The 57,671-nt window shown below is 53.4% G+C and carries 51 protein-coding genes, 1 tRNA gene and 1 pseudogene (1 of these 53 running past the window's edge); 29 read left to right on the forward strand and 24 right to left on the reverse strand.

Annotation, left to right across the window (positions count from 1 at the left end):
• Positions 1-199: type VI secretion system tube protein Hcp (locus tag EYY67_RS19240; protein ID WP_207391102.1), on the forward strand; the 199-nt coding region annotated here is incomplete at its 5' end.
• A gap of 143 nt (positions 200-342) precedes the next feature.
• On the opposite strand, the gene EYY67_RS19245 is transcribed toward EYY67_RS19240, so the two are convergent.
• From EYY67_RS19245 to EYY67_RS19260, 4 genes are read right to left on the reverse strand one after another with little or no spacing between them, the layout of a single operon-like run.
• Complete coding sequence (locus tag EYY67_RS19245; RefSeq protein ID WP_131694172.1) at positions 343-1,791, reverse strand: efflux transporter outer membrane subunit; 1,449 nt, start codon at positions 1,789-1,791, stop codon at positions 343-345.
• Positions 1,784-4,909 (reverse strand): efflux RND transporter permease subunit, encoded by a 3,126-nt coding sequence (locus EYY67_RS19250; protein WP_131694173.1) that lies wholly within the window; start codon positions 4,907-4,909, stop codon positions 1,784-1,786. Before EYY67_RS19250 ends, EYY67_RS19245 begins: the two co-directional genes overlap by 8 nt.
• Complete coding sequence (locus tag EYY67_RS19255; RefSeq protein WP_131694174.1) at positions 4,910-8,101, reverse strand: efflux RND transporter permease subunit; 3,192 nt, start codon at positions 8,099-8,101, stop codon at positions 4,910-4,912.
• Positions 8,098-9,435 (reverse strand): MdtA/MuxA family multidrug efflux RND transporter periplasmic adaptor subunit, encoded by a 1,338-nt coding sequence (locus tag EYY67_RS19260; protein WP_131694175.1) that lies wholly within the window; start codon positions 9,433-9,435, stop codon positions 8,098-8,100. The genes EYY67_RS19255 and EYY67_RS19260 overlap by 4 nt, the downstream gene beginning before the upstream one ends.
• Between EYY67_RS19260 and EYY67_RS24530 the strand changes: the two genes are divergently transcribed.
• From EYY67_RS24530 to EYY67_RS19275, 4 genes are all read left to right on the forward strand, one after another.
• A complete protein-coding gene (locus EYY67_RS24530; RefSeq protein ID WP_165497984.1) occupies positions 9,334-9,585 on the forward strand; it encodes a hypothetical protein in 252 nt (83 codons plus the stop codon). The genes EYY67_RS19260 and EYY67_RS24530 overlap by 102 nt on opposite strands.
• Before the next feature lie 322 nt (positions 9,586-9,907).
• Positions 9,908-10,738, forward strand: a complete 831-nt coding sequence (locus EYY67_RS19265) for a gamma-glutamyl-gamma-aminobutyrate hydrolase family protein (RefSeq protein WP_131694176.1) — start codon at positions 9,908-9,910, stop codon at positions 10,736-10,738.
• A complete protein-coding gene (locus EYY67_RS19270) occupies positions 10,735-11,277 on the forward strand; it encodes a M15 family metallopeptidase (protein ID WP_131694177.1) in 543 nt (180 codons plus the stop codon). Before EYY67_RS19265 ends, EYY67_RS19270 begins: the two co-directional genes overlap by 4 nt.
• Positions 11,278-11,450: 173 nt before the next feature.
• The gene (locus tag EYY67_RS19275; RefSeq protein WP_119822885.1) at positions 11,451-12,635 is read left to right on the forward strand and encodes a sugar transporter; all 1,185 of its coding nucleotides are present in this window, start codon (positions 11,451-11,453) and stop codon (positions 12,633-12,635) included.
• 63 nt (positions 12,636-12,698) lie between these two features.
• On the opposite strand, the gene EYY67_RS19280 is transcribed toward EYY67_RS19275, so the two are convergent.
• Complete coding sequence (locus EYY67_RS19280; protein WP_095923306.1) at positions 12,699-13,115, reverse strand: DUF2000 domain-containing protein; 417 nt, start codon at positions 13,113-13,115, stop codon at positions 12,699-12,701.
• A gap of 133 nt (positions 13,116-13,248) precedes the next feature.
• Between EYY67_RS19280 and EYY67_RS19285 the strand changes: the two genes are divergently transcribed.
• The 4 genes and pseudogenes from EYY67_RS19285 to EYY67_RS24940 form a co-directional block, all read left to right on the forward strand.
• Positions 13,249-13,725, forward strand: a complete 477-nt coding sequence (locus tag EYY67_RS19285; RefSeq protein WP_131694178.1) for an Lrp/AsnC family transcriptional regulator — start codon at positions 13,249-13,251, stop codon at positions 13,723-13,725.
• Positions 13,726-13,919: 194 nt separating this feature from the next.
• Positions 13,920-15,281, forward strand: a complete 1,362-nt coding sequence (gene argG, locus EYY67_RS19290) for an argininosuccinate synthase (RefSeq protein ID WP_112290320.1) — start codon at positions 13,920-13,922, stop codon at positions 15,279-15,281.
• A 1,244-nt stretch (positions 15,282-16,525) separates the two neighbouring features.
• Positions 16,526-17,305, forward strand: a complete 780-nt coding sequence (locus EYY67_RS19295) for a hypothetical protein (protein WP_120134549.1) — start codon at positions 16,526-16,528, stop codon at positions 17,303-17,305.
• 1,521 nt (positions 17,306-18,826) lie between these two features.
• Positions 18,827-18,895, forward strand: a pseudogene (locus EYY67_RS24940) (SEC-C metal-binding domain-containing protein); the annotation flags it as partial.
• A 334-nt stretch (positions 18,896-19,229) separates the two neighbouring features.
• On the opposite strand, the gene EYY67_RS19305 reads toward EYY67_RS24940, so the two are convergent.
• Both EYY67_RS19305 and EYY67_RS19310 read right to left on the reverse strand, forming a co-directional pair.
• Entirely contained in the window at positions 19,230-19,439 is a 210-nt protein-coding gene (locus tag EYY67_RS19305; RefSeq protein ID WP_120134551.1) for an ogr/Delta-like zinc finger family protein, read from the reverse strand.
• A 6-nt stretch (positions 19,440-19,445) separates the two neighbouring features.
• Entirely contained in the window at positions 19,446-20,231 is a 786-nt protein-coding gene (locus tag EYY67_RS19310; RefSeq protein WP_120134552.1) for a capsid protein, read from the reverse strand.
• A 568-nt stretch (positions 20,232-20,799) separates the two neighbouring features.
• Between EYY67_RS19310 and EYY67_RS19315 the strand changes: the two genes are divergently transcribed.
• From EYY67_RS19315 to EYY67_RS19340, 6 genes are read left to right on the forward strand one after another with little or no spacing between them, the layout of a single operon-like run.
• Positions 20,800-21,060 (forward strand): helix-turn-helix transcriptional regulator, encoded by a 261-nt coding sequence (locus EYY67_RS19315; RefSeq protein ID WP_131694179.1) that lies wholly within the window; start codon positions 20,800-20,802, stop codon positions 21,058-21,060.
• Positions 21,057-21,287, forward strand: a complete 231-nt coding sequence (locus EYY67_RS19320; RefSeq protein WP_131694180.1) for a hypothetical protein — start codon at positions 21,057-21,059, stop codon at positions 21,285-21,287. Before EYY67_RS19315 ends, EYY67_RS19320 begins: the two co-directional genes overlap by 4 nt.
• A 13-nt stretch (positions 21,288-21,300) precedes the next feature.
• Positions 21,301-21,825: a host cell division inhibitor Icd-like protein gene (locus EYY67_RS19325; protein WP_131694181.1), complete on the forward strand. Its 525-nt coding sequence runs from the start codon at positions 21,301-21,303 to the stop codon at positions 21,823-21,825.
• Positions 21,822-22,085 carry a hypothetical protein gene (locus tag EYY67_RS19330; protein WP_131694182.1) on the forward strand — a complete coding sequence of 88 codons (264 nt, stop codon included), beginning with the start codon at positions 21,822-21,824 and terminating at the stop codon, positions 22,083-22,085. Before EYY67_RS19325 ends, EYY67_RS19330 begins: the two co-directional genes overlap by 4 nt.
• Complete coding sequence (locus EYY67_RS19335) at positions 22,082-22,423, forward strand: DUF5375 family protein (RefSeq protein WP_131694183.1); 342 nt, start codon at positions 22,082-22,084, stop codon at positions 22,421-22,423. Before EYY67_RS19330 ends, EYY67_RS19335 begins: the two co-directional genes overlap by 4 nt.
• 11 nt (positions 22,424-22,434) lie before the next feature.
• Positions 22,435-24,771, forward strand: coding sequence for a primase-helicase zinc-binding domain-containing protein (locus tag EYY67_RS19340; RefSeq protein WP_131694184.1), 2,337 nt, complete (start codon positions 22,435-22,437; stop codon positions 24,769-24,771).
• 235 nt (positions 24,772-25,006) lie between these two features.
• On the opposite strand, the gene EYY67_RS19345 is transcribed toward EYY67_RS19340, so the two are convergent.
• From EYY67_RS19345 to xerD, 7 genes are all read right to left on the reverse strand, one after another.
• The gene (locus EYY67_RS19345) at positions 25,007-26,179 is read right to left on the reverse strand and encodes a tyrosine-type recombinase/integrase (RefSeq protein WP_120134559.1); all 1,173 of its coding nucleotides are present in this window, start codon (positions 26,177-26,179) and stop codon (positions 25,007-25,009) included.
• A gap of 164 nt (positions 26,180-26,343) precedes the next feature.
• Positions 26,344-26,417, reverse strand: a tRNA-Gly gene (locus EYY67_RS19350).
• 150 nt (positions 26,418-26,567) lie between these two features.
• Positions 26,568-28,097: a lysine--tRNA ligase gene (gene lysS / locus EYY67_RS19355; RefSeq protein WP_095923353.1), complete on the reverse strand. Its 1,530-nt coding sequence runs from the start codon at positions 28,095-28,097 to the stop codon at positions 26,568-26,570.
• Between the two features lie 9 nt (positions 28,098-28,106).
• Positions 28,107-29,205 (reverse strand): peptide chain release factor 2 gene (prfB, locus tag EYY67_RS19360; RefSeq protein WP_015696003.1). Its coding sequence is split into 2 segments (ribosomal slippage): positions 28,107-29,129 and positions 29,131-29,205, totalling 1,098 coding nucleotides; the frame shifts between segments, so codons are not numbered across the junction.
• Positions 29,206-29,335: 130 nt separating this feature from the next.
• Positions 29,336-31,069: a single-stranded-DNA-specific exonuclease RecJ gene (gene recJ / locus EYY67_RS19365; RefSeq protein WP_095923355.1), complete on the reverse strand. Its 1,734-nt coding sequence runs from the start codon at positions 31,067-31,069 to the stop codon at positions 29,336-29,338.
• A gap of 6 nt (positions 31,070-31,075) precedes the next feature.
• Positions 31,076-31,795 carry a bifunctional protein-disulfide isomerase/oxidoreductase DsbC gene (gene dsbC / locus EYY67_RS19370; RefSeq protein ID WP_095923357.1) on the reverse strand — a complete coding sequence of 240 codons (720 nt, stop codon included), beginning with the start codon at positions 31,793-31,795 and terminating at the stop codon, positions 31,076-31,078.
• Between the two features lie 25 nt (positions 31,796-31,820).
• Positions 31,821-32,780 carry a site-specific tyrosine recombinase XerD gene (xerD, locus tag EYY67_RS19375; RefSeq protein WP_095923359.1) on the reverse strand — a complete coding sequence of 320 codons (960 nt, stop codon included), beginning with the start codon at positions 32,778-32,780 and terminating at the stop codon, positions 31,821-31,823.
• A 99-nt stretch (positions 32,781-32,879) separates the two neighbouring features.
• Here xerD and fldB point away from each other — a divergent pair, with 99 nt between their 5' ends.
• Positions 32,880-33,398, forward strand: coding sequence for a flavodoxin FldB (fldB, locus tag EYY67_RS19380; protein WP_095923361.1), 519 nt, complete (start codon positions 32,880-32,882; stop codon positions 33,396-33,398).
• Between the two features lie 36 nt (positions 33,399-33,434).
• On the opposite strand, the gene EYY67_RS19385 is transcribed toward fldB, so the two are convergent.
• Positions 33,435-33,887, reverse strand: coding sequence for a protein YgfX (locus EYY67_RS19385; protein WP_095923364.1), 453 nt, complete (start codon positions 33,885-33,887; stop codon positions 33,435-33,437).
• Positions 33,868-34,134: an FAD assembly factor SdhE gene (sdhE, locus tag EYY67_RS19390; RefSeq protein ID WP_131694201.1), complete on the reverse strand. Its 267-nt coding sequence runs from the start codon at positions 34,132-34,134 to the stop codon at positions 33,868-33,870. The genes EYY67_RS19385 and sdhE overlap by 20 nt, the downstream gene beginning before the upstream one ends.
• 280 nt (positions 34,135-34,414) lie before the next feature.
• On the opposite strand from sdhE, the gene ygfZ reads away from it, so the two are divergent.
• Positions 34,415-35,407 (forward strand): tRNA-modifying protein YgfZ, encoded by a 993-nt coding sequence (gene ygfZ / locus EYY67_RS19395; RefSeq protein ID WP_131694185.1) that lies wholly within the window; start codon positions 34,415-34,417, stop codon positions 35,405-35,407.
• Between the two features lie 48 nt (positions 35,408-35,455).
• On the opposite strand, the gene EYY67_RS19400 is transcribed toward ygfZ, so the two are convergent.
• Positions 35,456-35,986 carry a class IV adenylate cyclase gene (locus EYY67_RS19400; protein ID WP_095923368.1) on the reverse strand — a complete coding sequence of 177 codons (531 nt, stop codon included), beginning with the start codon at positions 35,984-35,986 and terminating at the stop codon, positions 35,456-35,458.
• A gap of 199 nt (positions 35,987-36,185) precedes the next feature.
• Here EYY67_RS19400 and EYY67_RS19405 point away from each other — a divergent pair, with 199 nt between their 5' ends.
• Entirely contained in the window at positions 36,186-36,626 is a 441-nt protein-coding gene (locus EYY67_RS19405) for a DUF1198 domain-containing protein (RefSeq protein ID WP_095923371.1), read from the forward strand.
• Between the two features lie 56 nt (positions 36,627-36,682).
• Here the strand turns inward: EYY67_RS19405 and EYY67_RS19410 are convergent, their stop codons facing one another.
• Together EYY67_RS19410 and EYY67_RS19415 are read right to left on the reverse strand one after the other, a co-directional pair.
• The gene (locus EYY67_RS19410; protein WP_095923373.1) at positions 36,683-37,018 is read right to left on the reverse strand and encodes a DUF2002 family protein; all 336 of its coding nucleotides are present in this window, start codon (positions 37,016-37,018) and stop codon (positions 36,683-36,685) included.
• 126 nt (positions 37,019-37,144) lie between these two features.
• The gene (locus EYY67_RS19415; RefSeq protein ID WP_095923375.1) at positions 37,145-38,341 is read right to left on the reverse strand and encodes an MFS transporter; all 1,197 of its coding nucleotides are present in this window, start codon (positions 38,339-38,341) and stop codon (positions 37,145-37,147) included.
• A 272-nt stretch (positions 38,342-38,613) separates the two neighbouring features.
• On the opposite strand from EYY67_RS19415, the gene EYY67_RS19420 reads away from it, so the two are divergent.
• Complete coding sequence (locus EYY67_RS19420; protein WP_095923377.1) at positions 38,614-38,919, forward strand: ElaB/YgaM/YqjD family protein; 306 nt, start codon at positions 38,614-38,616, stop codon at positions 38,917-38,919.
• A 151-nt stretch (positions 38,920-39,070) separates the two neighbouring features.
• On the opposite strand, the gene mngB is transcribed toward EYY67_RS19420, so the two are convergent.
• Positions 39,071-41,698, reverse strand: a complete 2,628-nt coding sequence (mngB, locus tag EYY67_RS19425) for a mannosylglycerate hydrolase (protein ID WP_131694186.1) — start codon at positions 41,696-41,698, stop codon at positions 39,071-39,073.
• Positions 41,699-41,755: 57 nt separating this feature from the next.
• Positions 41,756-43,681 (reverse strand): PTS 2-O-a-mannosyl-D-glycerate transporter subunit IIABC, encoded by a 1,926-nt coding sequence (gene mngA, locus EYY67_RS19430; protein WP_131694187.1) that lies wholly within the window; start codon positions 43,679-43,681, stop codon positions 41,756-41,758.
• Between the two features lie 188 nt (positions 43,682-43,869).
• On the opposite strand from mngA, the gene EYY67_RS19435 reads away from it, so the two are divergent.
• The gene (locus tag EYY67_RS19435; RefSeq protein WP_095923383.1) at positions 43,870-44,589 is read left to right on the forward strand and encodes a GntR family transcriptional regulator; all 720 of its coding nucleotides are present in this window, start codon (positions 43,870-43,872) and stop codon (positions 44,587-44,589) included.
• Here the strand turns inward: EYY67_RS19435 and pdxR are convergent, their stop codons facing one another.
• Positions 44,590-46,041 carry a MocR-like pyridoxine biosynthesis transcription factor PdxR gene (gene pdxR / locus EYY67_RS19440; protein WP_131694188.1) on the reverse strand — a complete coding sequence of 484 codons (1,452 nt, stop codon included), beginning with the start codon at positions 46,039-46,041 and terminating at the stop codon, positions 44,590-44,592.
• Between the two features lie 122 nt (positions 46,042-46,163).
• On the opposite strand from pdxR, the gene EYY67_RS19445 reads away from it, so the two are divergent.
• From EYY67_RS19445 to mgrA, 6 genes are all read left to right on the forward strand, one after another.
• Positions 46,164-46,595 carry a carboxymuconolactone decarboxylase family protein gene (locus EYY67_RS19445; RefSeq protein WP_131694189.1) on the forward strand — a complete coding sequence of 144 codons (432 nt, stop codon included), beginning with the start codon at positions 46,164-46,166 and terminating at the stop codon, positions 46,593-46,595.
• A gap of 300 nt (positions 46,596-46,895) precedes the next feature.
• A complete protein-coding gene (nrdH, locus tag EYY67_RS19450) occupies positions 46,896-47,135 on the forward strand; it encodes a glutaredoxin-like protein NrdH (RefSeq protein WP_095923387.1) in 240 nt (79 codons plus the stop codon).
• A 10-nt stretch (positions 47,136-47,145) separates the two neighbouring features.
• Complete coding sequence (gene nrdI, locus EYY67_RS19455; RefSeq protein WP_131694190.1) at positions 47,146-47,550, forward strand: class Ib ribonucleoside-diphosphate reductase assembly flavoprotein NrdI; 405 nt, start codon at positions 47,146-47,148, stop codon at positions 47,548-47,550.
• Positions 47,532-49,694 (forward strand): class 1b ribonucleoside-diphosphate reductase subunit alpha, encoded by a 2,163-nt coding sequence (gene nrdE / locus EYY67_RS19460; RefSeq protein ID WP_131694191.1) that lies wholly within the window; start codon positions 47,532-47,534, stop codon positions 49,692-49,694. Before nrdI ends, nrdE begins: the two co-directional genes overlap by 19 nt.
• Before the next feature lie 21 nt (positions 49,695-49,715).
• Positions 49,716-50,699: a class 1b ribonucleoside-diphosphate reductase subunit beta gene (nrdF, locus tag EYY67_RS19465; protein WP_095923393.1), complete on the forward strand. Its 984-nt coding sequence runs from the start codon at positions 49,716-49,718 to the stop codon at positions 50,697-50,699.
• A gap of 224 nt (positions 50,700-50,923) precedes the next feature.
• Positions 50,924-51,964, forward strand: coding sequence for an L-glyceraldehyde 3-phosphate reductase (gene mgrA, locus EYY67_RS19470; RefSeq protein ID WP_131694192.1), 1,041 nt, complete (start codon positions 50,924-50,926; stop codon positions 51,962-51,964).
• A 49-nt stretch (positions 51,965-52,013) separates the two neighbouring features.
• Here mgrA and EYY67_RS19475 read toward each other — a convergent pair whose 3' ends face one another.
• Complete coding sequence (locus EYY67_RS19475; RefSeq protein ID WP_095923397.1) at positions 52,014-52,574, reverse strand: C40 family peptidase; 561 nt, start codon at positions 52,572-52,574, stop codon at positions 52,014-52,016.
• A gap of 195 nt (positions 52,575-52,769) precedes the next feature.
• Positions 52,770-54,125, reverse strand: a complete 1,356-nt coding sequence (locus EYY67_RS19480) for a 2-hydroxycarboxylate transporter family protein (RefSeq protein ID WP_095923399.1) — start codon at positions 54,123-54,125, stop codon at positions 52,770-52,772.
• A gap of 319 nt (positions 54,126-54,444) precedes the next feature.
• Between EYY67_RS19480 and EYY67_RS19485 the strand changes: the two genes are divergently transcribed.
• The 3 genes from EYY67_RS19485 to proV all read left to right on the forward strand — a co-directional run.
• Complete coding sequence (locus EYY67_RS19485) at positions 54,445-56,097, forward strand: ATP-binding protein (protein WP_095923402.1); 1,653 nt, start codon at positions 54,445-54,447, stop codon at positions 56,095-56,097.
• A complete protein-coding gene (locus tag EYY67_RS19490) occupies positions 56,090-56,803 on the forward strand; it encodes a response regulator (RefSeq protein WP_095923404.1) in 714 nt (237 codons plus the stop codon). Before EYY67_RS19485 ends, EYY67_RS19490 begins: the two co-directional genes overlap by 8 nt.
• 587 nt (positions 56,804-57,390) lie before the next feature.
• Positions 57,391-57,671, forward strand: the beginning of a protein-coding gene (proV, locus tag EYY67_RS19495; RefSeq protein WP_095923406.1) for a glycine betaine/L-proline ABC transporter ATP-binding protein ProV. The gene runs 916 nt beyond the window's last position; 281 of the gene's 1,197 nt are visible here — the first part of the coding sequence; the start codon lies at positions 57,391-57,393; its stop codon lies off the right edge, out of view.

The raw sequence follows: 57,671 nt of genomic DNA on the forward strand, positions 1-57,671 counted from the left end.
TGAAGGGTTAGAAAGAGAATATTTTAATATTATTTTAGAAAACGTAAAAATATCTTCAATAACTCCCGACTTATATCCCGATTCTTCAACAGGTACACATATGGAAACTATCTTACTTCGTTATGAAGCGATTACATGGAAGCATTGCGACGGTAATATTATTTTTAAAGATGGATGGAATCACCGCGCAACAGCGTGATTTAGTCAGAATGCTGCAGATTCTATACTAAGGAATGGCGGCTTAGTCGCTGCCATTATCAATGTTTCAAGGTTCTTACAATGATGTTCTCTACACCAAAGACAGTTTTATGTGTCCTTCGTGCAGAGATAATTCACCCTCTCTTATTTCCCCACATCCCCGTTCCATCCCCCGCCCAGTGCGGCGATCAGCTTGACGCTGGTGACCATCTGGGTGCTGAGCAGTGACAGGACGCTTTGCTGTTGCGTCAGGCTGGTATTTTCGGTCGTGGCGACGTCGAGATAGTCGATCATCCCGGCCTGATATTGGTTGTTGGTCACGCGGGCGGATTCTTTGGCGGAATCGGCGGCGTTCTGGCGGGCGACCAGTTCGCTGTCCAGCGTGTGCAGTTCGACCAGATAATCTTCCACTTCCTGCATCGCGGTTAACACGCTCTGGCGATAGCTGGCGACATCGGCGTCATACGCGGCTTCGGCTTGTGCCACTTTGCCACGGGTGGAACCGAAATCCAGTACCGTCTGGCTGAGTTCCGGGCCTAAAGACCAGACGCGGTTGGGCAGCGAGAACAGGTTGTGGAAGGCCGAACTGGCGAAACCGCCGCTGGCGCTCAGGGTCAGATCCGGATAATACGCGGCGGTCGCCACACCGACGGCGGCGTTGGAAGAAGCCATGGTGCGTTCGGCAGCCGCGATATCAGGACGGCGCTGCAACAGCTGTGACGGAATGGCATCCGGCATTGGCGGCAGGTTCAGTTTCACGTCGCGTGCCGCAAGGCTGAACTGTGCCGGTGGTTTGCCGATCAGCACGGCGATGGCGTGCTCAAGCTGGGCGCGCTGCCATTGCAGATCCAGCGCCGAGGCTTTGGTGCTTTCCAGCTGCGTCTGCGCCTGCGCCAGTGTGGCACGAGAGGTGTTGCCACCTTCATACTGGTTCTGGATCACGGTCAGATAACGCTGGTAGGCATCAATACTTTGTTTATAGAGCGCGATTTGCTGATCCATCACCCGCAGCTGGAAATAATCCTGCGCCAGTTCGGCCTGCGCGCTGAGCGTCGCATCAGCCAGATCGGCCTTGCTGGCCTGCGCGCTGGCATCCTGCTCTTCTGCCGTACGGCGCAGTTTGCCCCACAAATCCAGCTCCCAGCTGGCACTCAGTTGTGCGGACTGGCTGTTGCTGGTGGAGGCGGATGTGCCGCTGCGCGTGCTGCCGACGGTGGCATCGACGGAAGGATACAGGTCGGAACGCGCCTGTGTGACCAGTGCCTGCGCCTGTCGGTATTGCGCGGCATATTGCGCGACGTTCTGGTTGGAAATCTGCACCTGCGTCAGCAGCGATGACAACTCAGGATCCTGATACACCGCCCACCAGTCACCTTTGGCCTGATTATCTTTCGGGATGGCGGCGGTCCAGCCTTTGGCTTCTTTAAATGCCGTCGGCATCGCCACGTCCGGTCGTTTGTAATCAGGGCCGACAGCACAGGCGCTGACCAGTAACGCCAGCGCCAGCGGGGCAAGACGGAACACCATAGAACGTGTTTTTTGCAGAGTCATCAGATTCGCTTCAGGGTAATGAGTTTCAGTGTGATCAGTCATGTGTACGGGCCTCCGGCGGCGGCGTGTGAGGACGCAGTCGCTGCCACAGACGGTGCGTCGCGCGGCTGGTGCGATCCATATACAGGTAAACCACCGGCGTGGTGAATAACGTCAGGATCTGGCTCAGCGCCAGACCACCGGCAATCGCCAGCCCCAGCGGGCTGCGCAGATCAGCGTCACCGCCGCTGCCCATTGCCAGCGGCAAGGCACCGAAGAACGCCGCCAGCGTCGTCATCAGGATCGGACGGAAACGCATCAGGCAGGCCTGCGTGATCGCCTGTTGTGGCGTCAGGCCGAGCCGCCGTTCGGCGTCGAGCGCGAAGTCGATCATCATGATCGCATTCTTTTTCACGATGCCGATCAGCAGCAGGATCCCGATCAGTGCGATCACCGTCAGTTGCGTTCCCGTGACCAGCATCAGCAACAGCGCGCCAAGCCCGGCAGACGGCAGCGTGGAAAGAATGGTCAGCGGGTGAATATAACTTTCATACAGCACGCCGAGCACGATATACACCGCCGCCAGCGCGGCCAGGATCAGCCAGGGCATGGAGCTGGCCAGCGCTTCAAATGCCTGCGCCGTACCGGCATAACTGCCATGAACGGTATCCGGTAAACCGATTTGCGCCATGGCCGTTTTCAGCGCCGCCTGCGCATCTTCCAGCGCATAACCGTCGGCGAGGTTGAAGGCAATCGTGGTGGTCGCCGTCTGTCCCTGATGGGAAACCGACAGCGGCGCATTCGCCCCGCTGAAGGTGGCAAACGCCGACAACGGCACCTGATTACCGGCATCCGTCACCACATACAGCTGATGCAGCACATCCGGATTACTGGTGTAGTCGGATGTCAGGTTCATCACCACGTGATACTGGTTCAGCGTTTTGTAAATCGTGGCAACCTGCCGCTGGCTGAAGGCGTTATTGAGCAGCGTGTCGATCATCTTCACGTTCACGCCGAGCTGCGTGGCGCGATCCCGGTCGATATTGAGCATGATCTCCTGCCCGCCGGTCTGCGCATCGGAATCCACGCCGGTCAGTTGCGGCAGTTTCGCCAGGGCTTTCTGCACTTTCGGCGCCCATTCACGCAGCACGGAAAGATCGTCAGATTGCAGGCTGTACTGATATTGGGCGTTGGCACTGCGCCCGCCGATATGCAGATCCTGCGCGGCCATCAGGAACAGCTGCGCGCCCGGCTCTTTGCCGGTGGCCATCATCAGGCGGTTAGCCACCTGATTGGCGGTCGCGGTGCGTTTATCGAAATCTTTCAGACGCACGAAGAAAGTGGCGGTGTTACGTGATCCGAAACCGCCGCTGCCCGCTGAACTCATGACGGCTTCCACCGCCGGATCATCCTGAATGATCTTGCTGTATTTCAGCACCTGCGGCTGGATCGACTGGAACGAGGTGTTCTGATCCGCACGCAACATGCCCATCAGCATGCCGGTGTCCTGATCGGGGAAGAAGCCTTTTTCCACCACGGTATACAGATAGAAATTGAGCAGGATGGTCAGGAACAAACCGACCAGCGTGATCAGCTGATGACGCATCACCCAGCCGAGCGCCGCAGAATACGCCGCCAGCAGTTTATTCAGCCCGCGTTCGATCATGCGGTAAATGCGTGGCTGACGTTTTTCCACCGGCGGTTTGCGTTTGAGGAAGCGCGCGCACAGCATCGGCGTCAGACTCAGCGACACCAGCATCGAAATGATCAGCGAGACGCTGAGCGTGACCGCAAATTCGCGGAACAGACGCCCGACGATGCTGCCCATCAGCAGGATCGGAATGAACACCGCGATCAGCGAGAGCGTCATCGACAGCACGGTGAAGCTGACTTCCTGCGCGCCTTTCAGCGCCGCCCGCACCGGCCCCATTCCCTCCTCGATATGCCGCGTAATATTTTCCAGCACCACAATGGCGTCATCGACCACAAAGCCGGTGGAGATGATCAGCGCCATCAGCGACAGGTTATCCAGACTGTAGCCGAGCAGATACATCACCGCGCAGGTGCCGATCAGCGAAACCGGCAGCGCCACCGCAGGGATCAGCACCGCATTCCAGTTGCGCAGGAAGACAAACACCACCGCGATCACCAGCAGCGTGGCTTCCAGCAGGGTCATTTCGGTATCCCGCAGGGAAGCCGACACGTTCGGCGAGCGGTCCAGCGCCAGATTAAGCTGCACGTCGCCGGGCAGGCTTTCTTTCATCAGCGGCAGCGCGGCCTTGATCGCCTCGATGGTTTCCAGCATGTTCGCGCCAGCCTGACGCGTCACACCAATCATTACCGACGGCGTGCTGTTGTAATAACCGACGTTGTATTTGTCTTCGACCGAATCGTACACATTGGCGATGTCGCTGAGGCGGATGGCCGAGCCGTTGATGTAGGTGACGATCAGCGTTTTGTACTGCGCGGCAGTACTTTGCTGGCCGTTGCCTTCAATCATCCACGACTGATCCGACCCTTGCAGCAGGCCCTTCGGCAGATTACTGGTGCTGTCGGCAATAGCGGTGCGAATGGTGTCGAGGGAAATTCCGTAAGAGGTGATCGCTTCCGGACGCAAATCAATGCGCACGCCCGGCAGCGCGGAACCGACCAGCGAAACCTGGCCGACGCCGTTGACCTGCGCGATTTTCTGTTGCAGCTGGCTCGAGGCGATATCGTACAGCTCGCCTTTACTGCGCGTGGCAGAGGTCAGCGCCAGCATGATGATCGGCGCATCCGACGGGTTGGCTTTACGATAGGTCGGCAGCGACGGCATGCTGCTCGGCAGCAAGGCGCGGGAGGCGTTGATCGCCGCCTGTACGTCGCGCGCCGCGCCGTTGATGTCGCGATCCAGATCGAACTGCAAAATGACGCTGGTCGAACTTTGCGAGCTGCGCGAGGTCATTTCCGTCACCCCGGCGATTTGCCCGAGCGCCCTTTCCAGCGGCGTCGCTACCGTTGCCGCCATGGTTTCAGGACTGGCACCGGGCAGACTGGCGCTGACCAGAATGGTCGGGAAATCCACCTGCGGCAGCGGTGCCACCGGCAGCAGGCGATACCCGAGCAAACCGAGCAGGAGTATCGCCATCGTCAGCAGCAAAGTCGCCACCGGACGGAAGATGAAGAAACGCGAAATGTTCATTTATTCCGCCTGCTTCGCTGCGCGGCGATGACGCGGATTCAGACGGTGAGAAAGCCGGTCAAACATCAGGTAAATCACCGGCGTGGAGAACAGTGTCAGGATCTGACTGAAGATCAGACCGCCGACGATTACCAGCCCCAGCGGCTGACGCAGTTCCGCGCCGGATCCGCTCGCCAGCATCAGCGGCAGTGCGCCGAGCAGCGCCGCCATGGTGGTCATCATGATCGGACGGAAACGCAGTAAACACGCCTGATGGATCGCCTCACGCGGCGAGAGACCCTGCTTGTTTTCCGCATCCAGCGCAAAGTCGATCATCATAATGGCGTTCTTTTTCACGATGCCGATCAGCAGGATCACCCCGATCAGGGCGATCAGGCTGAACTCGGTACCGGCGAAGATCAGCGACAGCAACGCGCCCACCGCCGCTGACGGCAGCGTGGACAGAATGGTCACCGGATGAATAAAGCTTTCGTACAGAATGCCGAGCACCACATACATGGTCAGCAGCGCGGCGAGGATCAGCCACAGCGTGTTGCCGGTCGCACTTTCAAACGACGCCGCCGCACCCTGATAACGCAAAGTGATGCTGTCCGGCATGGCGATATCGGCCACAGTGGTTTTGATCGCCTGCTGCGCCTGTTCCAGCGAGTAATCGTCTTTAAGATTAAATGACACGGTCACCGCCGGGAACTGGTTCAGGCGCGCCTGCAACAGAGCGCCGGTGCGCATGTGGATTTTGGCGATCGACGTCAGTTTGATCATGCCGTTGGTCGCACCCGAATTCGTGGTCGGGTTACCGCTGTCCGATGTGGTGGACGTGGTCGTCGTGGTGGTCGCTGCCGTGCCGCTGGTCGAGGTGCTGTTGTTGGTCGCCAGATAGACATCGTCAAACGAAGCCGGTGACTGCTGGAACTGCGGCGCCACTTCCAGCACCACGCGGTACTGGTTCGCCTGGGTAAAGATGGTGGAAACCAGACGCTGACCGAAGGCGTTATACAGCGCGGTATCGACGTCAGAAGCGGTAATGCCGTAACGCGCTGCGGCGTCCCGGTCCAGCTCCACATACGCGATCTGCCCCTGATTTTGCAGGTTGCTGACCACGTCGCTGAATTCCGGCAAGGCACTGAGTTTTTCAATCAGTTTCGGCGTCCATTCCACCAGATTTTCGCTGTCGGAATCATCCAGCGTGAACTGGTACTGGCTCGGCGTCACCTGATCGTCCACGGTCAGATCCTGCGAGGCCTGCATGTAAAGCGCAATACCCGGTACACCGGCGGTTTCCTGCTTCAGACGTTCAATGATCGCCGGCGCACGTTCACTGCGCTCATCAAACGATTTCAGGCTGATCTGCAAACGCCCGCTGTTCAGGCTGGTGTTATTGCCGTCCACACCGATGGTAGACGACACGCTTTCCACATCAGGATCGTTGAGAATAGCGGCGGTCAGTAACTGCTGACGGCGCCCCATTTCACTGAAGGATACGTCCTGCGACGCCTGGGTGATCCCCTGGATCATCCCGGTATCCTGCGACGGGAAGAAGCCTTTCGGCACAATCACATACAGCAACGCGGTGAACACGAGCGTCGCGGCGGCGACCAGCAAGGTCAGCTTCTGGTGATTGAGCACCACGATCAGCATGCGATCGTAACCGGCAATCATCTTGTCGAAGAACTCGCCGCCTTTGCGGTAAAACTTGCTCTGTTTTTCTTCCGGCGTATGGCGCAGTAAATAGGCGCACAGCATCGGGGTGAGCGTCAGCGACACCACCATCGACACCAGTATCGACACCGCCAGCGTAATGGCGAATTCACGGAACAGACGCCCGACCACGTCGCCCATAAACAGCAGCGGGATCAGCACGGCAATCAGCGAGAACGTCAGGGAAATAATGGTGAAACCGATTTGCTGCGAGCCTTTCAGCGCCGCCTGCATCGGCGTTTCGCCCTCTTCCAGACGCCGCGAAATGTTTTCCACCACCACGATGGCGTCATCAATAACAAAGCCGGTGGCGATGGTCAGCGCCATCAGTGACAGGTTATTAAGGCTGAAACCGCACAGGTACATCACGCCGAAAGTACCGACCAGCGACAGCGGCACCGCAACGCTCGGGATCAGTGTCGCCGCGACATTGCGCAGGAACAGGAAGGTGACCATCACCACCAGCGCAATCGACAGCAGCAGTTCAAACTGAACATCGCTGATCGAGGCACGGATGGTTTGCGTACGGTCTGACACCACGCTGACTTTCACCGATTCCGGCAGGGCTTCCTGCAATTTCGGCAACTGCGCTTTAATGGCATCCACCACCTGAATCACGTTCGCGCCCGGCTGACGCTGCACGCTGATAATGATCGCCGGTTGCTTGTTCGCCCACGCGGAAAGGTACTGGTTTTCCGGCGCTTCGGAGAGCGTCGCCACATCCCGCAGACGCAGTGCCGCACCGTTTTCATAATTGACGATCAGGTTGCCGTATTCATCCGCGGTACGCAGCTGATCATTGGCATCAATGGTGATCGAATGGTTCGGGCCATCAAAGCCGCCTTTGGAGCCGTTGACGTTGCTGTTACCGATCAGCGTGTTGATGGTTTCCAGACTGAGGTTATGCGCCGCCAGCTTACGCGGATCCACCTGCACACGGATGGCAGGCTGATGGCCGCCCGCCAGTGTCACCATACCGACGCCGGAAATCTGCGACAGTTTCAGCGCCACGCGGGTATTCACCAGATCCTGCACTTTGGTCAGCGGCAACGATTCAGACGTTGCCGCCAGCGTCAGCACGGCGGCATCCGCCGGGTTCACTTTTTTGTAGGTCGGCGGGTTCGGCAGATCGCTTGGCAGCAGGCTGTCAGCAGCGTTAATTGCCGCCTGCACTTCCTGCTCGGCGACGTCGAGGGACAAATCCAGCGAGAATTTCAGCGTGATAATGGATGAACCGCTGGCGCTGGTGGAATACATCTGGCTCAGACCGGCCATCTGACCGAGCTGACGCTCAAGCGGGGCGGTGATCCCTGATGCCATCACATCCGGGCTGGCACCCGGATACAGCGTGGTCACCTGAATGGTCGGATAATCCACCTGCGGCAGCGCCGAGGTCGACAGCATGTTGTAGGCGAAAATCCCCGACAGCAGCACGGCGACCATCAGCAGAATGGTCGCGACCGGCCGGAGTATAAAGAGGCGTGAAGGATTCATTTAGACCCGCTGTCTTTACCGGCTGTGTTTTTGTCTGCATCAGGTGCCGTTTTGTCCGCGCCGGTGGTGGCTTTATCCACACCGCCGCTTTGCTCGCGGGCTTTAGACGAACCGTCTGCCGCCGCAGCCTCCCCGGCGTTTGGCGTGACAATCTCGACTTTGGTGCCGTTGTTCAGGCGGTCAATACCGGTGGTCACCACCTGCTCGCCCGGCTTCACGCCGGAGAGGATCGCCACCTGATTGTCGCCAAAGTCCGGCCCGGATTTCACGCTGCGGCGTTCAATGGTGTTGTCTGATTTCACCACATACACGAAGTCGCCGTCGCTGCTCAGCTGCAATGCCGCCGCCGGGATCACCGTCGCGTCTTTCAGCGTCGCGACCTGTAAGCGGGCATTCACAAACTGGTTCGGATAGAGTTTTTCATCGGCGTTATCGAACAACGCCTTCAGCTTGATGCTGCCGGTGCTGGTATCAATTTCGTTGCTGATAAATTGCAATTTGCCCTGCCCGAGCACGTCGCTGCCCGTCTGATCAAAAGCCGTGGTCGGCAACTGATTGCCGCCGCGCAGGGCTTTGAGCAGGGTTTGTAAGTTGCTTTGCGGCACGCTGAAGGTCACGGCAATCGGCTGCGTCTGGGTGATGGTAACGATGCCGGTGGTGGAACTGCTGGTCACCATGTTGCCCGGATCGACAAGACGTAACCCCACATGCCCGCTGACCGGCGCGGTAATTTTCGCGAACTCAAGATTCAGTTTGGCGGCGGCGATTTGGGCCAGATCGGCTTTCACCGCACCGGCGTACTGACCGGCGGTCGCAATCTGGCTTTCCAGATCCTGACGCGCGAGGGAATCCTGCGCATACAATTTGCGGTAACGCGCCAGCGTCAGCTCGGCACTTCTCGACAGCGCCTGATTCTGCGCTAAATCGCCCTGATATTGTTCCAGCGTGGCCTGATAGCTGCGCGGATCAATCTGCGCCAGCAACTGGCCCTGCTCCACTTTCTGCCCTTCGGTGAAATACACCTTCATCAGCTGGCCGTCGACCCGGCTGGTCACCGTCACCGTGGCGTTCGCCACCACCGTGCCCAGCGCACGCAGATAAACCGGCACATCGGCCTGCGTGGCTTTTCCGGCCTGCACCGGCGTAGCCATTCCTGCCATCATCTGGCCGCGCACCGCGCGCATACCGCTACGGCCCGGTTTTTTATGAGCAGAGGGATCAGAGGCACTTTGATGGAAAGCAAAAAACCAGACCAGGATCGCAGCAACGATAATGGCAACGATAACCCACACGAAGGTGCGCTTTTTGGAACGAGACGAGGCAGTCGGCAGCATAAATTTCTTGGTTTCGCAGTATTAATGAGGAGAAAACAGCTGAAAAATGACCTTCAACCAGAGATTTTCAATATCAGTCAAAAAACCATTATCCCTGAAAAGCCCCTGTGGCTGTTTTTAGGACAACGTAAAGATTTCGTTAGCAATTAAGAATTTCTATTTCATTCAGCAGGATGAATTATACCCGCTAATTTATCCCTTCATGGCCTGTCATGTTAAGAACTAAATGAGAATGAATATTGAAGAAGGGGGCAGAAAATTATCAGGAAGTGTCAAGCTACGCCGGAATTTTGTCAGGAAAACGCAGACTTAGGAGAAAAATAAATCTGCCGCGCCACCCGAACGGGTGATAAAACCAGCGGTAAATACTGAAAATACCACTTATTGATAATTTATATTGTTTGCCTCGACCACGGCTTGATATGGTGAAATTTCTGATTGTTTTTCATCTTCATGGCAGGGACTCAGGCGAATGCAGACAAAATTTCAATCCAGACCGGTGATAGGGGTAACACTCGACAGTGAGGAGGCCGGGGGCTATGCCGATTTTCCGTGGTATGCGTTACGGCAAAATTACATGAACAGTCTGGCAGAGCTGGGCGCCGTGCCGCTGGCCTTGCCACATCACGCCGCACTGGCCGATGAATATCTGGCGTTGTGCGACGGGATTGTCGTCACCGGCGGCGCGTTTGATGTTCCGCCTGAGCTCTTTAATGAGCAACAGACCAGCGATCAGGTGCGTCTGAAACCCGCCCGCACCGAATTTGAAAAAGCCATCGTCAAAGGTGCCATGCAACGCAATATGCCGCTGCTGGGGATCTGCGGCGGTCAGCAACTGCTGGCGGTTCTGACCGGTGGCACGCTGCATCAGCACATCCCCGATGCGCTGCCCGATGCCCTTGAACACAGCACGACTGTCGATACTGAAAACGCGGGCGGCAAAAAGCGCGCGCGTCATCCGGTGGAGATTGTCGAAGGCACGCTGCTCAGCCGCTCGGTAGATCGCGACCATTACGAGGTCAACAGCTCGCACCATCAGGCAGTTAAATCGGTCGGCCCCGGTTGTATCGTCAATGCGTACGCGCCCGACGGCGTGATCGAAGGCATTGAATGTGAAGGCTATGATTTCTGCCTTGGCGTGCAATGGCACCCTGAATATCAGCAACATGCGCAGGATACCCAACTGCTTAATGCCTTTGTTACCGCCGCTGCCCGCTATCAGCAGGGAATGCGCGTCGCGGGTAAGGCGATGAGTGAAGCCATGAACGAGGTGATTGGCCGCTCCGGGAACGAACCGGCATGAATCAGGCAGAACTGAAAGCCCGCACGGAACAGATATTGCGGGATCTGCATATCGACCCGACGGTGATCGCTCACCGTACGTTGCCCTACTTCGAAGAAGTAAGTGAGCACTTACTGGAGGATGTGGAAACTGACCCTGAAACCGGTAAAACCTACCGCCTGATCGCCCCCGCCTCTGCCGCCTGGCATAAGATGAAGCAGCAGGCTGCCGCCGACGGCGTGGCGATCTATCTGGTCTCTGCTTTTCGCAGTCTGGATTATCAGGCCGGGTTACTGCGTAAGAAGCTGGATCAGGGAATTTCACCGGCCGTCTTCTTCACCTCGCTGGCGCCCCCCGGATGCAGCGAACATCACACCGGCTGCGCGGTCGACATCAATACCCCCGGCTGCGATGAAGTGACCGGCGTGTTCGGCGACACTGAGGCTTTTCAGTGGTTGCAGGCCAACGCCGCTGGCTTCGGTTTCGTGATGTCCTTCCCGCTGAACAACCCGTGGGGCTTCATTTATGAGCCGTGGCACTGGTGCTGGCATCCGCAATAAAATACAGTGACCTGCTTCTCAGTTTCCATCACTAAAATTGTCGCCGAAACATTTATCTGTTAGGCCAGTTTTCTGTTCCATTTTTCGAACAAATAAAACACACTATGCCCTCAACAGACGTCTGCCAGACAGATGCCTGATCCCAACATCATTCTTATAAGTCATAAATTTCAATGCAATCAGATACCGTTTCGCGCAGGACAGCATGGCTCCGCGTTGTGATGATGGCTATTGCCGCGTTCATCTTCAACACCACTGAATTCGTGCCTGTCGGATTACTTTCCGATATCGCCGCCAGCTTCAACATGAAGACCGCACAGGTCGGTCTGATGCTGACCATCTACGCCTGGGTGGTGGCGCTGATGTCACTGCCGCTGATGCTGCTGACCCGCAATGTTGAGCGAAAACGGTTACTGATCATCATCTTTGTGATATTCATCGCCAGCCATATTCTTTCGGTTGTGGCCTGGGATTTCTGGAGCCTGGTCGCCTCGCGCGTCGGTATCGCCCTCGCCCATGCGATTTTCTGGTCAATTACCGCATCACTGGCCATCCGCGTCGCCCCTGCCGGTAAAAAAACGCAGGCGCTCAGTATGTTAGCCACCGGCACCGCGCTGGCGATGGTGCTCGGTTTACCGCTCGGTCGCCTGATCGGCCAGTATCTTGGCTGGCGCACCACCTTTATGAGCATCGGCATCGTTGCGCTGCTGACGCTGATTTGCCTGATCAAACTGCTGCCACCGTTACCGAGCGAACATACCGGTTCACTGAAAAGCGTGCCGATGCTGTTCCGTCGTCCGGCGCTGGTCGGCATGTATCTGCTGACTGCACTGATAGTGACCGCTCACTATACGGCATACAGCTACATCGAGCCGTTTATCCAGACCGTCGCCAGTATGGGTGAAAACTTCACCACCTTCCTGCTGCTGATTTTCGGCGGCGCGGGCATCCTTGGCAGCATTGCGTTCAGCGTGCTCGGCAACCGCTTCCCGGCGGCGATGCTCAGCGGCCCGATCCTGCTGGTCACCCTCAGCATGTTGCTGTTATTTGTGGCGGTGATGAATCCGGTTGCGATTTCAGTGCTTTGTGTGATCTGGGGACTGGCAATGATGATTATCGGACTGGCATTGCAGGTGCGCGTACTGGCGCTGGCGACAGACGCTACTGACGTCTCAATGGCGCTGCTGTCCGGCATCTATAACATCGGTATCGGCGCGGGCGCGCTGATCGGTAATCAGGTGAGTCTGCATCTTGAAATGAGCCACGTCGGTTACGCCGGTGGCCTGATTGGCTGCGTGGCCTTCGTGTGGTGTCTGACGATTTTCAAACGCTATCCGCAGCTGAAAGTGACGAACTGACACCTGAATGTGAAAAGAAAACCGGCATGTTTGCCGGTTTTTTATATCCCTATATTCAACTGATTAGCGCAATAATTTCAGATTCCCCGTCAGCGATTTTATCCACTTTTCCGGCCCCACCAGCCCGACACCGTCGATCACCTCATCGTATAAATCCCGCAGCGGAAACGTCATTTCGTATTGCTCAAACTGATGCATCGTGCGGGCAAATACCGGAAACGGCACCACGCCGTGCTCACCTTCCGCCTCCAGCGCCTTAAACATCAGCGCCTTTATGTGATCGGGCGTTGCCTGAAGAACGGGCAGCGGCGTTTTCGAGATGGTCGCGGTCGTGACGCCCTTCGCATCGGTCAGCGAACTGCCCGCCAGCATCGGGAATTTTGCCGCTAATCCGATACCAATTACGCCTGCCGTGTTCGCCAGTAATCCCGGTGGAAGCTCCGGGTTGAGGATAATTGCCACCCGCAGGTTGTCTGCCATTTTGTACGCCCTTTTCATCATTATTGATGACAAAAATGATAGCGGCCGGCCGCCGGAAGGTGCTTTCTTTTTGCGCGGTAAAATGCCCTAATCTGGTTATCCCTTTCTAAAAATCACACGTAAAAGGCAGATTATGTCCGTATCTGAAATTTCACCGGCAGACCTTCGCATTCTTAAACAACTTCAGAAATCAGGCAGAATGACCAATCAGGAGCTGGCAGAAAAAGTGGGCATGGCAGCCTCACCCTGCTGGCGGCGCATGAAACAGCTGGAAAACAGCGGCGTGATCACCGGTTATCAGGCAAACATCGACCGGAAGAAAATCGGGCTGGGGCTGCTGGCGTTTATCCGGGTAAAAATCGACAGCCACAGCGAGGAAGATGCGCAACGTTTCGAGCAGGAAGTCGGCGCTCTGCCTCCGGTGATTGCCTGTTACGCGATTGCCGGTGACGCGGATTTTATGTTGCAGGTGGTCTCAAAAGATCTCGACAGTTTTTCCAGCTTCGCGATGGAAGTGGTGCGGCGTTTACCGGGCATTAAAGAGATGCAGACTTCGTTTGTGCTTCGGGAAGTGAAACCGCTGGATGTGTTGCCGCTGGAGGGGATTTAAGGACATTCGAGGGTATGGCAAAATGCTGAACGATGTTGAATAAAACACTTCCTGGCCAACATGACAAGTAGATAGTTATGCGATAAAATTTACATAAATATGCAAAATGTCTTTTACCCGACGCCGGTTTTGCGATATCAATATAGGCATTGAAACCTTTAGCAGACAGACCCAATTCATACAGGATTTAACCGATGACAACTATTCTCAAGCACCTTCCTATCAATCAGCGTGTGGGTATCGCTTTCTCCGGCGGTCTGGACACCAGCGCAGCGCTGCTGTGGATGCAAAAAAAAGGCGCTATCCCTTATGCCTACACGGCCAATCTGGGTCAGCCTGATGAAGAAGATTACGATGCCATTCCGCGTAAAGCGATGGAGTACGGTGCAGAGAAAGCTCGCCTGATCGATTGCCGCAAGCAACTGGTTGCCGAAGGGATTGCTGCTATTCAGTGTGGCGCGTTCCATAACACCACCGCAGGTGTCACTTACTTCAACACCACCCCGCTGGGTCGTGCCGTCACCGGTACTATGCTGGTTGCCGCGATGAAAGAAGACGGCGTGAATATCTGGGGTGACGGCAGCACGTACAAAGGTAACGATATCGAGCGTTTCTATCGTTACGGCCTGCTGACCAATGCTGAACTGAAAATTTATAAACCGTGGCTGGATACCGACTTTATCGATGAACTCGGCGGCCGTCATGAGATGTCCGAGTTTATGATTCAGTCCGGTTTCGACTACAAAATGTCGACCGAGAAAGCCTACTCCACTGACTCCAACATGCTGGGCGCGACGCACGAAGCCAAAGATCTGGAATTCCTCGATTCCGGCGTCAAAATCGTTAATCCGATTATGGGCGTGAAATTCTGGGACGAGAATGTGGTCGTGAAAGCGGAAGAAGTGGTTGTCCGTTTTGAACGCGGTTATCCGGTTGCACTGAACGGCGTGACCTTTGACGACAGCGTTGAGCTGATGATGGAAGCCAACCGCATCGGTGGCCGTCACGGTCTGGGCATGAGCGATCAGATTGAAAACCGTATTATCGAAGCCAAAAGCCGTGGCATCTACGAAGCCCCGGGAATGGCGCTGCTGCACATCGCTTACGAACGTCTGCTGACCGGTATTCACAACGAAGACACCATCGAGCAATACCATGCGAACGGCCGCGTGCTGGGTCGTCTGCTGTATCAGGGCCGTTGGTTCGATCCTCAGGCTCTGATGCTGCGTGACTCCGCTCAGCGTTGGGTCGCCAGCGAAATCACCGGTGAAGTGACGCTGGAGCTGCGTCGCGGCAACGACTACACCATCATGAATACTGTGTCTGAGAACCTGACCTACAAACCAGAACGTCTGACCATGGAAAAAGGCGATTCCGTGTTCTCACCGGATGACCGTATTGGTCAGCTGACCATGCGTAACCTGGATATCACCGATACCCGTGAGAAGCTGCAAAACTACGTTGAGACAGGCTTGCTGACTTCTTCTGCCTCTACCGGTTTACCGCAGGTGGATAACAACAATCTGCCGCGCGGATTGCAGGTAAAGAATAAGTAATTGCTGTTGGTGTAAACCATTTGCTAGAACTTGCATGGATCCGTTCCTTGCTCCTCCCCCTGCGAAGGGGGAGGCTGGGAGGGGGTTTAGCAAATCATAAAATAGTCGATATTTCCGCATTGCGATCTGACCTTAATACCCCACCCCAACCCTCCCCTTCGCAGGGGAGGGAGCCGACCGAATTCTTACGCGGCAACCGTGCTTGAAAGCCTTCATGTTTCTTCTCTCCCTGCGCAGTATAGGCAGCTGATTTGCATCGACTTTTAGTTTTTGATTCAAAATTTGTATGCGCAGAAACGACGTACAGGAAATACGAATAAAAGAGAGTAGGTAGTGGATTTTTGAGAGTAGTGAACAGATTCGAGGAAGAAGCTTTTGGAGCGGGTGAAGGGAACGGTAATTTAAATATAAGCACATGATAATAATGAATTAAATATCATTAAGTTAATTTAGTATACACATTACTATACACTTCCCCTCACTCTGCCTTTAGTAGACAACCTTGCTCTATGCGGTTTTCTAATTTACTAACTGTGGTTCATCACAGCTCGTCTCTGTATGTGAAAATTAATATGTTGGCCTCGATATTTATCCCAAACGCGCTGTTATCACGACACGGCTATTTGCATTCGATTGGCCACCTGACACCCATTTGCGTTTTAGTTGACTATCGCCAACAGAATCTAACCCGACCAAACTACATTGACAGGCAGCTGTCAACGATAAGCTGACTTAGAAGTCAATTATTTAAATGTATCGGACTTCAAAAAAAGCTAAATAAAAAAATATCAACTAAAACAGATTTATCTGGCGGAATTACCACATTCGGTGAAACTTCCACTGACAGAGTAAACCCGAATGGCCGGAGGGACAGCGAAAGGTCAACGCTCCAACGGCGGGTAATTGCAATGTTCCCCCAGATACTCATATGGTAGCAAGTAACCCCTCGGAGACATGGCATATAGCATTTGCACGGAAACCATCCTTGCCATTTCGCGCACATTATTTTTCTGAAAAATTGCTACTGCGGGTGAGCGTCCTGCAGGGAGATCTCTCAGAGGCACATCGGTTGCATCATAAAAGAGAAGTTTTTAAAACATAGAATTAAAAAAGTCCTGTCGCGGCGGGTAGTCAAAAAAACTGAGAGTGCGGGGCTCTCGGAGCATTCGATAAACTGCCTGTAAACTCGAATGCGGCTAAGTTAAGATGTAGAAACCACTAAAAGCAGTGTTTAGGAGTAGTAAATGAACATTCGTCATTACCTTGCTAAATTCGAAAAGAAAAAAACACCTGACCGTATCACTCTTAACTATGAAACTGCCATCCATTATGATGCGTATTCCGTGTATATCACCCATCTCGATAGTGGTCAGGAGTATCTTTTTAAAGGTTATGAAAATAATAAAATTAGTGTACTGAGGTGGAATTCAGAGCAAAATATATTCAACATTCCAGAAAATTTAAATCCAGATGGTTTGGTCTCAGAGTCCTTTTCAGGGATTTATTACTACAAAGCCCATGAATTAAGATTTACCACCCTGAAAGACCTTACTTGGTGGCGTGAGATGAAATTTAAATTATCGGCTATTAAGGATAACTGGGTTAGCAGCCGAGAAAAATATCGTTATCGAAAACAGCGTAAAGAAATAAAAAATCTACATGATGTTTTATCGGCGGTAATTTCTTTATATCTTGACCAAAAAGAAGGGGGCGGTATTAGCCATATCAATATTATGTCAGTCGTTTTTGGTAAATTGTGGTTTTATCATGATGAAAAAGATAGAATGAGAAAACAATTAACCCTTACGCTTGAGGCATTTGTGATTAATGGCGAACTAACTAAAACTCATGGGGGTAACTATACTGTTAATGGAAGAGCACTAATGACACTTAACAAATATATCGAAGAGGAACAACGTTACGTTGAATCGACTAAAATCCAGAAACGTATGGTCTGGGCAACAGTATTCTCATTTATTGCTGCCTTCGCCAGTGCCGTGGCAGCGTTTAAAGCTTTGAAATAACACAGTTGAGATTTATCGACAAATAAAAAAGGCGAGGCCTATATAATGCTAAGGAAAATAACTAAAAACACTGGTTTCAACAGTTCTGAAGAAAAATTAATTGATTTAGCAGACACTGCTTTTATGGGACTATGGTCTTATGCAAATATTTATAGTGATGAGGGATATTCAAAAAACAAAACCGGCAAGGAAGTATGTGACTTAATTGTAGTTTTTGATAAAGATGTAATTATCTTCTCAGATAAGAACATCAAATTTAATTCTACCAAGACCTTAGAAGTTGCGTGGAAACGCTGGTATAAGAAATCAGTATTAGAGTCGTCAGACCAACTTTATGGGGCAGAGAACTTTATAAAGAGGTATCCAAGTAGAATATTTCTTGATAAAGAATGCAAAAACTCACTTCCTTTTGAAATACATAATGATTTTAAATTCCATCTAATAGGTGTTATTAACAACGTTTCAAGAGTTGCGCAGGATTTTTATGATAGCATTGCTCCGGGAAGTTCACCCACATTATTCAACGCCTTTGTATTTGATGGAGTGGAATGTTTAGAATTCCCTTTTTGCATCGGCGATATTGATAGAAGCAAAACCTTTATCCATTTTTTTGATGAAACTTCTCTTAGCATTGTATTGACAGAGCTAAATACCACTTCTGATTTCTTGGATTATATAAAAGAAAGAGAAAGAGTCGTAAGAATTGGTGCATTAAAAGTTAGCCCAGGGGAGGAGGAAATACTCGCCACTTATTTGATGAATAACAAAAAAATCCTTAATGAGGATTTTTTGAAAGATGAGAATTTTGCAATTCTTCCTGAAAATGAGTGGTGTTATTATCGATCAACACATTGGTTTAAATATTCACAAGCCATGAAAAAAGGAAGTGAGTATTGGGATGATTTAATAAGGATATTTTCTGATAGTATATTGTCGAGCAACGTTGGTTTTTTTAAAGAACATGACTTTATGACACACGAGCTAGCAGTTAGAGAGCTCGCCAAAGAAAGCCGTAAATCTAGATATTTTTTATCAAGAAGTTATGTGGAAAAATTTGAGAAATCTCATTCAAGAAAGCCTTCCGCAAGGCTCGTTGAGTCCTTAGATGAAAAAGGGAAGTTTTATTTATTTCTTTTCTTCCCAAGAAATATTTCAGATTCAGACGCCGACTACAGGCATGCCCGAGTAGGTTGCATCTATGCCTATATACCCTACGTATTAAATAAATATGATAGTGTAGATAAACTTTGTGTTATCGCAACAGAACCTAACGGATGCCCAATTCGTTCAGAAGATCTAGTTTACATCAATCGAACTTTTTCAAATAAAAAAATAAATCAAAGAGAGCTTAATGATTTGTTAAAAAAACATAGTGTTACTTTTGATGTGGAGTATACAAAAAACAATCATTTAGATGGTGATATTGGTTACTTGTTAACTATAGAAGAAGTTAAAAATGAAATTATAATGAAAGATTTGAGTAGAAGATTTTCTAGAAAAAATATAAACATGACAAAAATTAAAGTAGGTAGGAATGAGCCCTGCCCATGTGGCTCTGGTAATAAATATAAAAAATGTCATGGTAAGTAACCTTTCTATTAAACAAACCATAGAGAAGGTGGAAATGTTTCAGTTGGAGCAGGCCGGCCACCTTTTCTTCTGCCACACCTCGGCGCGCGCAATTCTCCCCGCCTGCCCGCTGCTGACTTAGCTCACTGGTTTTAATGCATGAAATAAAACCTCTGAAAGCCCGTGTAGCAAGGGTTTTGAGCCCTTTTTAGCACGCCGGATTGCATGCAAAACCATGCACCCTATGCATGCAGAGCTCACAAGGGCAGGCTAGCCAGAGAAAAGGCTGTCCGGAGGGACGGTTTTGCACTGCATTAATGAAAAATACCGCCTTCTTCGAAAGCGGCACTTGAGATTATTTTTTGGGGGATTGAGACAAGCCGAAATTTATATTTTTATGCTTTAGATTTTCTCTTTTAACGATTTTACTGACACTTTCATTTGTTTTAAATGCGCATGAGCATGCCAGCCTGGTGCACTGATAATAAGACTCCTTTGTCTGTTCGGTGATATAACGGCTTGTGCGAATGTGAGAAACAGAGCTGCAAAGCGGGCAGCGCATCATTTGCTATTACTCCTTATTTGAATTGATACGCTGGGAGAGTTTTTGAGCCAGCAATTGTCTTTTTATCGGGCTTTGCAGCAGCCCCATATCGACACCAGGCAGCGCAGGAGAATGCGTCCCGATTTTCTCCAACATAGGTTCTGCATCCATGTTGAACTGACCTATGCTAGCCGCCCCGACAAGCGCCTTGCCAATTTCAGCGCTGACAATTTTGGCGGGCTCTACATAATGACCGGATTGTGTTTCCTGATAACTGACGTTGGATAACGCCAGCACTTTCAGCTTTACCGCACGAACTAGCGCCGGACTGAGATTGTTGATGGCCATGCGCCACTGTGTATCAGCATAGGCATTCAGTGCGCTGCGGTGGGCGCTAATCAACGCTCCACCAGCATTAGCACAATGCAACATCGCCGACTGTTTCTCGACACTCAACTCCTCAATAAGGTCATCAAACTCTTTTACTAACCCCTGCTGGATAGCCCGCTGACTGTGCGCGTTCTTGAGTTCGTCAGTCATAACCCCGCGTGACTTGCGAAAACGTGAACGCCAGCTCTCTTCGTTCTCTTTGATTTCGCTGTTCGCCGTTTCTTTTTCCTGGGCGCATCGGGCAATTGAACTTTCAATTTCATCAAGTGCACGCTTTTTCTCAGCAAACGCCGCTTTGGCCTGTTCAAAGTGTTGGATGGCACCTTCCGCGTTTCCTGATGATGGCTTTTCGTTGTGACCGGCTTTGACCTGAAGAAAATCCTGGATAACGACTTCGACGGTTTTGGTTGAATCGGGTTTCATGGCTTACCTCAGCAATGTGTTGTCAATGTGAGGATATTGTGGGGAGGCTGGCACAACATTTCTATCTGATGGCGTTTGCTCAGCGTTGGTACAACGGGCAGGGAAGTAAACCAGGAAAGAGCAAAGAATTTATATTTCTATAAATACTATTCACTACTGTTCACTTTAAATTAAAAATGAATAAAATCATTAAGTTAAGCAGTGAACACTTCATCTAAAGGTATTCACTCACTATTCACGACTGTTCACTGTCTTCAAAAGCCTTTTTTCTGGCTAGCCCAAAATAAATTAATGTTTATTCCTATTGATACTGGAGTTTCAATCGTTAAAACAGCTCAACCAACTGAGCGTAAAATAACCTACTGAGTAGCATTGAGCATTATTGATTAACATTGGCAATCATTGGCAAAGTGGCTCAAATCCCATTAAAAAAAACACAAAGCATTTCAGGTATTTTGTCGTTCAAAGGCTTGTTGCTAAAAGAAAAAATATTCTCACAATAGGGGGCTCCTTAACGAAACAGCCGGTACTGGTCGCGTCCAGCCGGATACAAATATGAGGTAGCACCATGCTCTCCACCGCTCAAAATACGCCCCCTTCTTCTGCCCCCGTGATGCCACCGGTTTACCCACGCGATCGCTTTATGCGACTGCCTGAAGTGATCCACACCACCGGCCTCTCCCGCTCAACCCTGTACGACTTAATCAGCCGTCAGCAATTTCCTGCCCAGATTTCTCTCGGTGGCAAGAATGTGGCCTGGCTGGCCTCCGAGATTGAGAGCTGGATGAATGACCGCATCGCCGCACGCGCTCAGGAGACAATGCAATGATTTCTCTGTCTGTCGGTCATCATAATATTCAGCTCAATACACAAGAGGCGGCCTATCTGGCTGAAGGCCTGATGGCTGCCGCCTGCGGCAGAAAGAATCCTTTGCCTGCGTTCACCAGCAATACCCTGGGCGTGCTATCCGTAACAGCAGAAGACGTTAGTTCAGAGGATGATTCACACTTCCGATCAAATCCGCAGCAGTCCGATCAAGTCCTGACCGATTGCTAAGGAGAAACGGCTAATGCTTCAAAAAAGGCTTTTCTCTGGCGAGCCCCTGCTCTATAGTTTTTGTGCTGCCGCAAAATCGGCAGCCGGGCGTAGGAACCCGTGTTTCTCAATGGCGACACAACACGCGCCAGGCGTGTTTTTTTATGTCGATGCCTCAGCGCACCTGTTATTTACACAATGGTTTCTTAGCCGTGGTGTTTATCTAGCAATGGTGGCTCAGGCGGGGCAGCCTTCGGGCTGGCCGGTATTCATTGAGGCCGGTATTCCTACCCCCGTCTGGGCTACCACCCATAAGTGTAGGAACTTCGGTGGTAGCAATAACCATTACTCAATGGAGGCTGCCACCATGGCTACAACCCTCACCACCCCATACCCTAAATTTACGTTCCTGTTCGCCGCCGTGCGCCGTGCTGAACCCAAAGCACACGTCTGCATGCTGCGCTTCGCAGCCGACAGTGAACATTCTGCCCGTCGCCTGTTAGCCCGTGACTATGTGCTGTGTTTTGCCGGTCGCCTGCCCGCTGAGGAGGCCGCATGAACAAGCTCGCGTCCTTCTATTTCCCCAACACCCATTATCCTATCCCGCATGCTGATTTCCTGCGCCTGCAACATGCGCACAACGTCGGCGTATTGTTCCTCGACATGCTTGATACTCAGGACACGTTCGGGCATGTACCCAGCGGGGATCAGCTGAATTCCATGGCCTCCGTTGTTGCGCTGCTGACTGACCAGCTAGGCAAAGTGGTAGACACCTGCGAGACCGCCATCAAAACGCAAATGGAGGATGTCTACGAATGAATACGACTCAGCAATCCTGCCTGCCGGTTGAAGTGCTCACCGCCCTCTACCGGCGCGCCCTGGCACAGGCTTATCTCGATGCCTGTACCGCCTACGGCGTTGAAACCGGCTACTCGCTTGATGAACTGCAAATGACCATCGCGAAGGAAGTCGAAAGCTATTACGTCCGTCAGCACGGCGCACAGCTGGGTATGGACATCGCCTGCGCCATGCTGCGCGACATGGTGCAGCCCGATATTTTGGTGGCAAAACCCCGCCTGACACCGCTCGGAGAATCCATGATGGACGAGCTGTTCCGGCCTTGTCTTCACACCACTCCACATACCACGCTGCACTGACAGAGGCGCACATGACACAAATGATTGTTCAAAACACCGTGAGCGCCGCAAAAGGCCGCTGGCCTCAGCTTCTTTCCGCGCTGGGAATAACCGTTGCCCCTCACGGGCATCATTCTCCCTGCCCCGTTTGCGGGGGAAAAGACCGCTTTCGCTTCGATAATCGTGAAGGAAGAGGCACCTGGATATGTAACCAATGCGGTGCCGGTGACGGATTAAACTTGGTTGAGAGAAAACTGGATATCAGTGTGAAAGAAGCCGCCGTGAAGGTGGCTGAAATTCTGGGAGAGGTTCAGCCTCTTGCGGTTCATCACGACGAGGCCGCAGAACAAAAGCAAAAAGACAATGCCCGCCATAGGGCAGCCGGTCAGGCCAAAGCGCTGGTGAATGCCGCCCGTAAAGCGGCAGGCAATGCCTATCTGAAGAATAAAGGCTGGCCGGATAAGGAAGCGCTGAACTTACAGGGCAGCGGCCTACACGTGGGCGGCATAGATTTCGCGGCGGGTGACCTGGTCATTCCGCTTTATGATTTGTCAGGTCACCTGGTCAACGCCCAGCTCATTAACGGGGCGGGGAAAAAATGCACACTTGCAGGTGGGCAGGTAACCGGCGCCTCCCATCATTTTGAAGGCAACGACAACACCGTTATCTGGATGGCAGAAGGTTATGCAACCGGTCTGACAATACATGCGCTGACGGGTGAAACCGTGTATGTGACGATGGGTGCCAATAACTTCCCTCATCTGGCTGAGTGCCTGCGAGAGAAATACCCTGATGCCGTGCTGCTTATGGCGGCAGATAATGATGAGAACGGCACAGGACAGAAGAAAGCGAAAGAAGCCGCCAATCTGGTCAACGGAAAGATTGCGCTCCCCTTAGCCGCCGGTGACTGGAACGATGTGTTCACGCAGCAGGGACGTGATAAGACGGTTGAACAGCTCCGCGCTTTCACTCAGCAATCTCCTAAGAGCCCCTTTGAAACGGTCAGTGATGCTGACCTCAAGGCCATGAGCCAGAGTGAGAAGTGTGAACTGCTGATAGTCCATTATGAACACCGTCTGGCTATGCCTCCGGTGGGGGAAGATCTTTGCCGCTATGAGAACGGGGCTTGGCTGGTATTGCCGCACAGGATCCTCAGCCGTGAAATTGCCGCTCTATTTCAGAAAGCACAAGCGCCTTTTTCAGCGCCCCTCATTAGCGGCATGATCGAAACCCTAAAGCTCATGGTGCCTGAAATGAGCAAGCCCGCACGTCACTTAATTGGTTTTCGCAATGGCGTTTTTGACACCCGCACCGGAATTTTTAGCTCTCACCGCAAAGATAATTGGTTGCGTACCGTCAACAGCGTGGATTACTCGCAGGCCAAGCAAGGGGAAAATCTTGCCGAGCATGCCCCTCACTTCTGGCAATGGCTGACGCGGGCGGCAAACCAGCAAAGCGAAAAGCAAGAGCGCATTCTTGCGGCGCTTTTCATGGTGCTGGCGAACCGGTATGACTGGCAATTGTTCCTTGAGGTGACAGGACCAGGCGGCAGTGGTAAAAGCGTCATGGCAGCCATAGCGCGCATGCTTGCAGGGAATGACAATACCACCTCCGCCAGCATCGAAACGCTGGAGTCCTCCCGTGAACGGGCTTCCCTGGTGGGATACTCACTGATCATCTTACCCGATCAGGAGAAATGGAGCGGCGACGGCGCAGGGATTAAAGCCATCACCGGCGGCGATGCGGTAGCCATTGACCCGAAATACCGTGACGCTTATTCAGCACACATTCCGGCGGTGATCCTGGCAGTGAACAACAACCCGATGCAGTTCAGTGACCGCAGCGGCGGCGTATCGCGCCGGCGGGTGATCATTACCTTCCCCGAAGTCATATCGGCTAAGGAACGCGACCCAAAACTGATCGAGAAAATAGAGGGAGAGCTCGCGGTAATTGTCCGCCATCTGATGGAACGCTTTGCAGAGCCTGGCGAAGCCCGCGCACTACTGGAAGCGCAACAAAACTCCGACGAAGCGCTGGAAATTAAACGGAGTTCAGATTCACTGGTCGATTTTTGCGGTTACCTGCTCGCGGTTCCGTCACCGAGTGGTTTATATATGGGCAACGGAAACATACGTCCGTCGAATCCCCGCAAATACCTTTATCACGCCTACCTGTCATTTATGGAGGCGCGCGGGCATCAACACCCGATCACTCTCTCACACTTCGGCAAGTTCATCCCGCAAACGATGAAAGAGTATGAGATTGAATTTTTAAAGAGAAAGACCAATCAGGGCGTGCAAACCAATCTGATATTAAACGCGGACTGCGAAGCTGATTGGTTGCCAAAGAGCGACATCAATCGAGTTTAAACAGAAACCGGCTCAGGCCGGTTTTTTCATATGGCAAGGTAGGTGATCACCTGAAAGTGAACAGGAATGAACAGCTCAGCACAAGGTGATCACCACATAATCAATTGAAATATAATGAATAAATAGAAAAGTGAGCACTGTGAACACTTTTCTAATAAATCTTTTTTTTCTAAGTCACCTGTTCAGCGTGAGTTTGGATACAATGAAAACCGTTAAGGTATCGGACCTATATCATTCAGATGCCAAAACTATCCATATAATCCGCATACCACTGCATCATCTCCCGACGCCCATCCAAATACAAAGCGTGGTTATACGTGCCCCTAATGCTGTTCTTATCAACATGAGCGAGTTGTAGCTCGATCCAAGCAGAGTTATAACCTTTCTCATGCAATATTGTGCTCATGGTATGTCTGAATCCGTGACCGGTTGCTCTACCATTGTAACCAATGCGTTTCATCACCTGGTTTATAGAGGCTTCACTGATAGGTTTTCTAAAGTCTCGCCCTGGGAAAATGAGTTCATAACGGCCAGTCACGATTCTGATTTGTTCAAGTAAACCTATTGCCTGTTTAGATAACGGCACCAAATGAGGACGCCCCATTTTCATATGCTCGACGGGTACTTCCCACACCCTATTCTCCATGTCGATTTCAGACCATTGCGCCCTACGTACTTCACCTGGTCGTAATCCAGTGAGGATTAGAAGCTGGGTCGCAATTTTGGTGATCACGCTGCCGGTATATGCGTTTAACTCACTTAAGAACTCAGGTAATTCATGGGCGGCCAGATGTGCATAATTATTGGCCTTATGGGGTTTCATCGCTGAGGCGAGATCCGGCGCGGGATTGTACTCGGCGCGACCAGTGATAATAGCGTAACGGAAAACCTCACCACACCTCTGGCGCACCTTGCGTACTTTCTCTGTAGCTCCCCTGTTTTCAACCTGTCTAAGCATTGCCAAAAGCTCTAAAGGCTTAATTTCTGCTATAGGACGAAAACCAAGATACGGAAATACATCTTTCTCAAAGGTATCCATCATCTCAGTTCGGTATGATGCCGACCAACGGTCATAACGATGCTCATACCATTCACGGGTAATCGCTTCAAAGGTGTTAGTTGCTGAAAGAGTTTTTGCGGCTTTCTGCTCTTTCCTCAATGTGCTTGGATTAACACCTGATGCAACCATTCGACGAGATTCATCACGCCTTTGTCGCGCATCAGCCAGGGAAACGTGCTCATAGGTTCCTAATGACAGCATTTTGGGTTTACCGTCAAAACGATAGCGAAAACGCCAAGCTTTACTGCCGTTGGGCTCAACAAGAAGTGATAAACCCAGGCCATCGCTCAGGGTGTAAGGCTTTTCTGTGGGCTTAGCCTTTTTAATTTGTAGTTCTGTCAGAGGCATTGTGTATAGGAATCCGTGTGTATAGAAAAACTATACGCGATCATATACACATCAGACACTGGCTTTCAAGGGATGAGCTCGGACGCTAGCGGACTGAAAACCGGCTAATTCATTTGATTTTATTGGTTTTTTCGGATGCTTACGGAAGGTCTGGGAAGTACTTTTGGAGCGGGTGAAGGGAATCGAACCCTCGTATGCAGCTTGGGAAGCTGCCGTTCTACCATTGAACTACACCCGCATCGGTGTGCGACTGGCATTATAACCGGTTACGACGGCGGAGCAAGGCGTGATTGCGGATAAGCGCTGGAGTTTTAAGCAGTTAGCATGTGGCGTGATCTGCAGCATGAAAAAGGGCGCCGGAGCGCCCTTTTGTTGTTTCTGAGGAAACTTATTTCTGTGTCTGCGGACGCATTGCCGGGAACAGGATAACGTCGCGGATGGTGTGGCTGTTGGTGAACAGCATAACCATACGGTCGATACCAATGCCCAGACCGGCAGTCGGTGGCAGGCCGTGTTCCAGCGCTGTCACGTAGTCTTCGTCATAGAACATCGCTTCGTCGTCGCCTGCATCTTTCGCAGAAACCTGATCAGCAAAACGCTGTGCCTGGTCTTCTGCATCGTTCAGCTCGGAGAAGCCGTTACCGATTTCACGGCCACCGATGAAGAATTCGAAACGGTCAGTGATTTCAGGGTTCTCGTCATTACGGCGCGCCAGCGGAGAAACTTCTGCCGGGTACTCAGTAATGAAGGTTGGCTGGATCAGCTGTGCTTCTGCGGTTTCTTCGAAGATTTCAGTCACGATACGGCCCAGACCCCAGCTCTTCTCGATGTTGATACCGATAGATTCTGCGATAGCGGTCGCTTTAGCCAGATCGTCGAGATCAGCGACGTTGGTTTCCGGACGGTATTTGCAGATCGCTTCACGCATGGTCAGTTTGGCGAAAGGCTTGCCGAAATCGAAAGTCTGCTCGCCGTACTGCACAACGCTGCTGCCCAGAACGGACTCCGTCAGGGTGCGGAACAGGGTTTCGGTCAGAACGATCAGGTCTTTGTAATCCGCGTACGCCATGTAGAGTTCCATCATGGTGAACTCTGGGTTGTGACGCGGAGAAACGCCTTCGTTACGGAAGTTACGGTTGATTTCGAATACGCGATCGAAACCACCAACAACCAGACGTTTCAGATACAGTTCCGGCGCGATACGCAGGTACATGTCGATGTCGAGCGCATTGTGGTGAGTGATGAACGGACGTGCCGCTGCGCCACCAGGGATCACCTGCATCATCGGGGTTTCGACTTCGATGAAGCCGTTTTCCACCATGAAGCTGCGGATGCCCGACATGATCTGAGAACGGATCTTGAAGGTTTTACGGGAGTCTTCGTTAGCGATCAGGTCGAGGTAACGCTGACGGTAACGCGCTTCCTGATCCTGCAGGCCGTGGAATTTGTCCGGCAACGGACGCAGCGCTTTGGTCAGCAGACGCAGTTCAGAACAATGGATCGACAGTTCGCCGGTCTTGGTTTTGAACAGTTTACCGGTCGCACCCAGGATATCGCCCAGATCCCATTTTTTGAATTGCTCGTTGTAGATGCCTTCCGCGAGGTCATCACGCGCAACGTAAAGCTGGATACGGCCGCCGACATCCTGCAGGGTGACGAAAGACGCCTTGCCCATGATACGGCGGGTCATCATACGGCCACCCACGGTGACTTCGATGTTTAATGCTTCCAGTTCTTCGTTGGTCTTTTCGCCATATTTCGCATGCAATTCATCAGAGATGCTGTCACGACGGAAATCGTTAGGGAAAGCGATACCGGATTCACGCAGTAAAGCCAGCTTCTCACGACGAGATTTCAGCTCGTTGTTAAGATCTGGTACGTTTTCTGCGCTTTGCGCTGCTGGTTGTTGCTCAGACATTTTGGTTCCTCATAACCCGGCTTTCAAACTTGCCTCAATGAATTTATCCAGGTCGCCATCCAGTACGGCCTGCGTATTTCGCGTTTCGACACCCGTGCGTAAATCTTTGATACGGGAATCGTCCAGCACGTATGAACGAATCTGGCTGCCCCAGCCGATGTCAGACTTGTTGTCTTCCAGCTGCTGTTTGTCCGCATTTTTCTTTTGCATCTCATACTCATAAAGCTTCGCACGCATCTGCTTCATGGCCTGATCTTTGTTTTTATGCTGGGAGCGGTCGTTCTGACACTGGGTCACAATGTTGGTCGGAAGGTGGGTAATACGTACCGCAGATTCCGTTTTGTTGACGTGCTGACCACCCGCACCGGACGCGCGGTATACGTCGATACGCAGGTCGGCAGGGTTAATTTCGATTTCGATATCGTCATCCACTTCCGGATACACAAACGCGGAACTGAAAGACGTATGGCGACGGCCGCCGGAATCGAACGGGCTTTTACGCACCAGGCGGTGAACGCCGGTTTCTGTACGCAGCCAGCCGAATGCATAATCACCGATGATCTTGATGGTGGCAGATTTAAGCCCTGCGACTTCACCGTCAGACTCTTCGATCACTTCAGTTTTGAAACCCTTGGCTTCTGCCCAGCGCAAATACATACGCAGCAGCATGCTCGCCCAGTCCTGCGCTTCCGTACCACCGGAACCGGCCTGAATGTCGAGGTAGCAGCTCGCGCTGTCGTATTCGCCGGAGAACATGCGACGGAATTCCAGCTGTTCCAGTTTGGCGGTCAGAACATCGAGTTCGGCAACCGTTTCGTTGAAGGTGTCTTCATCATCGGCTTCAACAGCCAGTTCCAGCAGGCCGGTCACATCTTCCGCGCCCTGCAACAACTCATCGATGGTTTCAACGATAGCTTCCAGTGAGGAACGTTCTTTGCCCAGCGCCTGTGCGCGTTCTGGCTCGTTCCAGACGTCCGGCTGTTCCAGCTCGGCGTTTACTTCTTCGAGGCGTTCTTTCTTGGCATCATAGTCAAAGATACCCCCGAAGAACGACTGTCCGCTCGGACAGGTCCTGAATGCGGTTTTTAACCGGATTAATTTCAAACATGATTTTTCGCGTCTTACGTTAGATTCGGAGTTGGCCCAATGCCATTCGAACCGCCGATTCTAACGGAATTAGCGGTCTTTTTATAGCAAGGAGCCGTTTTTTTGCAGGGTTTATTGCGGGCGAAAATCGCTTATTTCGGCCATAAATGTTCGATGATCAGCTGAACGCTACGATTTCCCCGAAATTCATTGATATCCAGCCGGTAAGCAAGCTGCACTTCGCGGATGCTGCTGTCCGGCCAGAACGTCGGATCGATATTAAAGGCAATGCCGTCGAGCAACGGGCCGCCGCCGACAGGCTCAATCATCAGCTTGAGATGACGCTCTTTAAGCAGCTTTTGTTGCAGGATGCGGAACGTACCGTCAAACGTCGGTTCCGGGAACGCCTGTCCCCACGGACCGCCGTCGCGCAGCATCTCCGCGGTATCAATCGTCAGCTCACGGGCGGAAAGCTCGCCGTCCGACCAGACCACCCCTTCCAGATGGGAAGGATCCAGCCATTCGCCGACCAGTCCGGCGAACTTGTCGCGAAACTCGTCGAATTTACTTTCTTCCAGCGACAAACCGGCGGCCATCGCATGACCACCAAACTTCATCATCAGACCGGGATTGAGCGTATCGAGGCGCTCCAGCGCATCGCGCATATGCAAACCGGCAATCGAACGGCCGGAACCTTTCAGAATGCCGTCCCCTGCCGGTGCGAACGCAATGACCGGCCGGTTAAACCGTTCTTTCAGGCGTGATGCCAGAATGCCGACCACGCCCTGATGCCATTCCGGATGGTACATCGCCAGCCCGAACGGCAGTGCGTCAGTGCTGCGCTCCAGCTTGTCACACAACGCCAGCGCTTCGACCTGCATGCCCTGCTCTATCTCGCGGCGGGTCTGATTCAGCGCATCCAGATCACTGGCCAGCGCGCGCGCCTGTCCGATGTCTTCGCTGAGTAACAGCGCGACACCGACCGACATATCATCGAGGCGTCCGGCAGCATTCAGCCGTGGTCCGAGCGCAAAACCCAGGTCACTGGCACACAGCGTGCGGGCTTCGCGCCCTGCCACTTCAAGCAGCGCGCGGATCCCCGCCCGGCATTTTCCGGCACGGATGCGGTTCAGCCCCTGATACACCATGATGCGGTTATTGGCATCGAGCGGTACGACGTCCGCCACCGTGCCGAGCGCCACCAGATCCAGATGTTCCGCCAGATTGGGGATCGCCAGGCCGTTTTGCTCAAACCAGCCACTTTCACGCAGTGCACTGCGCAGCGCCAGCATCAGGTAAAACGCCACGCCAACACCCGCCAGCGATTTGGAGGGAAACTCGCAGCCAACCAGATTCGGGTTAATGATCGCTTCGGCATCCGGCAATGTTTCGCCCGGTAAGTGGTGATCGGTGACCAGCACCTGAATGCCTTTTTCGTGGGCAAGTGTCACGCCCGCGTGGGAAGAAATGCCGTTATCAACGGTGAGGATCAGCTCCGCACCGCGCGACGCCGCCTGTTCGACGACTTCCGGGCTGAGGCCATAGCCGTCTTCAAAACGGTTCGGTACCAGATAATCCAGATTCCCGCAGCCCATGCTGCGTAACGACAGCAGCGTCAGCGCGGTACTGGTTGCGCCATCGGCATCAAAATCGCCGACGATAATAATCCGCAGACGATCAGCCAGCGCTTTTTGCAGCAAGGCGACGGCGGTATCGATGCCATCGAGCTGCTGATACGGCAGCATGCCGCGCACGCCGCGCTCCAGCTCCTGACTTTGGGTCACACCACGGGCGAGATACAGGCGGCGTAACAGCGGGGAGAGTTCGGCGGGAAGATCCACGCCAGTCGCCGCCTCACGGCGGCGAAGTTGAGTCTGCAAGGTCACGAAAAATCAACCACCGGTTTTATGTGAAGGATCCTGCTGGTCGAGCATAGCGGCCATTTCTTTTGGCGGCTGATAACCAGGGATCAACGTTCCGTCTTCCAGCACGATGGCCGGAGTACCTGTCACCCCGAACTGAACGCCCAGCTCAAAGTGTTTCGCAATATCACTGGTTTTGCAGGTCGCAGGCGTGATGTCATCGCCACGCATTGCCGCATCAAAACTGGTCTTGCGGTTACCCGTACACCAGATCGACTGCATGTCTTTCTCGGTTTTGGAATTCAGCCCCTGACGCGGGAACGCCAGATAACGCACAGTAATGCCGAGATCGTTATAGTCCTGCATCTGCTGATGTAACTTGTGGCAATAACCGCAGGTGATATCAGTAAACACGGTAATCACGTGTTTTTCGTTTTTGGCTTTATAGATGATCATCTCGCTTTGCAGCGCATCCATCTTTTTCACCAGGGCTTTGTTGGTGACATTCACCGGATGATTACCGCTGACGTCATACAGCGGGCCCTGCAAAATATGTTTACCGTCGTCGGTGATATAGATTGTGCCGCTGTCGGTCGATACCGCACTCAGCCCGGTTACCGGCGTAGGCTGGATCCCGGCACTGCTCATGCCCAGTTTACCCAGCGTGGCTTTGATTGCGGCTTCGTCAGCATGGACCGCGGAGCTCATACACGCAGCCAGAAGTGTCAGCAGCATTAAACCTTTTTTCATCATGTCGTCCTTTTTCTCCGGCACATTACGCACGGGGATGATGTTGTTGATGTAGCAGTTTGAGTCGTTCGGTCGCTACATGGGTGTAGATTTGTGTTGTCGATAAGTCACTGTGACCTAACAACATTTGCACGACGCGCAGATCCGCACCGTGATTCAATAAGTGGGTTGCGAAAGCGTGGCGCAGAACGTGGGGGGACAAGCGTTCCGCATCAATGCCCGCAAGGATCGCATAGTGTTTGATGCGATGCCAGAACGTCTGGCGTGTCATTTGCTGCGCCCGGTTGCTGGGAAACACGATATCCAGTGACTGACCGTTAAGCAGCCACGGCCTGCCGTGTTCGAAATAATTTTCGATCCAGTACACCGCTTCTTCGCCCATCGGCACCAGCCGCTCTTTGTTACCTTTACCGATAACCCGTACCACACCCTGCCGCAGACTGAGATCGCTGAGCGTCAGCCCGACCAGTTCGGAAACCCGCAAACCGGTGGCGTACAGCAGTTCGAGCATGGCTTTATCCCGCAGTTCAAGCGGCACATCGACGCTCGGCGAGGCCAGTAAGGCGTCAACCTGTGCCTCACTGAGATCTTTGGGCAGACGCTGCGGGAGTTTTGGGGAAGACAGCAACGCGGTCGGGTCGTCCTGACGTACGGATTCGCGGTTCATGTACTGAAAGAGACGACGCATGGCGCTGAGCAACCGCGCAGAACTGGTTGCCTTGTATCCACCCTCAATCCGTTCGGAGAGGAAAGACTGTAAGTCTTCGGCGCTGACCTGCAGCAGATCCGTGTTGTTGTGATGCAGCCAGCCCAGCAGGGATTTCAGATCCTGACGGTAAGACGACAACGTATTTTCCGCGAGATTGCGCTCGATCCAGAGCATATCCAGAAACTGCTCGGTGAGGCTCTGATCGGCCTCGTTAACCGCTTGTGTCACCTGCTCAGGCGTAACATCCTGAGGGCTCACATTGTCTTGTTTTGGCATTCCGACTCCTCTTACTCACGACGGCCATTATGCCTTTCATGCGCCCAAATCTGCTACACTGCCTGCCATTCGTATTCTGATAACGTTATGGCAGCAAGTATGAAGATTGGACTTTTCTACGGTTCCAGCACCTGTTACACCGAAATGGCGGCGGAAAAAATCCGCGATATTTTGGGCGAAGAACTGGTCGATTTGCACAACATTAAAGATGTTGATCCCGACAGAATGGAAGACTACAGCATCCTGATCCTCGGCATCCCGACATGGGATTTTGGCGAAATCCAGGAAGACTGGGAAGCGGTCTGGAATCAGCTTCCGACGCTGAAATTACGCGGCAAAATCGTGGCCATGTATGGCATGGGCGACCAGCTCGGCTACGGCGAATGGTTCCTCGACGCGCTCGGCATGCTTTATCATCAGCTGGTGCCCCTTGGCGTACGCTTCATCGGTTTCTGGCCGACAGAAGGCTTTGAATTTACCAGCCCGAAACCACTGAGCGCCGATGGCAAACATTTTGTCGGCCTGGCGCTCGACGATGTGAATCAGTTCGATCTCACCGAAGAACGCCTGCAACAGTGGTGTGAACAAATCCTGCTGGAAATGGACGCCCTGCTGTAACGCCTGCCTTTCAGAACCGTCTAAAATGACAGTGCCTCAGCCCGGTCTGACCGGGCTGTCGGGCTGGTTACTGAGCAAAATCTGCCGCAACCGCCGCCACTCTTCCAGACTCATGCTGTCCGAGGCCAGCCATAACCGCTGCCTTGAACTGCGCATCGCCTGTGCCAGCCCGCCTTTGCGTTTTTCACGACGCAGGGAGAGCAGCACGCCACTGCTTATCATCCACACGGGCTGTTTAATCTGCCATTCATGACCGCGCCATAACAGACGGTGATCCTCCAGCAGAATAATTTCGCCGGTGCGCGCCGTAATACGCCGCTGGCTGCGGATGCATTCAAACAGCACCAGCAACAGCAGCGTCATCCATACCGGCCAGTAACCTGCAGGCCAGGGTGCCAGCAAAATCAGCAACATCACTGCACCATAACTTCCCAGTGAAATCAGCTGACTGCGCCAGGACACCCTGAGATCACATCGCCACAGGGCCACGGGCTTTGTTTCGTGTCTGAATGAGTGCAACCATGCGCTGCAATTCGCTGTCTTTCGGCTCGCCGTGGTTCATCAGCCAGTTGAATAAATCAGGATCATCGCAGGTCAGAAGACGCACAAAGACTTCTTTGTCGGCGTCGCTCAGCGAATCATATTCGTATTCGAAGAACGGCATGATGGAGATATCCAGCTCGCGCATGCCGCGACGGCATGCCCAGTGAACGCGTGATCGATTATTAATATCCAGTGGGTTTTTGCTTTCCATAACGAGACTCTTCTTTTTGGGATACAGAATGAGAATTCTTTTATATAGAAAGCGATTCTAACAGCCCGTTGCGCCTGCACGTAACTTTTCAGTGCCCTGATTTGTCAATCTACGTGATGTGCCGGAAAACCTGATGCAAACCTGTTGCCTGTCTGACATTCTCTGGAAGGCATCCCGTAAAAGGCACCAATAACTGTTTTCAAAGCCGGTGGGCTCTTTTACCATGAGGCATCAGTCACATTTCATAGACCGGGATTAGACAATGGCTAACGAATTTCCCTTTCCACCGCAAAAACCTTCAGCGTCTTCCCACCTGCCGCTGACATTAATTTCTCTGGAAGACTGGGCATTGGTGACAATGACCGGCGCAGACACGGTGAAATATCTGCAAGGGCAGGTCACCGCAGATGTCGATGCGCTGGCGGCGGATCAGCATATTCTCTGCGCGCACTGTGATGCCAAAGGGAAAATGTGGAGTGATTTGCGACTGTTCAAACGTGGCGACGGCATGGCGTTTCTTGAGCGCCGTAACTTGCGTGACGCACAGCTCACGGAAATGAAGAAATACGCGGTATTTTCCAAAGTCACCTTCACGGCCGACGATGATGTGGTGTTGCTGGGCGTGGCGGGTTTTCAGGCCAGTGCCGCACTGACAGGGCTTTTCTCAACGTTGCCGACGGCTGAACAGCAGGTTGTACAACAAGATGAAACCACCTTGCTGCATTTCTCGCTGCCCGCAGAACGTTATCTGATCATCACCAGCCCGGAAAAAGCCCGTCAGGTGGTGGAAGAACTGGGTGAACAGGCGCAGCGCAACGACAGTCAGCAATGGCTGGCGCTGGATATTGAAGCCGGTTTCCCGGTCATTGATACCGTTAACGCCGTCCAGTTTATTCCTCAGGCCACCAATATTCAGGCGCTCGACGGCATCAGTTTTAGCAAAGGCTGCTACGCCGGACAGGAAATGGTCGCGCGGGCAAAATACCGTGGCGCGAACAAGCGCGCACTGTACTGGCTGGCCGGTAAAGCCAGCAAAGTACCCGCCCCGGCGGACGATCTCGAACTGCAACTGGGTGAGAACTGGCGTCGTACCGGCACGGTTCTGGCAGCGGTTCAGCTCAGTGACGGCACCCTGTGGGTTCAGGCGGTGCTGAATAACGATCTGGACGCCGATGCCACCCTGCGTGTACGCGACGATGCCACCAGCCAGCTGAGCATTCAGCCGCTGCCGTATTCGCTGGAAGAAACTAAGTAACACTCACTGACATCACCGCCTTCGATCCACAAGGCGGTGATGATTCACTTAATCGTGATGGTGTTTGCCTTTGGCATTGAGCAAATCAACATACGCCTGATCCACCAGTTCCTGACGTTCAATGCCCAGTTTTTCCAGCAAGTCTTCGGCTATCGCAATGCCCTGTTCCGGCGTTTCGCTCTCGTCCAGCACCACCTCAAACTCAAGATAATCCCCCAGATGTCTGACCCGATCGAGATGCAAACGGGTCTGGCCGGTCATAAATAACGTCCGCTGTTTGATGACCCGCCCGGCAGCGCCGTAAGCCAGCGTCAGAGTTTCACGCAGACTGTCCGGATCCTGAGTTTCGGTCAGCTGGTAAAAACTGGTTTTCGGGCCTGCCTGATCCGGACGCTGATAGAAAATCAGTTCGCCGCGATCAGGCGAAAAAGTGCGTAATTTAAGCCGTCCGTGCGGGCAGATAAAAAAGGTATCGTCCTGATCAATGATGTCCGGCAAGCCGTCGGCAAGCAGAGCAAGTTTTTCATACATCGCTGAAAAATCATCAATTCTGGCTTTAATTTCAATGTTTCTGGCCATCCGTTACTCCTTTAATGGTTCACGACTTTAGCTGATTTCATCTGTATCCCATGACCTTACAATGACATTCTGCGAAGCGGGCGCAAATTCTTTGTCACTCCTTCACGTATTTCCTGTCATTAGCAGATAAACTCCCCACATCGGGTGTTGCATGCACCTTTCACATCACGCCAGAAAAGGCCGGAGGCCAGAGTCCAGAATGATATGGATTATGCTTGCTGCAATTGTTGTGGTTTTTATTGTGGGTTATTGGTTTATGACGGCAGACACCCGTAAAGCGAACGCGTCTCTCGCCAGTCTGTTGAAAATAAAGCCGGTTTATATTGATTCCATGTTGCTGGAAATGGGCAAACGTCAGAGCCAGATGTTTATCCGCTCAATCAGCGGGGGCTACGCTGAAGAGATCCGCAAAGCCGCCTACGTTGTGTTTATTTATCAGACATTCATTAAAGATCCTTCGGAAGAGAATATCGTCCGCTGGCGAAACATTCTGGTGCGCGCACATCTGTCGCCGCAGTTAAGCAGTGAACACGCCGAGCTGGCGCTGTTCTATTTTGCTGAACTGGATATTGAACCCTTCGAACTGGCGCAGTTTCGGCGCAACTACAACGAAACCTATAACCAGATCCATCTGGTTTAAACGTAAAAAAGCCGCTGATTCAGCGGCTTTTTTGCATCCCCGGCATCGCCAGAGGATTATCTGAAAACGTTATCCAGATAACTCGCCAGGATCTGGCGTGAACTGAAACCGTGGCAGATGCCATAGTAGGTTTCGTTGTCGCTGGAGACATCCAGCGGGAAATTCTTGTACGCATCACAGCTACGAAACGATGCTGTCGGTTCCGCAAAACGCTCACTGCGCTCTTTCAGCGCCGGGTGTATCACCAGGGCAGTCCGGCCAAACCGCGCTTCCCGGTTTACATACACATAATGCTCGCCACGGCGATAACCGTAAGCTTTATCATCAACAAAATCGCGTTCAAACCCTGAGGTTTCTAAAACACGTGCCACTTCATCTGGCCGTAAATACATGGTTGCTCCTCGCTTCTTTAACCGCAAGGCGACCTTACCGCAATAACTCTGCCAGACAATGCGTTTATCCCAAATTTTGGCGTATTTAGGATTTATCTAAACGTCTTAACCCTGCCAGGAAAAAGGCTATTCTGCGGGAGATTGCCGCGAAGTGTTCACCCACAATCTGAGCGTCAGCAGCCAGGCAATCACCACCATAAATGCCGCAGCAAGATAAATAGACGGCGTACCCAGATGCGAAATAATCAGCCCGGCAACCGGCCCGGTGATACCCAGCCCGAGATCCAGAAACGCGGAATACAGCCCCAGCGCCGTGCCCTGATTTTGCGGCGGCACCTGTTTGACCGCTTCGACGCCCAGCGCCGGGAAGATCAGCGAGAAGCCTGAACCGGTAAGGAAGGCACCAAACTGTACCGAGAGCGGATCGTGTCCCAGCCAGATCATCAGCAGACCCGCCACTTCAAACACAAAGGACACCAGCGAGACGCGCAGGCCGCCAAAACGGTTAATCATGTTGCCGAACACGAGACGGGCGCCGACAAATCCGAGACTGAATAAGGTGAGCGTAAAGGCCGCCCCGCTCCAGCCTTTATCGGCGTAATACAGGGTAATAAAGGTGGCGATGACACCAAAGCCGATGGTGCCGAACCCCAGCCCGAGGCCATACAACCAGATGCGCCCGACCACCGCTTTAAAGGCAATCCGTTTACCGGAGGTGACGGAAATGGCGGCTTTCATACAGGCCAGGATCGCGGCGAAGGCGGCGGCAACCACAATTAACACCGCCACGCCCATCAGCCCGTAACCGTGATTAAGCAGTACCCCGAGCGGCGCGCCGACCGCCATTGCGCCATAGGTCGCCACGCCGTTCCATGAAATCACCCGCGCCGTGTGTTTCGCGCCGACCGCGCCAATCCCCCACAGCGTGGTGCCGGTGCTGCCGAAGCTTTCGCCGACCCCGAGGAAAATACGCCCGACGCACAGCAGCAACAGACTCGCCAGCGGAATGGCGGAGAGCAAATACGCCAGCACATAAAAGACGCCGCTGATGCCGCAGCAGATCATGCCAAAAATCACCACCCGTTTTGGCCCCAGCAGGTCGGCATAACGTCCGGCATGCGGGCGGCTGATCAGCGTCGAAAAATACTGCACGCTGATCACCAGCCCCGCCAGTACCGAGTTATAACCGAGGGTGTTGTGAACAAATCCCGGCAAGACAGCAAGCGGTAAACCGATGGTCAGATAGACGACAAAAGTGAACAGCATGAACGACAAAATGCGTTTGTTGAGCAGAGCGTTAGAGCGAAGCGTACTTAAAGACATGGGCGGACCCGAAATGAGATCACAGACAGTGGAATCAACAGTATAAACAGGTTTTCCTCTCAAATCGGGCTAAAAATGTTATTGGCTGTAACGCCGTTTCGTTTTGCAGAGAAATCTGAGCCGCGTCACGCCAGCCCGCGTCCGGCCTGCCTTTCTGCGACAGCGTCATGGTCTGAAAAGGCCGCTAATCACAGTCCTTTGTCCTTAAAGAACCATCTGGTACAACATTATGGTCTATGCTTAATCCTACAGTTCACACAAGGAGAGACGAAATGTTTAAGAAAACAGACAAAGTAGAAAAAAATATCGATCAGGACGTAACCCTGCTGGCGGACACGCTGGATGAAGTGCTTCAGTCCGCAGGTGATAAATCTAAGGATGAGTTGGAAAAAATTCGCAGTAAAGCGCAGGGTGTTTTGCGTGAGACTCGCGCCCGTTTCAACAGCGAAAAATTAAGCCAGCAGGCACGTGATGCGGCGGCCACAGCGAACGATTATGTGAAAGATAATCCGTGGTACGGCGTCGGTGCCGGTGCGGCTATCGGTATCGTTATCGGTGTCCTGCTGGGACGTCGTTAACGTAAAAAGGCAATTTGTGATGTCTCACTCCTGTGTCGGGAATATGCCTTAAAAAGCTGAGACCTCCGCGTGGCTCCCTCATTGCCGCGCAATTGCTAAAAAGAGGACGGAGCCTTCGGGCTCCGTTTTCTATTTTTGGATCCCGCCAACGTTAAAAATGAATGCGAAAACTCTTCGACTGACAGGGTTTAAATTCTCCCATCTGCCCGCTGCCATTTTCCGTGTTCACGTCCGTTTCATCCATGCGGACTTCCTGCCAGCCGGTGACTTCGGTATTGATCTGCACACTGTCCGCCAGGCTTTGCGTTTCCGACGGGTTATAGACCCGCACAATCAGCGCCTCGTCATCTTCGGCTTTTTTCAGCGCACTCAGCACCGTGCCCGAAATGCATTTTTGCATCAGGCTGTAACGCGACGGCGTCTTGTTGTCCGTCAGATTCAGCTTCATCGCGTCATATGGGATCTTGTTGTAGGTGCGCACCGGCGTCAGGTAATCCTGCGCATGTTGCATCACGCTGGCCTGAAGATGATCGCCGCTGAAACCCAACAGCGCGAAACGGTAACGCTGTTGACCGGGCATCTGGGAATCCGGCGTCGGCATTTTGATACCGGAAGGACGCCCCGGTCGCAGCAGCAGGTTTTCTTTGCCGAGCACGCCAACGGCACGGAACAGCGTCAGCGCGAAGGTATCGCGTTTTTCCCCCACCACTTCGAACTCGCGCAACCCTTCGGTAAACAACGCCAGTCCCTGATGCCCGTCCTGCAACGCCGCAAAATTCATCAGTTGCCACACCGGCACCGGCGCTTCTTTCCAGCCTTCCGCTTCCCAGTTTGCCATGGCCGCGTCATCCACCGGACGGGTGATGCAGCCGAACTGATTGTCAGCCACCACTGTCTGGCTGGCAAACGGCGTCGGGATCAGTACCCGCAGGCGGTGATCTTCAGCGCGGTTTTCCAGCGCCATGTCGATCTCAATCCGGCGGCTGTTTTTCGCCAGCGTCACGGTGATGGTCACTGGCATTTCACTGCTGAGCGTCCGCGCAGCGCGATCTTCCAGCGTGCGGGGGAGCGGCATGTTCAGCGAAATGGTCGCCGTGCTTTGCCACGGCTGATGCTGATAGCTGACCTCTGCCGTCAGGTGACCGGAAGTGAGCAGCCACTCGTCGCGCGCCGGAGAATAATCGTATTCGTCGCCGTCGTCAGAGCCGTTTTCCAGTTCCAGTACCTGCTGATAGCGGCGGAAAGTCTGTTTATCAAGAATATCCAGCGTGCCGTTCGGGTTAACCGTCACGCGGTAATAATCGTTTTCCAGCGCCTGATCGCCCTGTGGTGCGGGCAGTGAAATACCCGGCTGATGCGGCGTCACGTTCAGCGTCACGTACCCCATCGCAGGCAGCGTGGCGCAAAGCTGGATGTCGTATTCCATAAACGGATCGTAATTGCCGTAATGCACGATCTGTCTGTCTACCAGCCCCGGATCGATCTCCCGCGCGTCGCGGATGAAATACGGCACCTCATGACCCTGATCGTCCGTCAGGCTGAAAGACGAGGCGCGGATGCGGATCGTGGTATTGACCGTTTCCTGACGCGGATGCAGCGAGAAGTTGAACAGCGCCAGCCGGTCAGCGGTATGGCCGTCGGGTTGCAGGTTGTCGATGATTTTGCGCAGCGTGAACTGAATGAGGTTTTCGGCCATGTCGTCGGCAAGAATAAACCGCGACATAATTTCCTGATGAACCTTATCGCTGCAACAGCAACCGATGCTGTCGTGCGCGTGGTTCTTCATGATCTCTTTCCACATCTTTTCGATCAGGCCGTGGTGATAATCAAAACCTAAGCGCCAGGCGAGAGAACACAAGGGTTCGAGCACGTTGACGATTTTGTTCTCAATCGCCGCATTTGCCTGTTTGATGTCCATGCGGGTTGAGGAAATGGTGCGGTGAACGCGCATGTATTTACCGTCGTTGAACTCCCCGCGCAACAGCGCCAGTTGCGGTTTGATGGCGTCGATACGGTCAAAGATCTCTTCAAAACGGCTGAGCTGAAAACTGCGCTGCGGATAGATCCGGCGCAGCATCTCCATGATGGGAAAGATATTTTGTTGTATCGGCATCTGGTCATGGCCGTTGGGCAGCAAAATATCGCCGGTCAGCGATGCCGCTTCCAGCACCGGCAGGTATTTATCCAGCCGCTCGCGCAGCGCGTCTTCATCCTCCGGTAAATATTTGCCGATAGCGTAACCCAGCGGCAGCACCTGTACGGTGACTTCGCTGCCGTCGTGGCTCTGCCAGCGGAATTCGGTTTTATCCGTACCATGACGTTCCGAGCAGCCACGCCAGAACATGGCGTGTTGCAGGCCAAAACCGTTAAAGATGTGCGGTAGCTGGGAGGACATACTGAAAGAATCCGGCAGATAACCGATTTTCATGGGTTCGCCGAACTCGCGGCAATCGCGCATGCCATACAGCAGATTGCGCAGGATGGATTCGCCGCTGACCACCATCGTGTCGGTCTGCGTATACCACGGGCCGATAATCAGTTTTCCGGCTTCAACCAGCGTCTTCACACGTGGGCGGTTTTCCGGGCAGACGGCAAAATAATCTTCGAGGATCGCCGTTTGTCCGTCCATCACATAAAACGGATAACCGGCGTCGTTTTCCAGACGATCGAGGATCTCCGCCATATTGTTGACCAGCAGGATCCGCGAGGCTTCGGTAGTGAAATACCACTCGCGATCCCAGTGCATGTGCGGCGTCAGATGAACGCGGGAAACAGTCATAACATCGTTCCTTTCATGCCCTGCAAAGCAGGGCGCAATGTGAGTAAATCAGGGAGTTTATGCAGAGGCATCGTTAGAAAATTGCCCGTGCCGCACCGCGTAACCGCGCCAGCTCAGCAGCACCAGCGTGGAAATCACCGTGCCCGCCAGTGCCGCGCCCAGCCAGATGGCCGCCGCCTGCCAGCCGCCCAACCCGCCGTCGTGCAGCAGGAACATGGAGAAAATGCCCGCGCCCGGCGTGGAAAGGCCGATCCCTGCCGCACCGACGATCGCCCCGGTGACGACCGATCCCGTCAGGAAGGAGCCGATAACGCGCAGCGGATCTTCAATCGCCATCGGGATCGCCCCTTCGGTGATCCCGGCAAGGCCGAGCAGCCAGGTGGATTTTCCGGTTTCGACTTCAAAGGATTTGAACAGGTGCGGTGCGATCAGGGTTGAGGCAGTCACGGTGAAGGCCGAGACCATTTTGGTGGCACCGAAAATGGCGTACGGGCCGTAAACGCCGTTTGCCATCGCGCCGAGGCAAAAAGCATAGGCCGCTTTATTGATCGGCCCGCCCAGGTCAAAGGAGCACATGAAAGCAATCAGCGCGCCGAGCACAATCGCGTTGCTGCCGGATAATCCGTTCAGCCACGCGGTCAGGCTGCTGTTGAGCCACGCCACCGGTTCGCCGATTACAAACAGCATGATGCTGCCGGTCGCCAGCGTGCCGAGCACCGGATAGAGGTAAAACATCAGGAAGCCGTTGAAGCTGGCACTCAGACGGACGTGTTTTTTCATCCAGCGCATCAGATAACCGGCAATCAGCCCGCCCGCCACACCGCCGAGAAAACCTGCGCCGATCATGTTGGCGCACAGTCCGGCAGCAAATCCCGGCGTCAGCGCCGGTTTATCCGCCAGCGAATACGCCGTGTAAGCCGACAGCACCGGCACCATCAGGATGCCTAACATGCCGCCGCCGAGCTGACGGTACATCCACAGCCACGACTCTTTCTGCGCGTACAAGTCCTGCCAGCCAAACAGTTGCGCGATCAGCACGGTTACCGCCAGCAACGAGCCACCGGCGACAATCAGCGGAACCGCAAAGGAAATCCCGCTCAGCAGCGCCTGTTTTAAATCGGCTTTCACACTGGTTTTGTGCGGCTGGTCCGGCGTGCTGTCCACGGTTTCACCGGGTTTTCGCTGCATCGCCAGCGCCTGTTGCAACACCGCGCCGGCGCGGCGGATCGGTTCTGCAACAGGCACCTGCACGCAGGGGATCCCGGCGAAACGCTGGCTGTCTTTGATCGCCACTTCGGCGGCAAAAACGCAGGCGACGGCGCGATCACACTGCGCGGCCGTGATCGGATCCTCAATACCGTTGGCTCCCTGCTTTTCAACCTGAATGCGGATACCCAGTTTTTTCGCTGCCTTTTCCAGATATTCCGCCGCCATGTAAGTGTGCGCGATGCCTGCCGGACAGGCGGTCACACACACCACCAGAGGCGCATCGTCAGGCAGAACCTGCGGATGCGGGGTTTCCGTCGCGGGCTCCGCGCCCAGTAGCGCCAGTACCTGCGGCACATGTCGCGCCGCCAGCAGCGCCGCACGGGTGTCATCATCCACCAGCCGCGTGGTCAGCGCCGTCAGCAGATGCATATGGGTTGATCCGGCTTCCGCCTCGGGGATCGCCAGCAGGAAGATCATGTTTACCGGCTCTTCGCCGTCCACGCCCTGCCACGGCAGCGGGTTTTCCAGCGTGGCCAGGGCAAAAGCCGCACGCCGTACGCTGGCTGATTTGCCGTGCGGTACGGCCAGCCCTTCGCCCAGCGCGGTCGGGCCTTCGTGTTCACGTTCCGTCACCGCCTGCAAAAAATCCTGTGCGTTATCCAGGATCCCCTGCTGGTCGAGTTGCTGAACAAGAAACGCGATCGCCTGTTCGCGGCTGGCAAAGAGAGTATTGAGGTGTATCAGTTCGGGCGAGGTCAGTAATGTCAGATCCATAAAGTTGTCCTGTCTGAATCGATGAAAATTCAATATTTGTATTATTGTTGTATTGTATTTGTATTAAACATCAAACCCGCAAGAGATGAATGTGATCCAGATAGAAGATCTTTCGTTCAGTTGTCTGGTTTTTGTCATGTCGGCGAACTGCTACACTCGTGCGAAACAGCCAGACAGGAACCTGAAACGTGAGTAATCAGCCGCTTTACCGTCAGATCGCTGCGCAGATCCGCGATCAGATCCAGCGCGGGGAAATCAAAACAGGCGATGCGCTGCCGACAGAACTGCGTCTGCGCGAACAGTTTGGCGTCAGCCGCGTGACGGTGCGGCAGGCGATTAAGCTGCTGGTGGAACAGGGTGTGCTGGAAAGCGTGCAGGGCAGCGGAACGTACGTGAAGGAAGCCAAGGTCAATTACGATATTTATCAGCTGACCAGCTTTGACGAGAAGTTACAGCCTCTGGATATTCCCTCGCACAGCGAAGTGCTGGCGTTCTCGATTGTGAAACCCCCGATGGGCCTCGCCGAAGCGCTGGCGTTGCCGGAACAGGCGCGGGTGTATTACATCAAACGGCTGCGCTATATCGCCAGCAAGCCGGTGACGCTGGAAGAAACCTGGATGCCGCTGGATCTGTTCCCGGATCTGACGTACGAAGTCATGCAGGGATCAAAATATGCCTGGATGGAGCAGACCAAACATCTGGTGATTGACCGCAGCGAGCAGGAAATTATCCCGCTGATGCCGACCAAAGAGATGGTTTCGCTGCTGGGCGTGGCGGCGGATCAGCCGATTTTGCAGAAGATTTCAAAAGGATTTCTGGCGGACGGCACGGTGTTTGAATTCAGCCGCAATACCTTCCGCACCGATGATTATAAATTTACGCTGGTCGCCCGGCGGATGCCGCACTGATCAGCGGCTGCCTGCCACCACCTGCGCCAGCCGCTGCACCAGTTCGTCCGCCTGCGCCTGCGAGCTGATATTCGGAAACCCCATCAGCAGGCCGTTCGGACGTAACGCGTCGCCCCGTTCGCGGTGCTCAACCCGCCAGTCAGACAGCGCCTGCACCGCCAGCCCCTGTTCACGGGCATTTTTCGCGATCAGCGAATCATTCAGGCCGGCACTCAGCGTGGCGCAAAGCTGGATCCCGCCCACCTGCTGGCTCACACGTAACAGGTTCGCCGGAAACGCGGCGGTCAGCGCCTGCTCCAGATAGCCGCGCCGTTCGGCATACAACTGACGCATACGTTTCAGGTGCCGGTAAAAATGCCCCTGCTCGATGAACTCCGCGATACTGCTTTGCACCAACGGCGGCGTGCCGCAAATTCGCAGCGGGCAATACGCCTCGATTTTTTCCACCAGACTTTCCGGCACCACCACATAGCCGCAACGCAGCGCCGGAAACATCACTTTGCTGAATGTCCCTGCGTAAATCACCCTTCCCTGCGTGTCGAGGCTTTTCAGCGAGGGTAAGGGCTGGCCGTGATAACGGAACTCGCTGTCGTAATCGTCTTCGATAATCCACGCCTGTTGCTTTGCCGCCCAGTCCAGCAGCGCCATGCGCCGCGTTAAACTCATGGTCACGCCGGTCGGGCTTTGATGCGCAGGCGTCACCACCGCGAAGCGCGCATTCGCAAACTGCTTCACCGCCTGCGGCACGTTCATGCCTTCGTCATCGACATTCACCGCCATCGCCACCGCACCTGCCGCGCGGAAAAATGCCTGCGTCACCGGATAACCCGGATCCTCCAGCCAGACACCGTCGCCCGGTTGCAGCAGGCTGCCGATGATCAGATCCAGCACCGGCGCATAACCGCCGCAAATAAATATTTGTTCCGGACGGCAGGTAAATCCACGGGAAAGTTGCAGATAGCGGGCGACGGCGTGGCGTAAAACGTCCGTACCGGCCAGCGGCGGATGGCCTAAATCATTCATGCTGGTGTGACGGATTTGCCGCGAGACAATGCGCGACCAGATCGCGCGCGGGAACGCATCCAGCGCCGGAAGCCCGAGCTGGAAAGGCAGGGAAGAAACGGAAGGTAACATCGGATTGATCGGCTTACGCACGGCGTCTTTCCTGACCGGCGCGGGCGCGGGGGCGGACAAACTTTCCGGCGCACTGACCACGGTTCCGGCCTGCCCGCGGCTTTGCAGAAAACCTTCCGCCATCAGCAGGCCATAGGCATTTTCCACCGTGGCGCGTGCAACACCCAGTTCGCTGGCCAGCGCCCGCACCGAAGGCACGCGGCTGTCGCGTTTAAGCTGCCCTGCCATGATCGCCTGTTTTACCCGCTGATAAATCTGCCGGTAAAGCGGTTCTTTGTGCCGGGGTTCGAGCTGAAAGGAAAGACTGAAGCCGCGCATCATGACCTGTTTAAATAGACATTTTATGGCCCTGTAGTATAGACCATACGCAGCGTAAAGTAGCGGTCATTGAGGCGCACTGTGCGTCGCTGTTTAGCCCGAAAATCCCAGAGGAAATCATCATGACTGCACTTCGCCTGCCTTACTATTCTCTGTCTGCTTCCGTGATGGAGCCGATGAAAGCCGCGCTTGGCGCACTGGAAAACGGTCCGCTGGATAACGTCATCATTGAGCTGGCGTTCCTGCGTGTGTCACAAATCAACGGCTGTGCGTATTGTCTGGATATGCATTCCAAAGCGTTGCGCAAAATGGACGTCGCGCAAACCAGACTGGATCAGCTGGCGGGCTGGCAGGTCAGCCATGCGTATTCAGGACGCGAACGTGCGGCGCTGGCGTGGGCAGAATCGCTGACCTTAGTGGCGGCAACCGGCGCACCGGACACGGCCTTTGAGCCGCTGAAAGCGCAATTCAGCGACGTGGAAATCTCGGAACTGACCTTCGCCATCGGCCTGATGAATGCGTTTAACCGTCTCGCCGTGGGGATGCGCCAGTAAATTTTTGAGAATATAGTGTTTGTTTTTTGACCGTCGCATTGCCTTGCGTTGCGCAACAAATCCGGTCAAAAAAGTTTTTCCTCTCCAGCCCGCTGCCTGCGGGCTTTGCCGTTTTTGCAATAAGCAAATTTAGAAAATCTACATATTGTGTGGTTGAAAATTTAAATCACCACATCTAGTATTCACTTCATCGGGACGCCACGATGGCACCGACTCTCGCGTCTTTCCCCCGGCTCAGTCAGCCGCACAGCGGGAAGGCAAAAATTGTCTCTGATTTCTCACCAGATGGAAATACGAATCATGAGCATTATTATTTACAGTAAACCAGACTGTGTCCAGTGCAACGCGACTTACCGTGCATTAGATAAACAAGGCATCGCTTACCAGGTGGTCGATTTAACTCAGGATGAGCAGGCGCTCGGTCAGGTGCGTGCGATGGGTTATCAGCAGGTGCCGGTGATTGTGGCCGGTGACGACCACTGGTCTGGTTTCCGTCCGGACAAAATCAGCGCCCTGCGCCAGCTTCAGAACGCGTTCTGAGGACCGGCGGATGAATCCGTTGGTCTATTTTTCCAGCAGTTCAGAAAACACCCATCGCTTCGTCGGCAGAACAGGATTGCCGGCGATCCGCATTCCGACAGATCGTCAGCCTGAAAAATTGCGTGTCGACTTACCGTACATTTTGGTGGTGCCGAGCTACGGCGGCGGATCGGCCAAAGGCGCGGTGCCGACGCAAGTGATCCGTTTTCTGAACGATGAACATAACCGTTCACTCATCCGCGGCGTTATCGCTGCCGGAAACACCAACTTCGGCGCAGCGTATTGCATTGCCGGCGATATTATTTCCCAGAAGTGTCAGGTGCCTTACCTGTACCGTTTTGAATTGCTGGGAACGCCGGAAGACGTTGCAAAGGTCAGACAGGGAGTAACAGAATTTTGGCAGCGACAGAACTAGCAATCACCGACCCCGGCACCCGCAGCCCGGACTATCACGCGCTTAACGCGATGCTGAATCTGTTCGACGTTAACGGCCAGATCCAGTTTGATAAAGACCGCCTGGCCGCGCGCCATTACTTCCTGCAACACGTCAATCAGAACACGGTGTTCTTCCACAATCTGGCGGAAAAACTGCGTTATCTGGTGGAAGAAGGTTATTACGAAGCCGACGTGCTCAATCAGTATGAATTCGACGACATCAAGCGTCTGTTCAAACAGGCTTACGCCAAAAAATTCCGCTTCCAGACGTTTCTGGGCGCATTCAAGTATTACACCAGTTACACGCTGAAAACCTTCGACGGCAAACGCTATCTTGAGCGTTATGAAGATCGCGTGTGTATGGTGGCGATGACGCTGGCGCGCGGCGATATTCAGCTCGCCGGGCATTTTGTCGATGAGATCATCTCCGGCCGTTTCCAGCCTGCCACACCGACGTTCCTCAACTGCGGTAAAAAGCAGCGCGGCGAACTGGTGTCGTGTTTCCTGCTGCGCATTGAAGACAACATGGAATCTATCGGTCGCTCGGTCAATTCGGCGTTGCAGCTTTCCAAACGCGGCGGCGGCGTGGCGTTTATGCTGACCAACATCCGTGAAGTGGGCGCGCCAATCAAGCGCATCGAAAACCAGTCTTCCGGCGTCATTCCGATCATGAAAATGCTGGAAGATGCTTTCTCATACGCCAATCAGCTCGGCGCACGTCAGGGCGCGGGCGCGGTGTATCTGAATGCTCATCACCCGGATATTCTGCGATTCCTTGATACCAAACGCGAAAACGCCGACGAAAAAATCCGTATCAAGACCTTGTCGCTGGGCGTGGTCATTCCGGATATCACCTTCGAACTGGCGAAGAACAACGAAGATATGTATCTGTTCTCGCCGTATCACGTCGAGAAGGTGTATGGCGTGCCGATGTCCGAAATCAGCATCAGCGAGAAATACCGCGAGATGGTGAACGACAAACGCATTCACAAAAGCAAAATCAACGCGCGCGAATTCTTCCAGGTGCTGGCGGAAATTCAGTTCGAATCCGGCTACCCGTACATGATGTTTGAAGACACGGTCAACCGCGCCAATCCGATCAAAGGTCGCATCAATATGAGCAACCTGTGTTCGGAGATTTTGCAGGTGAATTCGCCGACGATCTACGGCGAAGACCTGTCTTATCAGGAAATCGGCAAAGACATTTCCTGTAATCTCGGCTCACTGAATATCGCCTCGGCGATGGATTCACCGGATTTCGGCAATACTGTCGAAATGGCGGTGCGTGCGCTGACGGCAGTGTCTGACATGAGCCATATCCGTTCGGTGCCGTCTATCGATCAGGGGAATCAGGATTCGCACGCCATCGGCCTCGGCCAGATGAATTTGCACGGTTATCTGTGTCGCGAGCGTATTTACTACGGCTCGGCAGAAGGTCTGGATTTCACCAATATCTATTTCTGCACCGTGGCTTTCCATGCGATCCGCGCATCAAATCAGATCGCTATCGAGCGCCAGCAGTCGTTTAAAGGCTTCAAAGATTCTGCCTACGCCAGCGGCCGCTATTTCGACAAATATGTCGATGACGCCTTAGCCGCGAAATGGCAGCCGAAAACCGAGCGTGTGCGTGAACTGTTTGCCGACGCCCGCATTGCCATCCCGACCACCGCAGACTGGGCGGCGCTGAAAGAGTCCGTGATGCAGCATGGCCTGTATAACCAGAATTTACAGGCGGTGCCGCCGACCGGTTCTATTTCTTACATTAATAATTCGACGTCGAGTATTCACCCGATCGTGTCCCGCGTGGAAATCCGCAAAGAAGGCAAGATTGGCCGTGTGTATTATCCGGCGGCATTTATGACCAATGACAATCTGGATTACTACCAGGATGCCTATGAAATCGGCCCGGAAAAAATCATTGATACCTACGCCGAGGCCACGCAGCACGTCGATCAGGGGCTGTCGCTGACGCTGTTCTTCCGCGATACCGCCACCACGCGCGACATCAACAAAGCGCAGATTTACGCCTGGCGCAAAGGCATCAAAACCATTTATTACATCCGTCTGCGCCAGATGGCGCTGGAAGGCACCGAAGTTCAGGGCTGCGTTTCCTGCACGCTGTAACCGATTGAAAGGACTTAAAAGATGAGCGCAGTAAAACAATTGTTAGTGCCACAACCGGTCAGCAAAGCCATTAACTGGAACAAAATCCAGGACGATAAAGATCTGGAAGTGTGGAACCGCCTGACGTCGAATTTCTGGCTGCCGGAAAAGGTGCCCTTATCGAACGACATACCGTCCTGGGCGACGCTGAGCGCCCAAGAGAAACAGCTGACCATCCGCGTGTTTACCGGCCTGACGCTGCTGGATACCGTGCAGAACGTGGTCGGCGCACCGACGCTGATGAAAGATGCGGTGACGCCACACGAAGAAGCGGTTTACTCGAATATCTGCTTTATGGAAGCGGTGCATGCGCGTTCTTACAGCTCGATTTTCTCGACGCTGTGCGCCACCGTGGACGTGGATGAAGCCTACCGCTGGAGCGAGGAAAACGTCGCGCTGCAAAACAAAGCCGCGATCATTTTGTCGTATTACGACGGCGAAGATCCGCTGATGAAGAAAGTCGCCAGCGTGTTCCTCGAATCCTTCCTGTTCTACTCAGGTTTCTATCTGCCGATGTACTGGTCGAGCCGCGCCAAGCTGACTAACACCGCCGACCTGATCCGCCTGATCATCCGTGATGAAGCGGTTCACGGTTACTACATCGGCTATAAATTCCAGAAAGCCCTGGCGCTGGAAAGCGAAGAACGTCAGCGTCAGATCAAGGAGCAGGCGTTTGATCTGATTCAGGATCTGTACGACAACGAGATCCGCTACACCGAAGAGCTGTACGACGGCGTAGGCTGGAGCGAGGACGTGAAGAAATTCCTGCATTACAACGCCAATAAGGCGCTGATGAACCTCGGCTACGAAGCCCTGTTCCCGGCCAGCATGGCGGATGTGAATCCGGCGATCCTCTCCGCATTGTCGCCAAACGCCGACGAAAACCACGACTTCTTCTCCGGATCCGGCTCTTCCTATGTGATCGGCAAAGCCGTTAATACCGAAGATGAGGACTGGGATTTCTGATTCTCCTCGCGAAGAGCAAGGTTTGCTTGTGCTCCTTCCCCTCTCACGAGGGGAAGGTTGGGATGGGGTGTGGGTCAGCGACTCAATGGCCATTAATACCCCACCCCAACCCTCCCCTTCGCAGGGGAGGGAGCTAAAACCCACTTTCTGATGTTGCCGTTATTTTTCTCAGCGTTAGTATAGAAACAGTGTTTCAAAACCCTACGCTCAGAAAAGGAAACATCATGCCTTATACGGCCTCCCCCTTCCGCTACGAAACCATGCAATTCCGCCGCTGCGGTCAGAGCGGTTTAAAACTCCCGGCACTTTCTCTCGGTCTCTGGCACAGCTTTGGTCATGTCAGTCAGCTGGAATCGCAACGCGCCTTACTGCAAAAAGCCTTTGATTTAGGCATCACTCATTTCGATCTGGCGAATAACTACGGACCGCCTCCGGGTTCAGCCGAAGAGAATTTTGGCCGTTTGCTGAAGCAGGATTTCGCCCCGTATCGCGATGAACTGATCATCTCCACCAAGGCCGGTTACGACATGTGGCCCGGCCCGTACGGTTCCGGCGGGTCGCGCAAATACCTGCTGGCCAGTCTCGATCAGAGCCTGCAACGCATGGGGCTGGATTACGTCGATATCTTCTATTCACACCGTGTGGATGAAGAAACGCCGATGGAAGAAACCGCGGCGGCGCTGGCTTACGCTGTGCAAAGTGGCAAAGCGTTGTATGTCGGGATCTCCTCTTACTCGCCGGAACGTACCGAGATCATGGCGGAGTTACTGCGTGAGATGAAAGTGCCGCTGCTGATCCACCAGCCGTCGTACAATCTGCTGAACCGCTGGGTGGATAAGAGTGGTTTGCTGGATACGCTGGACCAAAATGGCGCAGGTTGCATTGCCTTTACGCCGCTGGCGCAGGGGTTGCTGACCGGGAAGTATCTTAACGGCATCCCTGACGGCTCGCGTATGCAGGTGGAGGGGAATAAGGTGCGCGGGCTGAATGCTAAGATGCTGTCAGAGGCAAACCTGAACAGCCTGCGGTTGCTCAATGAGATGGCGCAACAGCGCGGACAGACGATGGCGCAGATGGCGCTGAGCTGGCTGCTGAAAGATGAGCGCGTGACCTCGGTGCTGATTGGTGCCAGCCGCCCTGGGCAACTGGATGAAAACGTCAGGGCGCTGGAGAATCTGCGTTTCACCGCGGAAGAACTGGCGGCAATTGATCAGCATGTGGCAGATGGAGAATTGAATCTGTGGCAGGCTTCGTCAGATAAGTAAAACGTGAAAACAGTCAGGGCGGATCCCCTCTCAGGGATCCGCCCTTTTTTTAGCTGATCAGTGCCAGACGTCGTGCCGTTTCGTAATGATCGATCCAGTATTGATTATCCAGTGACGAAATCGTAACGCCCTGAATTTTCGACGCATGAATAAACTGATTGTCCCCGACATACACGCCGACATGACGATCGCCCGGCGACGTTTTGAAAAAAACTAAATCTCCCGGTTCCAGGTTATTTTTACTCACCCTTTTGCCGTTTTTTATTTGCTGAAAGGTGGTTCTCGGCAGATGGGTTTGCAGGGAATCATTAAACAGATGCTGCATCAGCGACGAGCAGTCCACGCCTTTGTGGGTGGTGCCACCCCAGCGGTAATGGGTCCCCTTCCAGCGCGGATATTCCGCCAGCAGAGCGCTTTTAATATTTTGTGAATTGCCCGTATTGACCGCAGTCACGGTAGAACCTTTTCCATCAAAAAGTTCGCTATGGAAAAATTTGTAGGTGTCCATAGACTCAAATTCTTTTGGCATATCAAAGGCAAAGGTACTGGCGCTAAATAAACCTGGAATAAGAAGCAGTAAGGCAGAAACAAGCGATTTAATACGGAACATGCGTGGATTCTTTCATCAAAAAATAAAGCTTTTTCCTTACGTGGGAACCTGCTCACGGGGCGGGTGACTCGTCGCTGAGTGCGCAAATAATAACCAGCGAACAATAAATAATCAGGTCAAATCGAGTCCAAAATTGGACTCGGCATTTTTCCTCAGGAAAACCAACCCCTTCAGCTGAAGGGGTGGAGAAAGGCGTTATGCGAAGAACCTGGCGAGGACGAATAATCCGACCGCGACGTTGATCGCGCCGCCAATGCGGGTGGCGATTTGCGCGAATGGCATCAGGGTCATGCGGTTGCCGGAGGTCAGGATCGCCACGTCGCCCGTGCCGCCCTGCCCGCTCTGACAGCAGGAGACAATCGCCACATCGATGGGATGCATGCCGATCTTCTTACCGACGTAAAAACCGGTACCGACCAGCGCCAGCACGGTGGTGACAATCACCAGCAGATTCTGCAGGGTAAAAGCGTTGATCAGTTCCTGCCACGGCGTGATCGCCACGCCCACCGCGAACAGCACCGGATAGGTCACGGCAGTGCGGAAAAATTTATACACCGCCATCGAACCATGCTGAATGGTCGGCGAAATGCCGTTAGCCAGTTTGACCAGCACCGCCGCAAACAACATGCCGACCGGCGCAGGCAGACCGATCCATTTCTGACCGAGCATACCGACCATATACAACAGGATCGCCAGCAGCGCGCCGCAGGCCAGCGCATTGACGCCCGGATTACCGTCAAACTCGTCCGTGCCGCTGCCCGACTGCCCTTTATCCGACGGCATCAGCTGGCCTTCACCGGTCAGATGCGGGAAACGTTTTCCGAGCTGATTCAGTACGCCCGCCAGCACGATGGCCGTCAGACCGCCGAGCATCACGATCGGCAGAATGCGTCCGAGCGCCACGCCCTGCTCCATATGCAAAATCGTCGCGTAGCCCATCGACAGCGGGATCGCGCCTTCACCCACACCGCCCGCCATGATCGGCAGGATCAGGAAGAAGAAGGTCTGCATCGGCGGTAAACCTAAAACAGTGCCCATCGCCATTCCGGCAATCATGCCGACCACTTCGCCGCACAGCATCGGGATGAAAATCCGCATAAACCCCTGGATCAGCACCTGACGGTTCATGCTCATGATGCTGCCGACAATAATGCAGCAGATATAGAGGTAGAGAATGTTGGTGGATTTATAGAATTTGACTGTGGAATCCACCACCACATCCGGCAGCAGGCCGTAATGCACCATCGCTGAAGGGATAAAGGTGGCGCAGATGGCCGCCGCGCCGAGCTTTCCGACTACCGGCAGGCGCTTGCCGAACTCGCCACAGGCAAAGCCAAAGAAGGCCAGCGTGGCGACCATCACCACGATGTCGCTTGGCAACTTACCGTTCAGGCAGTCGAGCAGGATCAACACGCCCGCCAGCAGGAAGAAAGGCAGCGGAATAATCCCGATCTTGTAATGATCGAGAATGTGCCACCACTTTTGCCTGAGCGAAATGCCGGAGGTTTTTGTTTCTTTCACTGCGATGTAGGAATCGTCGGTTGTGCTCATGACATGGCCTCTTTCTTATAAATACTTTTCTTATTGAGGGTCTGAGCATAAGAAAACAGCCGGTCAGCCGGATGTGAGGTTGTTCAAATTAAAACCGCAGGGATAAAGGTTGTTATGGTGTTTATGGAGTTAATGCACCTTGTTTTATAAGGATTATCAGATTAGTAGTAAAAGCCGCTATTAACCCTGTTATTACTGTGAGAATTCATCGTTATTTTTATTGCCTGTTCACAACTCTGTCTTTGTCCGATTACCGCCCTCATTTCGCCGTGATACGCTTATTCAATGTGTGTCTTTGATTCGTGTTGCAGCAGGTCGTATGAAATTCAGATTACCTTTTCAGGTAAAACTCTTTTTGTCTCTGGTGGTATTTTCCTGCCTGTTGCTGGTGCTGCTGGGCGCTATTTTGTTTCACATCATCGACCGTCAGTTGCATCACGATCTCGGGCAACGCGCCCGCGTTCAGGCCAGTGAGATCGCGCTGATGCCGGGGCTGGCGCAGAAAGTGCAGGCGCGTGATATTCCCGGCATCGCGAAACTTATCCAGCCCTTACGCGATAAAAGCGATGCCAGTTATATCGTGATCGGCGATACCCGCGAGCTGCATCTTTATCATTCAGAATCGCCGGAGCGCATCGATCTGCCGATGATTGGCGGTGATAACGCGCAAGTGCTGGCCGGTAAAACCATTATTTCCGTGCGGCAGGGCGGTATCGGGGTGTCATTACGCAGTAAGGCGCCGATCCTGGATGACAATAACCGGGTGATCGGGATTGTTTCCGTCGGTTACCTCACCTCTTATATCGACAATATTAATGGTCACCGTCTGGCGCAGGCCGGGTTATACGGCTTGCTGCTGTTATTACTGCTGTTTATTTTTTCGTGGATATTTACCCGCAACGTCAAAAAACAGATGTTCTGGCTGGAGCCAAAAGCTATCGCCCTGCTGGTGCGCCAGCAAAAAGCCTTACTGGAAGCCATGTATGAAGGCGTATTCGCGATTGATGCCGGAAAGCAGCTGATTTTGATTAACCGGGCCGCGCGCGAGTTACTTGATATCCGCCAGCCCGAAAACGAACTGCTGGGTAAACCCCTGGCGGAAGTGCTGCACACGCCGCCCGCGTTCTTTACTCAAAGTGGCATCAGTGACAACAACAGCCAGCATGATCAGATTACCGTGCTCAATCAGCGGCAGGTGATCGTCAACCGCGTGCCGATTGAGCTGGAACCCGGCGCGGAAAGCGGCTGGGTATTCAGTTTCCGCGATAAAAACGACATCAATACCCTGAGCAGCCAGCTAAGTCAGGTGAAACGCTACGCGGATAATCTGCGCATCATGCGTCACGAGCAACTGAACTGGACCGCCACGCTGGCCGGTTTGCTGCAAATGCAGCGTTACGACGACGCCATGCATTACATTCAGGCGCAGTCCGAAGGCGCGCAGGCAGTGCTGGATTTCGTCTCCGCCCGTTTTACCTCACCGGCGCTGTGTGGCCTGTTGCTGGGGAAATACGTCAGTGCGCGGGAAAAAGGCGTGGAGCTGCGTTTCGATCCCGCCTGTCAGTTGATCCGCATTCCGGCGGCCATCAGCGAAACCGAGCTGATGTCGGTGATCGGTAATCTGCTTGATAACGCCACGGACGCCACGCTCAATGCCCTGACGCCCTCTTCTCCGGTGGAACTGTATATTTCAGACCGCAATAACGAACTGCTGATAGAAGTGGCGGATCAGGGCAGCGGCGTGGATGACGCCCTGAAGCCGCGGTTGTTCGAACAGGGCGTCACCACCAAGCCGTCAGACGACCATCAGGCCACCGGCGCGGAACATGGTATCGGGCTGTATCTGGTGGCGGGTTACGTCCGTCAGGCCGGTGGCAGCATCGAAATCTCAGACAATACGCCGCAAGGTACGATATTTTCCGTCTTTATCCCGTATCCGGCGGATGCGTCAACAGGAATGAAACATGAATAACAGCAGCGCACTCGATGTCGTGATTGTGGAAGATGAGCCGCATCTGGCCGGTCTGCACCGGGATTTTATCGAGCAAAATTTCAATCTGCGCGTGGTGGGCATCGCCGCCACGCTGGAGCAGACGCGTTCCCTGCTGCGGTTACATCAGCCGCGACTGATTTTACTGGATAATTATCTGCCGGACGGTCAGGGCGTGGATCTGATCGACAGCCCGTTACTGAAGAGCTTCGATTGCTCGGTGATTTTTATTACGGCGGCCAGTGATATGCAAACCTGCAGTCAGGCCATGCGCAGCGGCGCGTTCGATTACATCATCAAGCCGGTGTCATTCCATCGTCTGCGCAGTTCGCTCGAACGCTTTATGCAACTGGTGCAAACCCTGCGCAGTGTCAAAGTGGTCGATCAGCGGGCGCTGGATAAACTGTTTAATCTGCCCGCCACCGATACGCCGTCAGCCCCTTCCGCCAAAGGCATCGAGCCGAATACGCTGGAACTGGTTCAGCGCGCTTTCACCGCAAAACCTGACGTCAGCTGGTCCGTGGAGCAGGTGGTGGAAGAAGTGGGGATCAGCAAAACCACCGGCCGCCGGTATCTGGAATATTGCGTGGAAATTGGCTTTATCGCCGTGGAGATGCAGTACGGAAATATCGGCCATCCGAGGCGTCTTTATCGCAAAATAGCAGACGGAGAAAAATCCGCATCCTGAGTCCGAATTATGGCGGTTTTGCGTGACGCATTTCACGTCCTCTGCCGGTGTTCTCACCGGCAAATTTCCGCCCTCCCCCCTGTTTCACGTCGTTATTTCGCTGTGCATTCACCTTTCAGACAACCGGTAAATTTGCGGCTTTCACGCAATTCTGAAATCTCTATTTACACCTGTAAATCCGCATCGGGAAATTTGCATTATCTCCCGATGGATCACGCAATTATCCCGTTCTAAATCCCCACAAAATCACAAGTTATTAAATCATTTAAAATCAACATCTTAGTTATATATTTGACAAAGATATGCAGCCGTAAATTAGGCGATAAGCGAAAATGTGAATAGCGGATAATTTGTCATTAATTGTCAGCACATTCTTACCGAAATTAAACAGTGCAAATACAGATAAATACGCCACCAGAAACACAATCACGAATATCCTCCGGAAACATTGAGACTTGTCTCAGAATGTCGATGTGTTAGGGTATATGCCGTTCACTATTTTGTTACAGGCAAAATCTTATACGGTCCAACACAAAAACTAGACATCGAGCCGATACGGCTATTTATATCCAAGGAATGCACATTGCATGGCAATTAAAATCGAAGTAAAGAATCTTTATAAGGTATTTGGCGAAAACCCGGATCGCGCTTTCAAGATGATTGACGCAGGCAAGGGTAAAGAAGAAATTTTTGAGAAAACCGGTCTTTCACTTGGCGTTAAGAATGCCAGTCTGGCCATTGAAGAAGGCGAGATCTTCGTCATCATGGGGTTATCCGGTTCCGGTAAATCCACCATGGTACGCCTTCTCAATCGTCTGATAGAGCCCACCCGTGGCGAAGTCCTGATCGACGGCGAAGACATCGCCAA

The sequence above is a fragment of the Rahnella victoriana genome, assembly GCF_004330295.1.
Taxonomy (GTDB): domain Bacteria; phylum Pseudomonadota; class Gammaproteobacteria; order Enterobacterales; family Enterobacteriaceae; genus Rahnella; species Rahnella victoriana.

Excerpts from the sequence above, each read along its gene's own strand:
- EYY67_RS19330 (WP_131694182.1), top strand. The coding sequence starts at position 21,822 with ATGAACAAGCTCGCGTCCTTCTATTTCCCCAACACCCATTATCCTATC.
- pdxR (WP_131694188.1), bottom strand. The coding sequence starts at position 46,041 with ATGCGCGGCTTCAGTCTTTCCTTTCAGCTCGAACCCCGGCACAAAGAA.
- xerD (WP_095923359.1), bottom strand. The coding sequence starts at position 32,780 with ATGCCAAAACAAGACAATGTGAGCCCTCAGGATGTTACGCCTGAGCAG.
- EYY67_RS19445 (WP_131694189.1), top strand. The coding sequence starts at position 46,164 with ATGACTGCACTTCGCCTGCCTTACTATTCTCTGTCTGCTTCCGTGATG.
- EYY67_RS19285 (WP_131694178.1), top strand. The coding sequence starts at position 13,249 with ATGTCCGTATCTGAAATTTCACCGGCAGACCTTCGCATTCTTAAACAA.
- EYY67_RS24530 (WP_165497984.1), top strand. The coding sequence starts at position 9,334 with ATGGAAAGCAAAAAACCAGACCAGGATCGCAGCAACGATAATGGCAAC.
- EYY67_RS19405 (WP_095923371.1), top strand. The coding sequence starts at position 36,186 with ATGATATGGATTATGCTTGCTGCAATTGTTGTGGTTTTTATTGTGGGT.
- EYY67_RS19280 (WP_095923306.1), bottom strand. The coding sequence starts at position 13,115 with ATGGCAGACAACCTGCGGGTGGCAATTATCCTCAACCCGGAGCTTCCA.
- argG (WP_112290320.1), top strand. The coding sequence starts at position 13,920 with ATGACAACTATTCTCAAGCACCTTCCTATCAATCAGCGTGTGGGTATC.
- EYY67_RS19260 (WP_131694175.1), bottom strand. The coding sequence starts at position 9,435 with ATGCTGCCGACTGCCTCGTCTCGTTCCAAAAAGCGCACCTTCGTGTGG.
- EYY67_RS19325 (WP_131694181.1), top strand. The coding sequence starts at position 21,301 with ATGCTTCAAAAAAGGCTTTTCTCTGGCGAGCCCCTGCTCTATAGTTTT.
- mngA (WP_131694187.1), bottom strand. The coding sequence starts at position 43,681 with ATGGATCTGACATTACTGACCTCGCCCGAACTGATACACCTCAATACT.
- dsbC (WP_095923357.1), bottom strand. The coding sequence starts at position 31,795 with ATGAAAAAAGGTTTAATGCTGCTGACACTTCTGGCTGCGTGTATGAGC.
- EYY67_RS19340 (WP_131694184.1), top strand. The coding sequence starts at position 22,435 with ATGACACAAATGATTGTTCAAAACACCGTGAGCGCCGCAAAAGGCCGC.
- EYY67_RS19415 (WP_095923375.1), bottom strand. The coding sequence starts at position 38,341 with ATGTCTTTAAGTACGCTTCGCTCTAACGCTCTGCTCAACAAACGCATT.
- EYY67_RS19320 (WP_131694180.1), top strand. The coding sequence starts at position 21,057 with ATGATTTCTCTGTCTGTCGGTCATCATAATATTCAGCTCAATACACAA.
- EYY67_RS19315 (WP_131694179.1), top strand. The coding sequence starts at position 20,800 with ATGCTCTCCACCGCTCAAAATACGCCCCCTTCTTCTGCCCCCGTGATG.
- nrdI (WP_131694190.1), top strand. The coding sequence starts at position 47,146 with ATGAATCCGTTGGTCTATTTTTCCAGCAGTTCAGAAAACACCCATCGC.
- EYY67_RS19420 (WP_095923377.1), top strand. The coding sequence starts at position 38,614 with ATGTTTAAGAAAACAGACAAAGTAGAAAAAAATATCGATCAGGACGTA.
- EYY67_RS19265 (WP_131694176.1), top strand. The coding sequence starts at position 9,908 with ATGCAGACAAAATTTCAATCCAGACCGGTGATAGGGGTAACACTCGAC.
- fldB (WP_095923361.1), top strand. The coding sequence starts at position 32,880 with ATGAAGATTGGACTTTTCTACGGTTCCAGCACCTGTTACACCGAAATG.
- EYY67_RS19255 (WP_131694174.1), bottom strand. The coding sequence starts at position 8,101 with ATGAATCCTTCACGCCTCTTTATACTCCGGCCGGTCGCGACCATTCTG.
- EYY67_RS19480 (WP_095923399.1), bottom strand. The coding sequence starts at position 54,125 with ATGAGCACAACCGACGATTCCTACATCGCAGTGAAAGAAACAAAAACC.
- EYY67_RS19305 (WP_120134551.1), bottom strand. The coding sequence starts at position 19,439 with ATGATGCGCTGCCCGCTTTGCAGCTCTGTTTCTCACATTCGCACAAGC.
- EYY67_RS19270 (WP_131694177.1), top strand. The coding sequence starts at position 10,735 with ATGAATCAGGCAGAACTGAAAGCCCGCACGGAACAGATATTGCGGGAT.
- mngB (WP_131694186.1), bottom strand. The coding sequence starts at position 41,698 with ATGACTGTTTCCCGCGTTCATCTGACGCCGCACATGCACTGGGATCGC.
- EYY67_RS19275 (WP_119822885.1), top strand. The coding sequence starts at position 11,451 with ATGCAATCAGATACCGTTTCGCGCAGGACAGCATGGCTCCGCGTTGTG.
- EYY67_RS19250 (WP_131694173.1), bottom strand. The coding sequence starts at position 4,909 with ATGAACATTTCGCGTTTCTTCATCTTCCGTCCGGTGGCGACTTTGCTG.
- EYY67_RS19335 (WP_131694183.1), top strand. The coding sequence starts at position 22,082 with ATGAATACGACTCAGCAATCCTGCCTGCCGGTTGAAGTGCTCACCGCC.
- EYY67_RS19295 (WP_120134549.1), top strand. The coding sequence starts at position 16,526 with ATGAACATTCGTCATTACCTTGCTAAATTCGAAAAGAAAAAAACACCT.
- EYY67_RS19245 (WP_131694172.1), bottom strand. The coding sequence starts at position 1,791 with ATGACTGATCACACTGAAACTCATTACCCTGAAGCGAATCTGATGACT.
- mgrA (WP_131694192.1), top strand. The coding sequence starts at position 50,924 with ATGCCTTATACGGCCTCCCCCTTCCGCTACGAAACCATGCAATTCCGC.
- EYY67_RS19475 (WP_095923397.1), bottom strand. The coding sequence starts at position 52,574 with ATGTTCCGTATTAAATCGCTTGTTTCTGCCTTACTGCTTCTTATTCCA.
- EYY67_RS19485 (WP_095923402.1), top strand. The coding sequence starts at position 54,445 with ATGAAATTCAGATTACCTTTTCAGGTAAAACTCTTTTTGTCTCTGGTG.
- EYY67_RS19400 (WP_095923368.1), bottom strand. The coding sequence starts at position 35,986 with ATGGCCAGAAACATTGAAATTAAAGCCAGAATTGATGATTTTTCAGCG.
- EYY67_RS19345 (WP_120134559.1), bottom strand. The coding sequence starts at position 26,179 with ATGCCTCTGACAGAACTACAAATTAAAAAGGCTAAGCCCACAGAAAAG.
- EYY67_RS19490 (WP_095923404.1), top strand. The coding sequence starts at position 56,090 with ATGAATAACAGCAGCGCACTCGATGTCGTGATTGTGGAAGATGAGCCG.
- nrdH (WP_095923387.1), top strand. The coding sequence starts at position 46,896 with ATGAGCATTATTATTTACAGTAAACCAGACTGTGTCCAGTGCAACGCG.
- EYY67_RS19410 (WP_095923373.1), bottom strand. The coding sequence starts at position 37,018 with ATGTATTTACGGCCAGATGAAGTGGCACGTGTTTTAGAAACCTCAGGG.
- nrdF (WP_095923393.1), top strand. The coding sequence starts at position 49,716 with ATGAGCGCAGTAAAACAATTGTTAGTGCCACAACCGGTCAGCAAAGCC.
- lysS (WP_095923353.1), bottom strand. The coding sequence starts at position 28,097 with ATGTCTGAGCAACAACCAGCAGCGCAAAGCGCAGAAAACGTACCAGAT.
- EYY67_RS19310 (WP_120134552.1), bottom strand. The coding sequence starts at position 20,231 with ATGAAACCCGATTCAACCAAAACCGTCGAAGTCGTTATCCAGGATTTT.
- ygfZ (WP_131694185.1), top strand. The coding sequence starts at position 34,415 with ATGGCTAACGAATTTCCCTTTCCACCGCAAAAACCTTCAGCGTCTTCC.